The organism is Streptomyces sp. NBC_01635, from assembly GCF_045209715.1.
GTDB lineage: Bacteria > Actinomycetota > Actinomycetes > Streptomycetales > Streptomycetaceae > Streptomyces > Streptomyces hirsutus.
Map to the genome: position 1 here is coordinate 2,509,724 of NZ_CP109277.1, position 57,406 is coordinate 2,567,129.

At 71.9% G+C, this 57,406-nt stretch carries 49 protein-coding genes (1 of these 49 only partly in view); 25 read left to right on the forward strand and 24 right to left on the reverse strand.

Translation table 11 applies throughout. The features are described from left to right. From OHB56_RS11870 to OHB56_RS11885, 4 genes are all read right to left on the reverse strand, one after another. Positions 1–552: the start of a cytochrome bc complex cytochrome b subunit gene (locus OHB56_RS11870; RefSeq protein WP_406353109.1), read on the reverse strand. It extends 1,110 nt beyond the left edge of the window; only the first 552 of its 1,662 coding nucleotides appear in the window; its start codon is at positions 550–552; the stop codon falls past the left edge of the window. After that, positions 549–1,607 carry a Rieske 2Fe-2S domain-containing protein gene (locus tag OHB56_RS11875; protein WP_406353111.1) on the reverse strand — a complete coding sequence of 353 codons (1,059 nt, stop codon included), beginning with the start codon at positions 1,605–1,607 and terminating at the stop codon, positions 549–551. The genes OHB56_RS11870 and OHB56_RS11875 overlap by 4 nt, the downstream gene beginning before the upstream one ends. Then, complete coding sequence (locus tag OHB56_RS11880) at positions 1,604–2,416, reverse strand: c-type cytochrome (RefSeq protein WP_406353112.1); 813 nt, start codon at positions 2,414–2,416, stop codon at positions 1,604–1,606. The genes OHB56_RS11875 and OHB56_RS11880 overlap by 4 nt, the downstream gene beginning before the upstream one ends. Positions 2,417–2,495: 79 nt before the next feature. Continuing rightward, entirely contained in the window at positions 2,496–3,107 is a 612-nt protein-coding gene (locus tag OHB56_RS11885; RefSeq protein WP_326752238.1) for a heme-copper oxidase subunit III, read from the reverse strand. 200 nt (positions 3,108–3,307) lie between these two features. Here OHB56_RS11885 and OHB56_RS11890 point away from each other — a divergent pair, with 200 nt between their 5' ends. Next, the gene (locus tag OHB56_RS11890; RefSeq protein WP_055595307.1) at positions 3,308–3,709 is read left to right on the forward strand and encodes a hypothetical protein; all 402 of its coding nucleotides are present in this window, start codon (positions 3,308–3,310) and stop codon (positions 3,707–3,709) included. 276 nt (positions 3,710–3,985) lie between these two features. Here the strand turns inward: OHB56_RS11890 and OHB56_RS11895 are convergent, their stop codons facing one another. From OHB56_RS11895 to coxB, 4 genes are all read right to left on the reverse strand, one after another. Continuing rightward, positions 3,986–5,260 carry an Ig-like domain-containing protein gene (locus tag OHB56_RS11895; RefSeq protein ID WP_406353115.1) on the reverse strand — a complete coding sequence of 425 codons (1,275 nt, stop codon included), beginning with the start codon at positions 5,258–5,260 and terminating at the stop codon, positions 3,986–3,988. Positions 5,261–5,394: 134 nt separating this feature from the next. Continuing rightward, a complete protein-coding gene (locus OHB56_RS11900) occupies positions 5,395–5,793 on the reverse strand; it encodes a cytochrome c oxidase subunit 4 (protein ID WP_406353116.1) in 399 nt (132 codons plus the stop codon). Then, on the reverse strand, positions 5,790–7,526 hold the full coding sequence (gene ctaD, locus OHB56_RS11905; protein ID WP_326752242.1) for a cytochrome c oxidase subunit I: 1,737 nt from the start codon (positions 7,524–7,526) through the stop codon (positions 5,790–5,792). The genes OHB56_RS11900 and ctaD overlap by 4 nt, the downstream gene beginning before the upstream one ends. Further along, on the reverse strand, positions 7,523–8,482 hold the full coding sequence (coxB, locus tag OHB56_RS11910; protein ID WP_326752243.1) for a cytochrome c oxidase subunit II: 960 nt from the start codon (positions 8,480–8,482) through the stop codon (positions 7,523–7,525). Before coxB ends, ctaD begins: the two co-directional genes overlap by 4 nt. Before the next feature lie 333 nt (positions 8,483–8,815). Between coxB and OHB56_RS11915 the strand changes: the two genes are divergently transcribed. After that, positions 8,816–10,231 carry an aminotransferase class V-fold PLP-dependent enzyme gene (locus OHB56_RS11915; RefSeq protein ID WP_326752244.1) on the forward strand — a complete coding sequence of 472 codons (1,416 nt, stop codon included), beginning with the start codon at positions 8,816–8,818 and terminating at the stop codon, positions 10,229–10,231. Between the two features lie 93 nt (positions 10,232–10,324). On the opposite strand, the gene OHB56_RS11920 is transcribed toward OHB56_RS11915, so the two are convergent. After that, positions 10,325–11,299, reverse strand: coding sequence for a carbohydrate kinase family protein (locus tag OHB56_RS11920; protein ID WP_326752245.1), 975 nt, complete (start codon positions 11,297–11,299; stop codon positions 10,325–10,327). A gap of 131 nt (positions 11,300–11,430) precedes the next feature. Between OHB56_RS11920 and OHB56_RS11925 the strand changes: the two genes are divergently transcribed. Together OHB56_RS11925 and OHB56_RS11930 are read left to right on the forward strand one after the other, a co-directional pair. Then, positions 11,431–11,640: a hypothetical protein gene (locus OHB56_RS11925; RefSeq protein ID WP_326752246.1), complete on the forward strand. Its 210-nt coding sequence runs from the start codon at positions 11,431–11,433 to the stop codon at positions 11,638–11,640. Between the two features lie 1,050 nt (positions 11,641–12,690). Beyond that, positions 12,691–14,241 (forward strand): hypothetical protein, encoded by a 1,551-nt coding sequence (locus OHB56_RS11930; protein ID WP_406359010.1) that lies wholly within the window; start codon positions 12,691–12,693, stop codon positions 14,239–14,241. Between the two features lie 115 nt (positions 14,242–14,356). On the opposite strand, the gene OHB56_RS11935 is transcribed toward OHB56_RS11930, so the two are convergent. Continuing rightward, a complete protein-coding gene (locus OHB56_RS11935) occupies positions 14,357–14,713 on the reverse strand; it encodes an iron-sulfur cluster assembly accessory protein (protein WP_055574575.1) in 357 nt (118 codons plus the stop codon). A gap of 387 nt (positions 14,714–15,100) precedes the next feature. On the opposite strand from OHB56_RS11935, the gene nadA reads away from it, so the two are divergent. Beyond that, positions 15,101–16,285: a quinolinate synthase NadA gene (nadA, locus tag OHB56_RS11940; protein WP_326752247.1), complete on the forward strand. Its 1,185-nt coding sequence runs from the start codon at positions 15,101–15,103 to the stop codon at positions 16,283–16,285. An 83-nt stretch (positions 16,286–16,368) separates the two neighbouring features. Here the strand turns inward: nadA and OHB56_RS11945 are convergent, their stop codons facing one another. The 5 genes from OHB56_RS11945 to OHB56_RS11965 form a co-directional block, all read right to left on the reverse strand. Beyond that, positions 16,369–19,509, reverse strand: coding sequence for an efflux RND transporter permease subunit (locus tag OHB56_RS11945; RefSeq protein ID WP_406353120.1), 3,141 nt, complete (start codon positions 19,507–19,509; stop codon positions 16,369–16,371). 236 nt (positions 19,510–19,745) lie between these two features. Beyond that, the gene (locus OHB56_RS11950; RefSeq protein ID WP_326752249.1) at positions 19,746–20,432 is read right to left on the reverse strand and encodes a response regulator transcription factor; all 687 of its coding nucleotides are present in this window, start codon (positions 20,430–20,432) and stop codon (positions 19,746–19,748) included. A gap of 49 nt (positions 20,433–20,481) precedes the next feature. Next, positions 20,482–21,753 carry a histidine kinase gene (locus OHB56_RS11955; protein WP_326752250.1) on the reverse strand — a complete coding sequence of 424 codons (1,272 nt, stop codon included), beginning with the start codon at positions 21,751–21,753 and terminating at the stop codon, positions 20,482–20,484. A gap of 193 nt (positions 21,754–21,946) precedes the next feature. Beyond that, positions 21,947–22,258, reverse strand: a complete 312-nt coding sequence (gene pspAA / locus OHB56_RS11960; RefSeq protein ID WP_326752251.1) for a PspA-associated protein PspAA — start codon at positions 22,256–22,258, stop codon at positions 21,947–21,949. A gap of 64 nt (positions 22,259–22,322) precedes the next feature. Beyond that, positions 22,323–23,108, reverse strand: a complete 786-nt coding sequence (locus tag OHB56_RS11965) for a PspA/IM30 family protein (protein ID WP_326752252.1) — start codon at positions 23,106–23,108, stop codon at positions 22,323–22,325. A gap of 271 nt (positions 23,109–23,379) precedes the next feature. Here OHB56_RS11965 and OHB56_RS11970 point away from each other — a divergent pair, with 271 nt between their 5' ends. Together OHB56_RS11970 and OHB56_RS11975 are read left to right on the forward strand one after the other, a co-directional pair. Then, complete coding sequence (locus OHB56_RS11970; protein ID WP_326756967.1) at positions 23,380–24,015, forward strand: DUF3043 domain-containing protein; 636 nt, start codon at positions 23,380–23,382, stop codon at positions 24,013–24,015. Positions 24,016–24,098: 83 nt separating this feature from the next. Next, on the forward strand, positions 24,099–24,845 hold the full coding sequence (locus tag OHB56_RS11975; protein ID WP_406359012.1) for a class I SAM-dependent methyltransferase: 747 nt from the start codon (positions 24,099–24,101) through the stop codon (positions 24,843–24,845). 122 nt (positions 24,846–24,967) lie between these two features. Here the strand turns inward: OHB56_RS11975 and OHB56_RS11980 are convergent, their stop codons facing one another. Further along, entirely contained in the window at positions 24,968–25,180 is a 213-nt protein-coding gene (locus tag OHB56_RS11980) for a hypothetical protein (protein ID WP_042173605.1), read from the reverse strand. Between the two features lie 162 nt (positions 25,181–25,342). Between OHB56_RS11980 and OHB56_RS11985 the strand changes: the two genes are divergently transcribed. Then, entirely contained in the window at positions 25,343–26,542 is a 1,200-nt protein-coding gene (locus OHB56_RS11985; RefSeq protein ID WP_406353125.1) for a bifunctional adenosylcobinamide kinase/adenosylcobinamide-phosphate guanylyltransferase, read from the forward strand. A gap of 39 nt (positions 26,543–26,581) precedes the next feature. On the opposite strand, the gene OHB56_RS11990 is transcribed toward OHB56_RS11985, so the two are convergent. Beyond that, complete coding sequence (locus tag OHB56_RS11990) at positions 26,582–27,760, reverse strand: methyltransferase domain-containing protein (protein ID WP_406353126.1); 1,179 nt, start codon at positions 27,758–27,760, stop codon at positions 26,582–26,584. A 255-nt stretch (positions 27,761–28,015) separates the two neighbouring features. Here OHB56_RS11990 and cobT point away from each other — a divergent pair, with 255 nt between their 5' ends. Further along, positions 28,016–29,179 carry a nicotinate-nucleotide--dimethylbenzimidazole phosphoribosyltransferase gene (gene cobT / locus OHB56_RS11995; protein WP_326752255.1) on the forward strand — a complete coding sequence of 388 codons (1,164 nt, stop codon included), beginning with the start codon at positions 28,016–28,018 and terminating at the stop codon, positions 29,177–29,179. Positions 29,180–29,437: 258 nt separating this feature from the next. Here cobT and OHB56_RS12000 read toward each other — a convergent pair whose 3' ends face one another. Then, entirely contained in the window at positions 29,438–30,202 is a 765-nt protein-coding gene (locus tag OHB56_RS12000) for a hypothetical protein (RefSeq protein WP_326752256.1), read from the reverse strand. Positions 30,203–30,262: 60 nt separating this feature from the next. Here OHB56_RS12000 and OHB56_RS12005 point away from each other — a divergent pair, with 60 nt between their 5' ends. Further along, on the forward strand, positions 30,263–31,054 hold the full coding sequence (locus tag OHB56_RS12005; protein WP_406353128.1) for an adenosylcobinamide-GDP ribazoletransferase: 792 nt from the start codon (positions 30,263–30,265) through the stop codon (positions 31,052–31,054). A gap of 38 nt (positions 31,055–31,092) precedes the next feature. Here the strand turns inward: OHB56_RS12005 and OHB56_RS12010 are convergent, their stop codons facing one another. Beyond that, complete coding sequence (locus OHB56_RS12010; RefSeq protein ID WP_406353130.1) at positions 31,093–31,911, reverse strand: endo alpha-1,4 polygalactosaminidase; 819 nt, start codon at positions 31,909–31,911, stop codon at positions 31,093–31,095. 256 nt (positions 31,912–32,167) lie between these two features. Here OHB56_RS12010 and OHB56_RS12015 point away from each other — a divergent pair, with 256 nt between their 5' ends. The 7 genes from OHB56_RS12015 (at position 32,168) to OHB56_RS12045 (ending at position 43,125) form a co-directional block, all read left to right on the forward strand. Further along, complete coding sequence (locus tag OHB56_RS12015) at positions 32,168–33,715, forward strand: leucyl aminopeptidase (protein WP_326752259.1); 1,548 nt, start codon at positions 32,168–32,170, stop codon at positions 33,713–33,715. 338 nt (positions 33,716–34,053) lie between these two features. Beyond that, positions 34,054–35,442, forward strand: a complete 1,389-nt coding sequence (lpdA, locus tag OHB56_RS12020) for a dihydrolipoyl dehydrogenase (protein ID WP_055593015.1) — start codon at positions 34,054–34,056, stop codon at positions 35,440–35,442. 60 nt (positions 35,443–35,502) lie between these two features. After that, positions 35,503–37,302 carry a 2-oxoglutarate dehydrogenase, E2 component, dihydrolipoamide succinyltransferase gene (gene sucB / locus OHB56_RS12025; RefSeq protein ID WP_406353132.1) on the forward strand — a complete coding sequence of 600 codons (1,800 nt, stop codon included), beginning with the start codon at positions 35,503–35,505 and terminating at the stop codon, positions 37,300–37,302. A gap of 389 nt (positions 37,303–37,691) precedes the next feature. Further along, positions 37,692–38,315 carry a GntR family transcriptional regulator gene (locus OHB56_RS12030; RefSeq protein WP_055593013.1) on the forward strand — a complete coding sequence of 208 codons (624 nt, stop codon included), beginning with the start codon at positions 37,692–37,694 and terminating at the stop codon, positions 38,313–38,315. A gap of 391 nt (positions 38,316–38,706) precedes the next feature. Beyond that, positions 38,707–41,409, forward strand: a complete 2,703-nt coding sequence (gene aceE, locus OHB56_RS12035) for a pyruvate dehydrogenase (acetyl-transferring), homodimeric type (RefSeq protein ID WP_326752261.1) — start codon at positions 38,707–38,709, stop codon at positions 41,407–41,409. Positions 41,410–41,503: 94 nt separating this feature from the next. Then, positions 41,504–42,607 (forward strand): helix-turn-helix transcriptional regulator, encoded by a 1,104-nt coding sequence (locus OHB56_RS12040; RefSeq protein ID WP_406353135.1) that lies wholly within the window; start codon positions 41,504–41,506, stop codon positions 42,605–42,607. Then, the gene (locus OHB56_RS12045) at positions 42,607–43,125 is read left to right on the forward strand and encodes a DUF4240 domain-containing protein (protein WP_055596927.1); all 519 of its coding nucleotides are present in this window, start codon (positions 42,607–42,609) and stop codon (positions 43,123–43,125) included. Before OHB56_RS12040 ends, OHB56_RS12045 begins: the two co-directional genes overlap by 1 nt. 15 nt (positions 43,126–43,140) lie before the next feature. Here the strand turns inward: OHB56_RS12045 and OHB56_RS12050 are convergent, their stop codons facing one another. Beyond that, the gene (locus tag OHB56_RS12050) at positions 43,141–44,067 is read right to left on the reverse strand and encodes a peptidoglycan recognition protein (protein ID WP_406353137.1); all 927 of its coding nucleotides are present in this window, start codon (positions 44,065–44,067) and stop codon (positions 43,141–43,143) included. Positions 44,068–44,279: 212 nt separating this feature from the next. On the opposite strand from OHB56_RS12050, the gene OHB56_RS12055 reads away from it, so the two are divergent. After that, on the forward strand, positions 44,280–45,464 hold the full coding sequence (locus OHB56_RS12055) for a MarP family serine protease (protein WP_406353139.1): 1,185 nt from the start codon (positions 44,280–44,282) through the stop codon (positions 45,462–45,464). A gap of 38 nt (positions 45,465–45,502) precedes the next feature. Here OHB56_RS12055 and OHB56_RS12060 read toward each other — a convergent pair whose 3' ends face one another. Further along, the gene (locus tag OHB56_RS12060) at positions 45,503–45,994 is read right to left on the reverse strand and encodes a GNAT family N-acetyltransferase (protein WP_406353141.1); all 492 of its coding nucleotides are present in this window, start codon (positions 45,992–45,994) and stop codon (positions 45,503–45,505) included. A gap of 72 nt (positions 45,995–46,066) precedes the next feature. On the opposite strand from OHB56_RS12060, the gene OHB56_RS12065 reads away from it, so the two are divergent. After that, positions 46,067–46,969, forward strand: coding sequence for a TIGR01777 family oxidoreductase (locus OHB56_RS12065; RefSeq protein ID WP_406353142.1), 903 nt, complete (start codon positions 46,067–46,069; stop codon positions 46,967–46,969). Positions 46,970–47,243: 274 nt separating this feature from the next. Further along, a complete protein-coding gene (locus OHB56_RS12070) occupies positions 47,244–48,638 on the forward strand; it encodes an NAD(P)/FAD-dependent oxidoreductase (RefSeq protein WP_406353144.1) in 1,395 nt (464 codons plus the stop codon). A 195-nt stretch (positions 48,639–48,833) separates the two neighbouring features. On the opposite strand, the gene OHB56_RS12075 is transcribed toward OHB56_RS12070, so the two are convergent. Continuing rightward, on the reverse strand, positions 48,834–50,300 hold the full coding sequence (locus OHB56_RS12075) for a regulator (protein WP_326752268.1): 1,467 nt from the start codon (positions 50,298–50,300) through the stop codon (positions 48,834–48,836). 412 nt (positions 50,301–50,712) lie between these two features. Between OHB56_RS12075 and lipB the strand changes: the two genes are divergently transcribed. The 4 genes from lipB (at position 50,713) to OHB56_RS12095 (ending at position 53,980) form a co-directional block, all read left to right on the forward strand. Next, the gene (lipB, locus tag OHB56_RS12080; protein WP_326752269.1) at positions 50,713–51,510 is read left to right on the forward strand and encodes a lipoyl(octanoyl) transferase LipB; all 798 of its coding nucleotides are present in this window, start codon (positions 50,713–50,715) and stop codon (positions 51,508–51,510) included. 150 nt (positions 51,511–51,660) lie between these two features. Next, entirely contained in the window at positions 51,661–52,626 is a 966-nt protein-coding gene (lipA, locus tag OHB56_RS12085) for a lipoyl synthase (RefSeq protein ID WP_406353146.1), read from the forward strand. Positions 52,627–52,896: 270 nt separating this feature from the next. Continuing rightward, on the forward strand, positions 52,897–53,100 hold the full coding sequence (locus OHB56_RS12090; RefSeq protein ID WP_055595259.1) for a hypothetical protein: 204 nt from the start codon (positions 52,897–52,899) through the stop codon (positions 53,098–53,100). Positions 53,101–53,278: 178 nt separating this feature from the next. Then, positions 53,279–53,980, forward strand: a complete 702-nt coding sequence (locus OHB56_RS12095) for a DUF4191 domain-containing protein (RefSeq protein ID WP_055629093.1) — start codon at positions 53,279–53,281, stop codon at positions 53,978–53,980. 98 nt (positions 53,981–54,078) lie between these two features. Here OHB56_RS12095 and OHB56_RS12100 read toward each other — a convergent pair whose 3' ends face one another. Continuing rightward, on the reverse strand, positions 54,079–54,546 hold the full coding sequence (locus OHB56_RS12100) for an RDD family protein (RefSeq protein WP_326752272.1): 468 nt from the start codon (positions 54,544–54,546) through the stop codon (positions 54,079–54,081). A gap of 265 nt (positions 54,547–54,811) precedes the next feature. Here OHB56_RS12100 and glnA point away from each other — a divergent pair, with 265 nt between their 5' ends. Continuing rightward, positions 54,812–56,221: a type I glutamate--ammonia ligase gene (gene glnA, locus OHB56_RS12105; protein ID WP_406353149.1), complete on the forward strand. Its 1,410-nt coding sequence runs from the start codon at positions 54,812–54,814 to the stop codon at positions 56,219–56,221. 147 nt (positions 56,222–56,368) lie between these two features. On the opposite strand, the gene OHB56_RS12110 is transcribed toward glnA, so the two are convergent. Then, positions 56,369–57,322: a tyrosine-type recombinase/integrase gene (locus OHB56_RS12110; protein WP_406353151.1), complete on the reverse strand. Its 954-nt coding sequence runs from the start codon at positions 57,320–57,322 to the stop codon at positions 56,369–56,371. Between the last annotated feature and the right edge of the window lie 84 nt (positions 57,323–57,406).

A 57,406-nucleotide genomic window follows, 5' to 3' on the forward strand; every position in this document is an offset into this window, starting at 1 on the left:
GGAGAGCAGGTCGTCCGGGAGCGAGTAGCCGGTGAACCCGGTGAACATGCCCAGGACGAGCAGCAGGAAGCCGAACAGCCAGTTGACCTCACGCGGCTTGCGGAACGCGCCGGTGAAGAACACGCGCATCATGTGCACGAACATGCCGGCCACGAAGATCAGCGCGGCCCAGTGGTGGAGCTGCCGGATCAGCAGACCACCGCGGACGTCGAAGCTGATGTCCAGCGTCGACTTGTACGCCTCACTCATCAGCTGTCCCTGCATCGGGACGTAGCTGCCGTGGTACACCACCTCGTTCATCGACGGGTGGAAGAACAGCGTCAGGTACACACCCGTGAGGATGATGATGATGAAGCTGTAGAGGCAGATCTCACCCAGCATGAACGACCAGTGGTCGGGGAAGATCTTGCGCATGTTGGCCTTGGCCAGGGAGTAGATCCCCAGCCGGCCGTCGGCCCAGTCCGCGACGCGTTCGCCGGCTGGGGCCTTCCCGCGGGAGCGGCCCGGCCCGTCGGCGCCGGACGGATTCGTGGTGCTGTTCGTGGTACTCATCCGCGCTCCCAGAAGGACGGACCGACGGGCTCTTCGAAGTCGCCGAGCGCTTCGAGGTAGCCCTCGTCGTTCACACCGATACGCAGCTGCGGCAGGGCGTGACCGGCGGGACCGAAGATGACCCGGGCCCCGTCGGAGAGGTCGAAGGTGGACTGGTGACAGGGGCACAGCGCGTGGTGCGTCTGCTGCTCGTACAGGGAGATCGGGCAACCGACGTGGGTGCAGATCTTCGAGTACGCGACGATGCCCTCGTGCGACCACTCGAGCTCGCGCTTGTCCTTGATGTTTTCCGGCTGGATACGGACGATCATCAGGGCGGCCTTGGCGATCTCGTTCATGAACCCGTGCTCGTGCGGGTCCAGGCCCTCGGGCTGGGCAAAGGTCAGCGAGCCCACGATGATGTCGGACGGCCTCATGGGCTCGTTCGTGTTCATGTTAACGAGCAGCTTGCCCTTTTTCCACGCCGTGTGGCGGAGCTTGGTCTCGGGCAGCGGACCGAGGTCGCGCAGCAGGACCACGCCGGAGAGCGGGACCAGGGCCAGCGCGCCGAACATCGTGTTGCGGATCAGCTTGCGCCGTCCGATCACGGATTCCTTCGCGCCCTGGCGGAAGTCCTCCATGACCTTCTCACGGACCTCCGGCGGCGCGGCGATCGGGTGCCGCTCGTCGGCGGTCTCCTGGTCCGACATCAGCGTGCGGCCCCAGTGGACCGCGCCGGCGCCGATGGCGAACAGGGCGATGCCGAGGGTCATACCGAGCGCGAAGTTCAGCGCGTTGATGTGACCGATCGGGAAGATGTAGACGGACTGGTCGACCGGGATCGTCACGAACGACGCGATGAAGCCGACGGTGGCCAGCATCGACAGCGTGAACAGCAGGGCGACCGTACGCTCGGACCGCTTGGCGGCCCGCTCGTCGACGTCCTGGACCCGCGGCTCGTGGGGCGGCAGCCCCGGGTCGGCGAACGGGTTCTTCTCGTCCGCGACACGCACCGCGCCGTGCGCGGTGTCCTGCCCTGCGGGCAGCTTCTCTTCGGGAGTCTCTTGGGTACTCATGACTTCCTGGCCTTTGCGGTGCGAGCGGCGACCCAGACGGCGACCGCGATCATCCCGCCGAGTCCGAAGATCCAGGCGAACAGACCCTCGGAGACCGGGCCGAGCCCGCCCAGCGACAGGCCGCCGGGGCTCACGGTCTCATCGCCGTTCACCGTCTGCACGTAGGCGATGATGTCCTTCTTGTTCTGCTCCGACAGCGAACCGTCGGGGAAGGAAGGCATGTTCTGCGGGCCGGTCAGCATGGCCTGGTAGATCTGCTTGGCGTCCACGCCCTCGAGGTCCGGGGCGTACTTGCCGTGCGTGAGCGCGCCGCCCTTGCCCGTGAAGTTGTGACACTGCGCGCAGTTGTTGCGGAACAGCTGACCACCCTGGGCGATGTCGGCGCCCTCGGGGCCGTACTGCTCGGCGGTGGGAACGGCCGGGCCGGCGCCCAGGGAGGCGATGTACGCCGCCATCTGGTCGATCTCGGCCTGGGTGTAGACGGCCTTCTTCTTCGGAAGCTGCGCGGCCTGCGAGGTGGCGGCCGGCATACGGCCGGTGGCCACCTGGAAGTCGACGGCCGCTGCGCCCACGCCCACGAGGCTCGGACCGTCGGTGGTGCCCTGCCCACCGGTGCCGTGGCAGCTGGCACAGCCGACTGCGTAGAGCTTCTTGCCCTCCTCGATGGTGAGGGATTGGGCGGTTTCGTCGGCTTGTGCCTTGCTCGCGGGTGCGAACACGGCGTACAGCCCCCCGGTGCATGCCAGCGCGAGGAGCAGGACGACGAGCGCCGCCAACGGGTGGCGTCGTCGTGCGGAGAGCTTTTTCACGGATTACCCCGGTGTCAGGATCTTCTGCGTCGATGCTTCTGGTAGGTGCGCTTCTTCGAGCGCGCGGATTCGGGTCCGCCTACTTGATCATGTAGATCGTGGCGAAGAGGCCGATCCAGACGACATCGACGAAATGCCAGTAGTAGGACACGACGATGGCCGCCGTCGCCTGGTCATGGGTGAATCTCCGAGCCGCGTAGGTCCGGCCCAGGACGAACAGGAAGGCGAAGAGACCGCCCAGCACGTGCAGGCCGTGGAAGCCGGTGGTCAGGTAGAAGACCGACCCGTAGGGGTCGGAGGAGATGGACAGGCCGTAGTGCTTGACCAACTCGGTGTATTCGAGAACCTGACCGCCGATGAAGACGGAGCCCATGATGAACGTGACGATGAACCACGTCCGGAGCTTCTTCACGTCCCCGCGCTCGGCGGCGAAGACGCCGAGCTGGCAGGTGAGTGAGGAGAGCACCAGGACCGTGGTGTTCGTCAACGAGAACGGGAAGTTCAGCGTGTCGGCCTTCTCCGACCAGAAGTCGGGTCCGGTCACCGATCGCAGGGTGAAGTACATCGCGAAGAGGGCCGCGAAGAACATCAGCTCGGAACTCAGCCAGATGATGGTTCCGACGCTGGTGAGGTTCGGTCGATTGACCGACGGGAGCGCGCGCCCGGTATCTACTGTCGTTGCTGTCGCCACGCCGACATTATGTCGGTCGCTTATCCCGCCCTCACCCCGGGGGGTGCTGTTCGGTGTGTTCGCCCGTCGTGTACTGCCCGGATGGCCCATCGAAGCGGTGTCCGAACCAGTGTTGACACGCTGCCGGAAGGGGTAGCATCCGCGCCATCGGCACCACTGGTGCCGGACGATGCCGTGCCCCTCGGAAGCGTGGAGGAACAATGCAGGCGACCGCCACGGTGCTGGTCTACAGCGACAACGCAGGCACCCGGGAGCAGGTGCGGCTCGCCACCGGCCGGCGGCCGGCCCCTGATGTGCCCGTCGTGGAGTTCGTGGAGTGCGCGACCCTCCCGGCCGTCCTCAAGGAACTGGAGCGGGGCGGGATCGACGTCTGCGTCCTGGACGGCGAGTCGTCGCCGGTGGGCGGCATGGGCGTGTGCCGGCAGATCAAGGACGAGATCTTCCAGTGCCCGCCGGTGCTGCTGCTCATCGGCCGGCCCCAGGACGCCTGGCTGGCCACCTGGAGCCGTGCGGAGGCCGCTGTGACGCTGCCGGTGGAGCCGGTGGAGTTCGCCTCGGCCCTGGCCTCCCTGCTGCGCCGGAAGCACGCCCTGAGCGTCTAGGGCCCGTCCGGCGGCTCAGGCCTCAGACGCGGGGGCCGGCACGCACAGCTGCCGCGTTGTCGTCGCTCGCCGACTCCCCCGAGCTCTCGGCTCCTCCCCCACTCTCGGCTTCGCTCGAGCGGGGGCACCCCCATGAGCAGGGGGGCACCCATCGCGTCGACTCCCTCCGCCGCCGTGCGGCTGCACGCACCAGACCCCGCTCACCCCGGCTCGAAAGATGCCGCCGGCCGCCTCCGACTCGATCCGCCGGACGGACCCCAGGGCCCGTCCGGCGGCTCAGGCCGGCTGGGGGCGCAGGCGGGCCTTCTCCTCGGGGGCGGGACCGGACCCGGCGCCGCCCACCAGGGCGCTGCCCTCGCGCCATTGGGCCCAGCTGAGGTTCCAGTCGCCGAAGCCGTTACCGAAGGGCTCCATGGTCGTGCCGCCGGAGTTGACGACCTCGACCAGGTCGCCCTGGTGGAACGTGTCGAAGAACCACTCGGCGTCGCCGGTGCTCATGCCGACGCAGCCGTGGCTGACGTTGTCGTAGCCCTGGGAGCCGACGGACCAGGGAGCGGCGTGCACGTACTCACCGCTCCAGGTCACCCTGGTGGCGAAGTGGACGGGCATGTCGTACGACTCGGAGGAGCCCTCGGCTATGCCTATGGTGGTGCTGAGCATACGTACGAGGCGTTCCTTGGCGAGGACGACCTTGACGCCGTTGCGGGTCTCGAAGCCGGGCTTGCCGGCGGTGACGGCGATCGTCCTGATCTCCTCGCCGCTCTTGTAGACCGTCAGCCGGTGCGCGGCGACGTCGGTGACGGCTATGACCTGGTCGCCGGTGCCGAGGGTCAGCGGTTCGGCCTTGCCGCCCGTCAGCCGGTCGCCGATCCTGACGCCCTCCAGGGTGCTGCGCATCCTGACGGTGGCGTTCTCGGGCCAGTACCCCTTCGGACGGAAGTGGAGTTTCCTGTCGTCCACCCAGTGCCAGGAGCCGACCACCGCGGGCGTGGAGGACACCTTCAGTCCGCGCTCCACGACGGCGCGCTGGGCGGGGTCCTTGATGGGCGCGGTCAGTTCGGCGGTGAGCGGCTGGCCGACGCCGTAGGTGCCCTTTCCGGGGCCGAAGGTGACGCCGAGGCTCTTGGCGCCGCTGTTCCTGGGGGCGGTGGGCTTGCCCGTGGTGAAGGTGAGGACCTTGCGGCCCGGTGCCCCGTCCTCGTCCTCGGTGCTGACCCGGACCGTGTAGTCGGTGTCGGCGGCGAGCGGGGAGGTGCTGTGCCAGCGGCTGCCGTCGGCGGCGAGTTCGCCCCCCACGTGGCGGCCCGCGGCGTCCACCGTCGTGACGTCGGTGATGCGCCCGTCGGAGTCCTCGGCGACGATCTCCAGGGGCGTGTCCGGGTCGGCCTTCTTCCCTTCGGAGGGCCCGTTGAAGCTGATCCGGTCCGCTGCGTCGTAGGGCTCGGCGGACAGTGGGTTCCCGCCGGAGGAGCAGCCGGTGGAGCCCGCGCCGAGGGCGATCACCAGCAGCGTGCAGCCGACGACGGTGCGGTTTCGGGGAGCGCGTCTCATGGGCTCACGCTAGGGAGTCTCGTCAACTGAGGCACGCCGGAAAACTCGAACGAGTGACGCTTATTGCGGCCGAATACGACGCGGGGCCCGGACGCTCCTGGGGGAGTGTCCGGGCCCTGCGCGGGTCGCTCGTCCTACTGGGTGCGGTTCTCACCGCGGTAGTACTCGAAGACCCAGCCCCAGATACTGAGCACGATCAGCGGTGCCGCGAAGTACATCAGCCACCAGCCGACGGCGACGGCCAGGAAGGCGACCGCGGCACCGAGGCCGAGACCGAGCGGCTGCCAGCTGTGCGGGCTGAAGAACCCGACCTCGCCGGCGTCGTCGGCGACGTCCGCCTCCTTGTTGTCCTGAGGACCCACGTCGACCCGCCGGGCGGTGAAGCCCAGGTAGAAGCCGATCATGATGCTCAGGCCGAAGGCCAGGAAGAGGGCCGTGGTGCCGGCCGGCTCCTTCGACCACACGCCGTAGACGACCGCCACGACGAGCAGGAAGGCGCTCAGCCAGACGAACATCTTGCCCTGGATCTTCACTTGCCGGCCTCCTTGCCGCCGGAGAGGACCTTCTCACCGTGACCGGTGTTCTCGAGCTGGTCGAGCGCGGCGATCTCCGGGTAGTGCAGATCGAACGCCGGGGATTCGCTGCGGATCCGCGGCAGGGTGAGGAAGTTGTGCCGCGGGGGCGGGCAGGAGGTGGCCCACTCCAGCGAACGGCCGTAGCCCCAGGGGTCGTCGACCTCGATCTTCTTGCCGTACTTGGCCGTCTTCCAGACGTTGTAGAAGAACGGCAGCATCGACATGCCGAGCAGGAACGAGGCGATGGTCGAGATGGTGTTCAGCGCGGTGAAGCCGTCGGCCGCCAGGTAGTCGGAGTAGCGGCGGGGCATGCCCTCGGCGCCCAGCCAGTGCTGGACCAGGAAGGTGCCGTGGAAGCCGGCGAACAGCGTCCAGAAGGTGATCTTCCCGAGCCGCTCGTCGAGCATCTTGCCGGTGAACTTCGGCCACCAGAAGTGGAAGCCGGCGAACATCGCGAAGACCACGGTGCCGAACACCACGTAGTGGAAGTGCGCCACCACGAAGTAGGAGTCGGTGACGTGGAAGTCCAGCGGCGGCGAGGCCAGGATGACGCCGGTCAGACCGCCGAAGAGGAAGGTCACCAGGAAGCCCGCCGACCAGAGCATCGGGGTCTCGAAGCTCAGCGACCCCTTCCACATGGTGCCCAGCCAGTTGAAGAACTTCACTCCGGTGGGGACCGCGATCAGGAAGGTCATGAAGGAGAAGAACGGCAGCAGCACACCGCCCGTGGCGTACATGTGGTGCGCCCACACCGTCACCGACAGGCCCGCGATCGCGATGGTCGCGCCGATCAGGCCCATGTAGCCGAAGATCGGCTTGCGGGAGAAGACCGGGATGATCTCGGAGACGATGCCGAAGAACGGCAGCGCGATGATGTAGACCTCGGGGTGACCGAAGAACCAGAACAGGTGCTGCCACAGCAGCGACCCGCCGTTGGCCGGGTCGAAGATGTGCCCGCCGAACTTCCGGTCGTACTCGAGCGCGAAGAGCGCCGCCGCGAGCACCGGGAAGGCGAGCAGGACCAGCACACCGGTCAGCAGCACGTTCCAGGTGAAGATCGGCATGCGGAACATCGTCATGCCGGGAGCGCGCATGCAGATGATCGTGGTGATGAAGTTGACCGCACCGAGGATGGTGCCGAAGCCGGAGAGGGCCAGGCCCATGATCCACATGTCCCCGCCGACACCCGGCGAGCGGATGACGTCCGTCAGCGGGGAGTAGGCGGTCCAGCCGAAGCTGGCCGCGCCGTCCGGGGTGAGGAAACCGCCCAGCGCGATCAGCGAGCCGAACGTGAACAGCCAGTAGGCGAACATGTTCAGCCGGGGGAAGGCGACGTCCGGTGCGCCGATCTGGAGCGGCATGATCCAGTTCGCGAAACCGGAGAACAAGGGCGTCGCGAACATCAGCAGCATGACCGTGCCGTGCATCGTGAACGCCTGGTTGAACTGCTCGTTCGACATGATCTGCAGACCCGGCCGGGCCAGCTCGGCGCGCATGACGAGCGCCATCACGCCACCGATGCAGAAGAACGCGAACGACGACGCCAGGTACATGGTGCCGATGGTCTTGTGGTCGGTGGTGGTAAGCCAGTTGACGACCACGTTGCCGGGCTGCTTGCGCCGGACCGGCTGCTCGCTCTCGTAGGAGTCCACAGCCGCTGCGGCACCCTGGGATTCATTGAGAATGCTCACAGGATGTTCGCCTCCCGGTTCTTCTCGTGGCTCGTCTGATCGATGCCGGCGGGAACGTAACCGGTCTGTCCCTTCTCCGCGAGCTCCTTGAGGTGCTGCTCGTAGCGCTCGGGGGAGACGACCTTCACGTTGAACAGCATCCGGGCGTGGTCCACGCCGCAGAGCTCGGCGCACTTGCCGAGGAAGGTGCCCTCACGGTTGGGGGTCACCTCGAAGGCGTTGGGGTGGCCCGGGATGACGTCCTGCTTCATCAGGAACGGCACCACCCAGAAGGAGTGGATGACGTCCCGCGAGGTCAGGACGAAGCGGACCCGCTTGCCCTCGGGCAGCCACAGGGTGGGGCCCGGGTTGTTGGTCTGCGGGTTCCGCGTCGAGGGGGTGCCGCAGTCGTTGACACCGCCGGCGTTGGCCGGGAACGCCTTCTTGTAGAGGTCCGGGACCGCCTCGAGTGCCTTGTCGGTCTTGGCGTCGCCGGTGGAACCCTCGACGTTCTCGATGTAGTTGAAGCACCAGCTCCACTGGAAACCGACGACGTTCACGGTGACGTCCGGCTTCGCATCGAGCTTCATCAGCTCGGACTCGTCCCGGGCCGTGAAGTAGAAGAAGACGGAAACGATGATGAGCGGAACCACGGTGTACAACGCCTCGATGGGCATGTTGTAGCGGGTCTGCGGAGGTACCTCGACCTTGGTGCGGCTGCGCCGGTGGAAGAAAGCACTCCACAGGATCAGGCCCCACACCAGCGCGCCGATGGCGAGCGCGGCGGCCCAGGACCCCTGCCACAGCGAGAGGATCAGCGGAGCCTCTTCCGTGGTGGGGGTGGGCATACCAAGGCGGGGGAAGTCCTCCCATGTGCAACCTGTGGCGGTTGCCAGGACCAGGCCCGCGGTCAGTGCCTGCAGCAGCTTCCGCCGCATCGGGCGCCGCGGCGAGCGGTCGGAGCCGTTGGGACTCACGTAGCGCCTTCCCGAGAGTCTCGCCCGCGCTGTACGGCTGCGGCCTGGCCTTCTCGCTGGTCGGTCGCCGCCCTGCGTCGGGCAGGGGTTTGGATGTTTATGCGGACCAAACCCTAGCCGACGCCTTCCGGGGGGTCGCGGGGAGGGGGTCATACGCGCCGCCCGTCACCCCGAAGGGGTCGGAAGGCACACCCAATGGTCAGGAGTGCGGCTTGTGTGGTGGCAACGGCCGGGCACGGCAGCCGCGAAGGGCTCGGGTCGCTCGCGCCCTCACCCCTCCCGGTTCCCCTCCCCTCGCCCTCCCCCGCCGGGCCCGCGGCTTACCGTTGCCGTATGGCCTACTTCGACGCCGCGTCCGCCGCCCCGCTCCATCCCGTCGGCCGTCAGGCCTTGTTGGCCGCACTGGACGAGGGGTGGGCCGATCCGGCGCGACTCTACCGGGAGGGCAGGAGGGCCCGGCTGCTGCTGGACGCGGCGCGCGAGGCGGCGGCGGAGGCGGTGGAATGCCGCCCGGACGAGCTGGTGTTCACCCCGTCCGGCACCCGGGCGGTGCATGCCGGGATCGAGGGTGCACTGGCCGGGCGGCGGCGCGTCGGGCGTCACCTGATCGTGTCTTCGGTCGAACACTCTTCTGTACTCCACACGGCCGAAGTCCACAAAGCCCTGGGCGGTTCGGTCACCGAGGTCGGGGTGGACCGCACGGGGGCCGTGGCTCCGGACGCCTTCGCCGGGTCGCTGCGGCCGGACACCGCGCTGGCCTGTCTCCAGTCGGCCAACCACGAGGTGGGGACGGTGCAGCCGGTGGCCGAGGTCGCCGAGGCCTGCCGGGCGGCGGGGGTGCCGCTGCTGGTGGACGCGGCCCAGTCGCTGGGCTGGGGGCCGGTGGCGGGCGACTGGTCGCTGCTCACGGCGAGCGCCCACAAGTGGGGCGGTCCGTCGGGCGTCGGACTGCTCGTGGTGCGCAAGGGGGTGCGGTTCGCTGCCCGGGGGCCGCTGGACGAACGGGAGTCGGGGCGGGCGGCCGGGTTCGAGAACATCCCGGCGGTGGTGGCCGCGGCGGCCTCGCTGCGGGCGGTGCGTGCCGAGGCGGCCGAGGAAGCGGTCCGACTGCGGGAACTGACGGAGCGGATCCGGACGCGGGTGCCCGTGCTGGTGCCGGACGTGGAGGTGACGGGCGATCCGGAGCGGCGGCTGCCGGGGATCGTCACCTTCTCCTGTCTCTATGTCGATGGGGAGACGGTGCTGCACGAGCTGGACGGCGCCGGCTTCTCCGTGTCGTCCGGTTCGTCGTGCACGAGCAGCACGCTCACCCCGAGCCATGTGCTGAGGGCGATGGGGGTGCTGAGCGAGGGCAACGTCCGCGTGTCGCTGCCGCCGGGGACGCCGGCCGAGGACGTCGAGCGGTTCCTGGCGGTCCTGCCGGGAGTGGTGGCGGGGGTGCGGGAGAAGCTGGGGGCGCCGGTGCCGGCCGGGGCTGTACGGGGCACGGAGCGAGGCGCCCAGGAGAGCGGCGCCCCGGCCGGGGACGCGCTGGTCGTGGACGCGCTGGGCCGGCGGTGCCCGGTCCCGGTGATCGAACTGGCCCGGGTGATCGGTGACGTGCCCGTGGGCGGCACGGTACGGGTCCTCGCGGACGACGAGGCGGCCCGGCTGGACATCCCGGCGTGGTGCGAGATGCGCGGGCAGGAGTACGTGGGTGAGGAGCCGGCGGACCGGGGCTCGGCCTATGTGGTCCGCCGGACCTCATGAACGGCGGGGGCCCGGGCCCGTAGGACCCAGGGGCCCCGGGGTCCGGTGGACCCGAGGACCCGGTGGCTCCCGGGTCCGTGAACCGCCGGTGTGTCAGAGCAGGTGCTTCTTCACCTCGGCCGCGGGCTCGTCGCCGTAGGCCTGGGCGAAGCGCTCCATGAAGTGGGCGCGGCGCAGCTGGTACTCCTGGGTGCCGACGGTCTCGATGACCAGGGTGGCGAGCATGCAGCCCACCTGCGCGGCACGCTCCAGCGAGACGCCCCAGGCCAGCCCGGACAGGAATCCGGCGCGGAAGGCGTCGCCCACCCCGGTCGGGTCCGCCTTGCGCTCCTCCTGGGCGCAGCCGACCTCGATCGGGTCCTCGCCGGCGCGCTCGATGCGCACGCCGCGGGAGCCGAGGGTGGTGACGCGGTGGCCGACCTTGCCGAGGATCTCGGCGTCGGTCCAGCCGGTCTTGCTCTCGATGAGCCCCTTCTCGTACTCGTTGGAGAAGAGGTAGGTCGCCCCGTCCAGCAGTATCCGGATCTCCTCCCCGTTCATCCGGGCGATCTGCTGGGAGAAGTCGGCGGCGAACGGAATGTTCCGGGTGCGGCACTCCTCGGTGTGCCGGAGCATGCCCTCCGGGTCGTCGGCGCCGATGAGGACCAGGTCGAGGCCGCCCACCCGGTCGGCGACGGTCTTCAGCTCGATCAGCCGGGCCTCGCTCATCGCGCCCGTGTAGAAGGAGCCGATCTGGTTGTGGTCGGCGTCCGTGGTGCACACGAAGCGGGCGGTGTGCAGCGTCTCCGAGATGCGGACGGACGCGGTGTCGACGCCGTGCCGGTCCAGCCAGGCCCGGTACTCGTCGAAGTCGGAGCCCGCGGCGCCGACGAGGACCGGCCGGGTGCCGAGCTGCCCCATGCCGAAGGCGATGTTCGCGCCCACGCCGCCCCGGCGCACGTCGAGCTTGTCGACCAGGAAGGACAGCGAGACCGTGTGCAACTGGTCCGCGACGAGCTGGTCGGAGAAGCGCCCGGGGAACGTCATGAGGTGGTCGGTGGCGATGGAGCCGGTGACTGCGATGCGCACGGCGTGGACTCTCCTGAGGGAGGGGGGATTGACGGTCCACGCTATCTGGTGGGGGCCGCCCGATGAAGCCCACCAAAACTACCCGATAGTAGATCTTTCTTCGTGACCTGCGGCATGCATACGGTGCCGATATGACGAACCTCAAGGTCCACGCCCCCACTCAGGCCGACCTCGAAGGCGACCTCGCGTCGCTGCGCGGCGACTGCGCCCGGATGGCTCCCCGCTGGACGACACCGGACCGGGGTGCCGCCCGCCCGGTCTCCCCGTCCCTGATCCACGGCGTGTCCGTCCCCTCCTCCTCGGCCCGTCTGCTGGACGGTATGTCGGAATACGGCGACTGAGCCGAGCTCTTCTGCGGCCGGACGGGCGCTCGGGGAACCGTGCGCTCCTCCGTTGCGTCCCATCGCTGTCCCCCGTAAAGGGGATGCGGGATACGACCCGTCAGCAGTCCCGGTACGACCGGGCAGGGTCTTCAGGGACAGCTGTGCAGCCGAAGGAGCGATGCGGTGAACACCGAGCGACCCGACAACGACGACGCCGGGGCAGAGGCCCCCGGCAGCGCGCGCGACACCGGGGGCGCTTCGGCCGACGGCGTGGGGAGCGGCGCCCCGCGGGGCGGGCCCCGGGACGACGCCGCCACGCCCGGCCCGGCACCGGAAGCACCCGCCCCGGAGACCGGCGGCGCCGGCGGGCCGGAAGAAGACACCGGTGACACCGGTGACACCGCCGAGGCCGGTGACACCGCCGAGGCCGGCGGCGACCGGGTACCGGAGAACGAGCCCGGGCAGGCCCCGCGGGCCGGGGCCGAACGGCCGGCAGGGGACGAAGCCCCGGTGAGCGGGGCTCCGGAGGCCGAGGAGACGAAGGCGGACTCCCCCGTACGGGCCGAGGACACCGGGCCGTCGGCCCCGAAGACCTCGGACGTGAGCGCAGCGCCCGGAGCGGAGCCCGAGGTTCCGGAGCCCGACGGCAGCGCGACCCCGGCGCGGGATGCCGCGGCCCCCGGGGGCGATACCCCGGAGACAGGCGGGAACGAGGACCGGGCGCCGGAGAACGGAGCCGGGAAGGCGCCCCGGGACTCGTCCCGGGGCGCGGGGGCCGAAGCCTCGGCGTCCGCGGACGGGGGCGCGAGCGCCGACGCCGCGGAGGCGGAAGCGGAGACGGAAACGGACGACGGCGCCGGGGAAAGGGCTGCGGGCCGCGGGCCCGCGCCGGGCCTCCCGTCCCAGGACGGGGAGGCGGCGGCCGAAAACCCGGAGGCCGAAAGCCCGGAGGCCGAAAGCCCGGAAGCCGGGGACCCGGCGACCGGGGCACCGGCGACCGGGGCACCGGGAGCCGATACGCCGTCTGCTGCGGCGGCGGCAGCAGCAGCAGGAGCAGCGACAACGGCCGTGGAGCCGGAAACCGACGCGACCGATGCCGAGCCCTCCGTCGTACGGAGCCCCGCCGACGTGCGCGGCGACGCCGACGGTCATGGCCAGAGGTCCGGGCGGCGGCGGTCGCCGGGGCTGGCCGCGGCGGTGGCCGCGGCGGTGCTGCTGGTCGGGGGCGGCGGGGCGTATCTCGCGGCCAGTGCCGTCGGCGGGTCGGGCGGCGGTACGACTCCGGGGGCGAACGGGGACGGGACTCCCCCGCCGCTCACCCTCGACGCCTACGCCGAGGGCGGGGCGCACGGCATCGCGCCGGGTGAGCCCAACCCCTACGGCGCCACTTACCGCGCCGCCGGCCCGCTCCCCGAGGGACCCGACTCGGCGCCGGTGTACCGCGCCCGGGGGCAGATCACCGAGGCGCAGGTGGCCGGTCTCGCGAAGGCGCTGGGGGTCGACGGGAAGCCGGTGGCGGAGGGCGGGGCCTGGCGGATCGGGGGCAAGGACGGCAGCGGGCCCACCCTGCGGGTGGACCGCAGCGCCCCCGGCACGTGGACGTTCAGCCGGTACGCGCCCGGCCCCGACGCCTGTGACAGCAAGGGCGAGACGTGTAAGACCCCGCCGGTCGGCGGAGGCCCGGCGGTGAGCGAGGAGGCCGCGAAGAAGGCCGCCGCGCCCGTGCTGAAGGCGTTGGGCCAGGACGACGCGAAGCTCGACGCCGGCCAGATGACGGGCGCCAAGCGGGTGGTGAACGCGGAACCCGTGGTCGGCGGCCTGCCGACGTACGGCTGGACGACCGGGGTGGTCGTCGGTGACGGCGGTGAGGTGGTCGGCGGCAGCGGCCGGCTGTCGACGCCGGTGAAGGCGGACACGTACCCCGTGCTGGGCGCCGAGGAGGCGCTGGAACTGCTGAACACGGCGCCGGGCGCCGGTGAGCGCGCGGAGATCGGCGGCTGCGCCACTCCCGTACCGCTGGAGGGCGACGGCCGGCAGGAGCAGCAGGAGCCGTGCGCCACGGCGACGACCCTGCCCGTCAAGGACACGGTCACCGTCGAGAAGGCGGTGTTCGGGCTGGCCGCGCACTCGGTGGACGGGCAGCAGGCGCTCGTGCCGTCCTGGCTGTTCGAGGTGCGGCCGACGAAGGCGCAGGACGGCGGCACGGTCACGTACCCGGCGGTCGAACCGGAGTTCCTCGCCCCGCGGGCACGGTCCGGGGAGACCGGCACGCAGCCGGCGAAGCCGGGGGACGGCGACCGGCCGACCTCGGCGCCGGCCGCACGCGAGGTCACCGTCGAGGGCTACACCGCCGAGGGCGGCGAGCTGACGGTGACCTTCACCGGCGGGGTGTGCGCCGACTACGCGGCCGCGGCGGAGGAGAGCGGCGGCCGGGTGACGGTCACCGTGACGGAGACGGCCTGGCCGGACAAGGTCTGCATCCTGATCGCCAAGCAGTACCAGCAGACGGTGCGGCTCGACGCGCCGCTGGCCGGCCGCACGGTGGTGGACGCCGACGGCGCGCCGGTGCCGCTGCGCAAGGACGGCGCGCGGCTGCCCGCGGCGCCTTCGGAGCGGTGACGGAGGGCTGAAGGGCCGAAAGCCCGAAGGCGGCGGCCCCGTGGGAACGGGGCCGCCGCCTTCGTGGTGCGCCGTGCCGCCCGGGAACGGGTCCCGGACCGGCGACGGAGTCTGCTCAGCTGAAGGAGTCGCCGCAGGCGCAGGAGCCCGTGGCGTTCGGGTTGTCGATCGTGAAGCCCTGCTTCTCGATGGTGTCGACGAAGTCGATGGTGGCGCCGCCCAGGTACGGGGCGCTCATCCGGTCGGTGACGACCTTCACGCCGTCGAAGTCCTTCTCCACGTCGCCGTCGAGGGAACGCTCGTCGAAGAAGAGCTGGTAACGCAGGCCGGAGCAGCCGCCGGGCTGGACGGCGACGCGCAGGGCGAGGTCGTCACGGCCTTCCTGGTCGAGCAGCGCCTTGACCTTGGCCGCGGCGGCTTCGGTCACGAGGATGCCGTCGGTGACGGTGGTGGTCTCGTCCGATACGGACATCTACATCTCTCCCGGGTTGTACGGAGACTGCTTGCCGACGGTTGCAACCGGCGGGGCCGCGGATTCATTCCGGGCCGGGAACGTGTTCTCTCGGCTCCGCCTTCATGCTCGCACACGCCCCGGCAAGCGGAAAACGGTCCGCCCGGCCCTCTTCCGGACACCACCCCGAAAACCGCTCCGGAACCGTTCGGGTCCGACCGGGGGAATGTACGGACCGGCGCCGGGATTCACGTCACATGGACGCTATGGCCGTCGTCAAAGTGACGCGAGCCGGATATGATAAATAGCGTCAATTCGACGAGAAGTCGTCGAACCGGTGTCCCGCCTTGTCCCGCCGGGCCGTGCTTCACGGGCCCGGCGAGCCGCAGAAAAGAAAGGGTGTGTGTCGTGACCACCGCCCAGACCCAGGAGCTCGACGTCCAGCCGACGCCCCTCGCCCTGTTGCTCCTCGGCCGGGAGGCCGACCCCAGGAGCGAGCGCGGTGTGGAGTGTCCCGGAGACCTCCCCTCACCCTCCGACCCGAACCTGGTGGAACGCGCCCGCGCCGCCAAGGAGAAGCTCGGGGACAAGGTCTTCGTGCTCGGCCACCACTACCAGCGCGACGAGGTCATCCAGTTCGCCGACGTCACGGGCGACTCGTTCAAGCTGGCCAAGGACGCCGCCGCGCGCCCGCAGGCCGAGTACATCGTGTTCTGCGGTGTGCACTTCATGGCCGAGTCGGCGGACATCCTCACCGGCGACGACCAGAAGGTGGTCCTGCCGGACCTCGCGGCCGGCTGCTCCATGGCCGACATGGCCACCGCCGAGCAGGTCGCGGAGTGCTGGGACGTGCTGACCGAGGCCGGGATATCCGACCGGGTCGTGCCCGTCTCGTACATGAACTCCTCCGCCGACATCAAGGCCTTCACTGGCAAGCACGGCGGCACCATCTGCACCTCCTCCAACGCGAAGCGCGCCCTCGACTGGGCCTTCGAGCAGGGCGAACAGGTCCTCTTCCTCCCCGACCAGCACCTCGGCCGCAACACCGCGGTGCGGGACCTGGGAATGTCCCTGGAGGACTGCGTCCTCTACAACCCGCACAAGCCGAACGGCGGGCTGACGGCGCAGGAGCTGCGGGACGCGAAGATGATCCTGTGGCGGGGCCACTGCTCGGTGCACGGCCGCTTCAGCCTGGACTCGGTCAACGACGTGCGCGAACGCATCCCGGGCGTGAACGTCCTGGTGCACCCCGAGTGCCGGCACGAGGTCGTGGCCGCGGCGGACCACGTCGGGTCGACCGAGTACATCATCAAGGCGCTGGAGGCCGCCCCGGCCGGCTCCAAGTGGGCGATCGGCACGGAGCTGAACCTGGTGCGCCGGCTGGCGAACCGTTTCGCTCCCGAGGGCAAGGAGGTCGTCTTCCTCGACAAGACGGTCTGCTTCTGCTCCACGATGAACCGCATCGACCTCCCCCACCTGGTCTGGACCCTGGAGTCCCTCGCCGAGGGCAACCTGGTCAACCGCATCGAGGTGGACAAGGAGACCGAGCAGTTCGCCAAGCTGGCCCTGGAACGGATGCTCGCGCTGCCGTAACCCCGTCGACGACGACGGAGGGCCTGCCCGGAACATCGGTTCCGGGCAGGCCCTCCGTCGTGTGCGACCGGCCGGCGGACCGGTCAGACCTGCGCCGGCTCCGGGTCGTCCGCGGACCCCGCGGACTTCTCCGGCTCCGCCGGTTCCTCGGCCGCCGTGCCCTTCTTCAGTGCCTTCTTCTTCGCGCGCCGCTCCTTGCGGAGCTCCAGCATCGCGTAGAGGGTCGGCACCAGGAGCAGGGTCAGCAGCGTCGACGTGATCAGACCGCCGATCACCACCACGGCCAGCGGCTGCGCGATGAAACCGCCCTCGCCGGTGACGCCGAGCGCCATCGGGAGCAGGGCGAAGATCGTCGCCAGGGCCGTCATCAGGATCGGGCGCAGCCGGTGCCGGCCGCCCTCGATCACGGCCTCGACGACCCCGTAGCCCTGGGCGCGGTACTGGTTGATCAGGTCGATCAGCACGATCGCGTTGGTCACCACGATGCCGATCAGCATCAGCATGCCGATCATCGCCGGGACGCCCATCGGGGTGCCCGTGACGATCAGCAGGCCGACCGCGCCCGTCGCCGCGAACGGGATGGACACCAGCAGGATCAGCGGCTGGGCGAGTGAACGGAAGGTGCCGACCAGCAGCATGAAGATGATCGCGATCGCCGCGAGCATCGCCAGGCCCAGGTTGACGAACGCCTCGTCCTGGTCCGCGGACACGCCGCCGATCTCCGCCGTCGCGCCCGCCGGGAGGGAGAGCGCGTTGATCTTCGTCTGGAGTTCCGCGCTGACCGCGCCGGTGTTGTCGCCGGTCGGCCGGGCGGTGACGGTGGCCGAGCGCTGGCCGTCGATCCGGGTCATGGAGACCGGGCCGTCCACCAGCTCGACGGTGGCGATGTCACCCAGCTTCACCGGGCCCAGGCGCAGCTTCTTCAGCTCGGCCAGGGTGGTGGCGGGCTCGGCCGACCGGATGACGACGTCCCGCTCGGTGTCGTCCAGCACCACCTTGGCGGCCGGGGTGCCCCGGACCGCCTGGGCGACGGCCGCGCCGAGCGTCTGGTCGTTGAACCCGGCGGCGGCGGCACGGGAGGTGGCCTCGACGGTGATCCGCGGGACGCTCTGCGACAGGTCGCTGGTGACGTCCGTGACGTCGTCCAGCGAGGCCACGGCCTCCTGCACCTGGTCGGCGGCCTTGCGCAGCACCTGCGCGTCGGCCGCCTTGACGACGACGCTCAGGTCCTGGCTGCCGAATCCGTCGCCGGCGGCGATGGTGGTGGTGCCGATGCCGTCGAGTCCGGCGAGGCCCTTCTCGATGCGCTTCTGCACGTCGGCGGAGGACGCGGAGTCCTCCAGCATGAGCTGGTAGGTGGCCTGGTTGGTGTCCGTACCGCCGCCGAAGGCCGCCATGAAGCCGGACGAGCCGATGGTGACCTGGTGGTCCTTGACGCCCTCGGTGTCGCCGAGCAGCTTCTCGACCTTCTTGGCCTGGGCGTCGGTCGCCGCGAGGCTGGCGCCGGGCTCCAGCTCCTGACGGACGGTGAGGACCGGCTGCTCGCCCTGGTCGAAGAAGTTGGTCTTGAGCAGCGGGGTCATGCCGAACGTGCCGATCAGGACGACGGCGGCGATGGCGAGGCTGGCCAGCCTGCGCCGGGTGGCGAAGCCCAGGACGGAGACGTAGAGGCGCTGGAGGCGGTTCTTCGCCTCCTTCTCCTCGGCCAGTCTGCGGGCCTCCTCGGCGTCCTCGGGGGTGCCCTTCGGGGGACGCAGGAACCAGTACGACAGGACGGGGACGACCGTCAGCGACACCAGCAGGGAGGCGAGCAGCGCCGCGGTGACGGTGAGGCTGAAGGAGCCGAACAGCTCGCCGACCATGCCGCCGACCAGGCCGATCGGCAGGAAGACGGCGACGGTGGTCAGCGTCGCGGACGTCACCGCGCCGGCCACCTCGCGGACGGCGCCCAGGATCGCCTCGCGGCGCTCCTCGCCGTAGCCGAGGTGCCGCTTGATGTTCTCCAGGACGACGATGGAGTCGTCGACGACCCGGCCGATCGCGATGGTCAGCGCGCCCAGGGTCAGCATGTTGAGCGACAGGTCGCGCGTCCACAGCACGATCAGCGCGAGCACGATGGACAGCGGGATGGACACCGCGGTGACCAGGGTCGAGCGCACCGAGGCCAGGAAGACCAGGATCACCAGGACCGCGAAGACCAGACCGAGCGCGCCCTCGACGGTCAGGCCCTCGATGGCCTGGGCGACGGCCGGGCCCTGGTCGCTGACGACGGTGAGGTCGGCGCCCGAGCCGAGCGCCTCGCGCAGGGCGGGCAGCTTCTCGTCGACGGCGTCCGAGATCGCGACGGCGCTGCCGTCGTGGTCCATGGTGACCACCACGGCGAGGCTGGGCTCGCCGTTGGTGCGGGTGAGGGAGTCGGCCTTGGCCTCCCGCTGCTCCACCTCGGCCACGGAGCCGAGCCGGACCGGCTTGCCCTTGCCGGGCTCGCCGGCGACCATCAGGTCCTCGATCTGCTCGAGCGAGGTGTAGCCGCCGCCCACCTGGACGGTGCGGTTGGCGCCCTCCTCGTCGAAGGAACCGGCCGGGACGGTCGCGCCGCCCGCCTGGAGGGCCTGCAGGAGCGCCTGCGTCGTGAGGCCGGCGTCGGCGAGCTTCGCGTCGTCGGGGGTGACGGTGACCTGGAGGTCCCGTACGCCGTCCACGGTGACCTGGCCGACGCCGTCGATGGCCTCCAGCTCGGTGACCACGGTCCGGTCGAGCTGGTCGGCGAGGGCCTGCTGGTCCTTGTCGGAGGTGACGGCGAGGACCACGGTCGGGATGTCGTCGGTGCTGCCGGCGACGACCTGCGGGTCCACGCCGTCGGGCAGCACGGCCCGGGCCCGGTTGACGGCCTGCTGGACGTCGGCGACGAGCTGCTTGGTCTCGTTGCCGAAGTCGAAGGACGCCATGATCACGGCGTTGCCCTCGCTGGCCTTCGAGGTGACGCCGGAGATGCCGTCGACGGCCTCCAGGTTGTTCTCGATGGGCTCGACGACCTGCTTCTCCACCACATCCGGGGAGGCGCCCTGGTAGGGGGCGATCACGGAGACCATGGGCAGTTCGATGGTGGGCAGCAACTGCTGCTTGAGCTGAGGTATCGCGATCGCCCCGAACACCAGCGCGACGATCGACATGAGGCCGATCAGGGCGCGTTGCGCGAGGCTGAATCTGGCCAGCCAGGACATGGGTTACGGATCTCTCTTCTGTGAGCGTCTGTGAACGTCTGCGAGCGGTGGAAGTACGGTCGGAAGTGCGGTCGCCGGCGCCGTCCGACACGCGGGCGGGGGCACGGGCGGGGGCACGGGGGGCTCAGTCGGGTGCCCGCTCTACACAGTGGTGCATCGCAAGGGGCCGATCCGTAGGCCCGGAGTCCCGTTCCTCGGGGCGGCGGCTACTCCCCCCGCAGTACACGCGGTCGCGTTCAGTCCGCCCTCGGGCGGACCAGGCCGGACTCGTAGGCGGTGACCACCAGCTGGGCCCGGTCCCGGGCGCCCAGTTTGGCCATGGCCCGGTTGACGTGCGTCTTCACGGTCAGCGGGCTGACCTCCAGGCGTTCGGCGATCTCGTCGTTGGAGTGGCCGCCGGCGACCTGGACCAGCACCTCGCGCTCCCGCACGGTCAGCGAGTCGAGCCGCTGCGCGCGGTCCGGGTCGAGGTCGGCGCCGTCGGACGGGCCCGCCTGGGCGAGGAAGCGGGCGATCAGCCCCTTGGTGGCGGCCGGGGACAGCAGCGCCTCGCCCTCGGCGGCGATCCGGATGGCGCTGAGCAGTTCGCCGGGTTCGGAGCCCTTGCCGAGGAAGCCGGAGGCGCCGGCCCGCAGTGACTGCACCACGTAGTCGTCGACCTCGAAGGTCGTCAGGATCACCACGCGGACCCCGTCGAGTTCGGGGTCCGCGCTGATCAGACGGGTGGCCGCGAGGCCGTCGGTGCCGGGCATCCGGATGTCCATGAGGACGACGTCGGCACGCTGTTCGCGGGCCAGCCGGACCGCTTCGGCGCCGTCGGACGCCTCGCCCACCACCTCCATGTCCGGCTCGGAGTCGACGAGGACGCGGAAGGCGCTGCGCAGCAGGGCCTGGTCGTCGGCGAGCAGGACACGGATGGTCATGGGTTCCCCCGGGAGCGCTGGTCACGGGCCGTCCTGGACCGCGAACGGGTCACGGACCGTCCTGGGCCGCGGACGTGTGGGTCTCGACGGGCAGGATCGCATGGACGCGGAAGCCGCCGCCGTAGCGGGGGCCGGTGGTGAGGGTGCCGCGCAGGGCGGTGACGCGTTCCCGCATGCCGAGCAGACCGTGGCCGCCGCCGTTGCCGCTGCCCGTGTCCGTGCCCGTGCCGTCGGGGGCTTCGCGTCGGCCGCCACCGTTGCCGGTGCCGTCGTCGAGGACGGTGATCTCGAGGTGCGGACCCACCCGGACGACGCTGACCTCGGCCTTCGCCTCGGCGCCGGCGTGCTTCTGGACGTTGGTGAGTGCCTCCTGGACGACCCGGTAGGCGGCCAGGTCGACAGCGGCGGGCAGCGCGGGGGCGTGGTCCGGGCGCTGGTCCTCGCGGGCGACCAGGACCCGCAGGCCGGCGTTGCGGAAGGTGCCGGCGAGGTCGTCGAGGCGGTCCAGTCCGGGGGCGGGCTCGGTGGGGGCCTCGGGGTCGCCGGACTGGCGCAGCAGGCCGACGGTGGCCCGCAGTTCGCCGAGCGCCGAGCGGCTGGCCTCGCGGACGTGGGCGAGGGCCTCCTTGGCCTGGTCGGGCCGCTTGTCCATGACGTGGGCGGCGACCCCGGCCTGGACGTTGACCAGGGCGATGTGGTGGGCGACGACGTCGTGCAGGTCGCGGGCGATGCGCAGGCGTTCCTCGGCGACGCGGCGACGGGCCTCCTCCTCGCGGGTGCGTTCGGCCCGCTCGGCGCGTTCCCTGATGGCCTGGACGAAGGCACGGCGGCTGCGGACGGCGTCCCCGGCGGTGGCGCCGATCCCGGTCCAGGCGAGGATCGCCAGGTTCTCCTGGGCGTACCAGGGCAGCGGGCCGGCGATCATGGCGGCGCCGGTGAGGACGGTCATGGTGAGCAGGCCGACCCGCCAGGTGGTGGGGCGGTCGGTGGCGGAGGCGACGGTGTAGAGCGCGACGACCACGCACATCGCGACCGGGGCGCGGGGGTCGCCGGTGACGGACTCCACCAGGGAGACCCCGCCGGTGAAGGCGAGGACCGCGAGGGGCGCCCGGCGCCGGAGGACGAGCGCGGCGGCGCCGAGCACCATGAGGACCAGGCTGAGCGCGTCGGGCGTGCGCAGCGCCCAGGTGACGCCGTCGGGGCCGTGCGGCTCCACGAGGGACCCGGCCACGATGCACACCAGGACGCCCGCGGCCAGGGCCGCGTCCAGGGCGAAGGGGTGCGCGCGCAGCCGGCGCCGGGCGCGCTGGAAGGTACTCACGACCGTTCACCGTACGGGGTCGCGGAAGCGTGCGGGGGACGGGCCGGCGGCGGATCGGTGGTGAGAGCCGCACCTGCCGTGAACGGGCCCACGGTGAACGGTTCGGATGCGAACGGTTCCGGTGTGAGCGGTATGCGTGCGAACGCTGTGCGTGCGAGCGGTACGGCCGTGGGTGGCCCGGCGGGCCGGGGGCTCATGCGCCCGGGATCAGTCCGTCGTCCGTGCCCGGGATCAGTCCGTCGCCGTCGTCGCTGAGCAGCTCCCGGACCTCCTCGATGGTCGCGTCCGGGGAGGGGAGGATGAGGTCGGAGGGTTCCAGGAAGTCGTCCGGCAGCGGTTCGCCGAGCTCGTGGACCCTGTTCAGCAGGGCGGTGAGGGTGCGGCGGAAGCCGGGGCCGTCGCCGTTGTCCATCTCGGCGAGGAGCTCCTCGTCGAGTTTGTCCAGCTCGGCGAGGTGGCTCTCGGCCAGAGCCACCTGCCCCTCCCCCATGATCCGTACGATCATGTCGGCCTCCTGAGCCGCCCTGGCGGGGGCTCGGTCGTCGTCGGCACGGTGTCCCGTGCGGCGGTCACTGCTTGTCGAACCGCGGGGTGTCCTGCGGCTGCTGCTGGGCCCGGGACTGCTCGCTGCCGCCCTCGATGGCCTGCTTCTCCCCGGAGGGGCCGCCGGCCAGCTCGGCCTTCATGCGCTGCAGTTCCAGCTCCACGTCCGTACCACCGGAGAGCCGGTCCAGCTCGGCCTGGATGTCGTCCTTGTGCATGCCGGACTGGTCGTCGAGGGCGCCGGAGGCGAGCAGCTCGTCGATGGCGCCGGCCCGCGCCTGGAGCTGGGCGGTCTTGTCCTCGGCCCGCTGGATCGCCAGCCCGACGTCGCCCATCTCCTCGGAGATGCCGGAGAAGGCCTCGCCGATCCGGGTCTGTGCCTGCGCCGCCGTGTACGTGGCCTTGATGGTCTCCTTCTTGGTGCGGAAGGCGTCGACCTTGGCCTGGAGCCGCTGGGCCGCGAGGGTGAGCTTCTCCTCCTCGCCCTGGAGCGTCGAATGCTGCGTCTCCAGGTCCGTCACCTGCTGCTGGAGGGCGGCGCGGCGGGAGAGGGCCTCGCGGGCGAGGTCCTCACGGCCCAGCGCGAGCGCCTTGCGGCCCTGGTCCTCCAGCTTGGAGGACTGGGACTGCAGCTGGTTGAGCTGGAGCTCCAGGCGCTTGCGGCTGGTCGCCACGTCGGCGACGCCCCGGCGGACCTTCTGGAGCAGCTCCAGCTGTTTCTGGTACGAGTAATCGAGGGTCTCGCGCGGATCCTCGGCCCGGTCCAGGGCCTTGTTCGCCTTCGCGCGGAAGATCATCCCCATACGCTTCATGACACCGCTCATGGGCTTCGCGCGCCCCCTTCTGACGGACTCCGGCTCACACTTCTGCGACAGAACCCACAGTACGGGCCCTGCATCCATTACCGCACTGTCCAGGGGCGGATGCGCTCATCCCCAAGGACGACTGCGTATCCTCCCGGTCCGGCGCAGGGAGTAGGTGATCCCCGGGTGCCGGCCGGACAACCCGCCCCAAGTCGCACACAACGCCCCCTCTGTCTGTCCTCTACGGACGCGCGGTGTTGCCGGATCGTTCCCCCCGGGGCTGGGGTCCAACCCCGGGTACCCCGTACCCTTGGGTTTTGTGTTCCGTAGCCGTGCCAAGGAAGAGAAGGCCCACGCCGACAAGGCGACGGTGACCGACTCCAAGCAGATCCGCCACCCGGAGGCCCCCAAGGGCCGTCCCACGCCCAAGCGCAGCCAGGCCCAGACCCAGCGGCGCAGCGTGGCCAATACGTCGATGACGCGCAAGGAGGCCGCCAAGCGGCAGCGTGACGAGCGCCGTGCCGCGATGGAGCGCCAGCGCCAGGCGCTGGCCAGCGGGGACGAGCGTTACCTGCCCGCTCGCGACAAGGGGCCGGTGCGCCGGTTCGCGCGTGACTACGTCGACTCGCGGTTCAACATCGCGGAGTACTTCCTGCCGATGGCGGTGATCATCCTGGTGCTGAGCATGATCCGGGTGCCCCAGCTGCAGAACGCCGCGCTGCTGCTGTGGCTCGTCGTGATCGTGATGATCGTGCTCGACTCCACCGTGACCGGCTTCCGGCTGAAGAAGCGGCTGGCCGAGCGCTTCCCCGACGACAAGCGCCGCGGCGCCGTCGCCTACGCGCTGATGCGCTCGCTGCAGATGCGCCGACTGCGTCTGCCCAAGCCCCAGGTCAAGCGCGGGGAGCGGCCCTGAGCACCACGCCGTTCGTCGACGGCGCGGCACTGGCGACGGTGCCCGCGCAGGCCTCGCCCGGTCAGGGCGGGCCGTCCGACGACCTGCGGGAAGTCGTACGGCAGGAACTGACGGCCCGCCAGCTCGACGAGCAGATAGTGGGACGGTTCCCGGTCGGGCGACGGCTGCGCGTGCTGGACGTCGGCATGGGCCGCGGCGCACAGGCACTGCGCCTGGCGCGGGCCGGCCACCAGGTGACCGGTCTGGAGCGGGACGCGGAGATGATCTCCGCCGCGCGCGCGGCGCTCGCCGGGGAGCCCGAGGGCATCCGGGAGCGGGTGCGGGTCGTCGAGGGCGACGGCCGCGACACCGGGGTGCACTTCCTGCCGGGCAGCTTCGACGTGGTGCTCTGCCACGGCGTACTCATGCACGTGGCGGAGCCGGACCCGCTGGTGGCGGGGCTGGCCCGGATGCTCGCGCCCGACGGCCTGCTGTCGCTGCTGGTGCGCAACGGCGACGCGCCGGCGATGCGGGCCGGCCTGCGCGGCGACTGGGCCGGGGCGCTGGCCGCGTTCGACACGCCGCGCCCTGCGGACGACTCGGATGCCGGGGCGCGGGCCGACCGGCTGGCGGACCTCACCGCGACGCTCGCGGGGCTCGGGGCGCCGCTGCACACCTGGTACGGGGTGCGGGTCTTCACGGACACGGCGGTGGACGGGGCGCACGTCGCGCACGGCCTCGGCTGTCCCGACGACCTGACGACGCTCCTCGCGGTCGAGGAGCGGGCCGGCCGGACGGACCCCTACCGCGGGGTGGCGTCACTGCTCCACCTGTGCGGCGTACGGGGCTGAGCGGACGCGGGACGGGCGAGGGCCAGAGCCCCCGCCCGATGCGCCACGTCGCCCTCGCCCGGATTCTCACGTCCGGATTCTCACGTCCGGATTCTCACGTCCGGGGCCTCACGTCCGCGGGTTCACGCCTCTTCCGCGTGCAGGCTCATCGGCCCGTAGATCTCCGTGGTGTCCTCCAGCAGCCGCACCTGGTCGGCGCCGCCCTCCACCAGGGCCTTCCAGTTCTCCCCGATCCAGGACTCGGCGTCCCCCTGCGTGGTGAAGTCCTCCGGTGTCACCGCGGGCTCGACCTGCGTCCCGTCGGCCTTCTCGAACCGCCACGTCCATGCCGCCATGTACGCCTCCGTGGGTATGAGCACCTGCACGACAGGAGCCGGATCATGGTCCGGCTCCTGGAGCAGAGCCTAGAGCCTGTCCGGCGGATGATTCGGGGGATCATCGGTGACCGTGCCCGGCCGGGCGCGCAGGAGCCGTGGGGAGGGGTGAAAATCGGGTCCGTGGAACTCACTCTGCTCGGCACCGGTGCCCCCGCGGGCCTGCCCCGCCCCGACTGTCCCTGCGCCGCCTGCGCGTCCGCCGCCGGGCCGTACGCGCGCGCGGCGACCTCGCTGCTCGTGGACGGCTCGCTGCTGCTCGACCTGATGCCGGGCGTGGCGTTCGCCGCCGCCCGCGCGGGGCACTCGCTGGGCGGGGTGCGCCAGGTGCTGCTCTCCCATCCGCACGACGGCCCCGCGGTCGAGGTGCCCGCCGGGCTGCCGCAGCCCGGCCGGGTGCCGGACGGGCGGGAGCTGGCGCTGCTGACGGGCCACCGGGTGCGGGCGGTGGCGCTGGACGCGCCGGGCACCGGGTACGCGGTGACCGGTCCGGACGGGCAGCGGCTGCTGTACCTGCCGCCGGGCACGGCGCCGGCCGGTCTGGAGGAGCCGGCCGAACCGTACGCCATGGTGCTGCTGGACGTCGTGGGACGCCCGGACGCGCTGGCGCGGCTGCGGGCGGTGGGCGCGGTGGGGCCGACGACGGACGTCGTCGCCGTGCACCTCGACCACGACGTGCCGCCGGGTGCGGAGGAGCGGCGCCTGCTCGCGGCGGCCGGGGCACGCGCCGTGCCGGACGGGACCACGCTGGAGGTGGGCGCCTACGAGCACGTCCCCGACCTGCCGCGCCGGACGCTGGTCCTGGGCGGAGCCCGGTCCGGCAAGTCGGTGGAGGCCGAGCGACGGCTGGAGTCCCTGCCCCAGGTGCTGTACGTCGCGACGGGCGGGTCCCGCAACGGGGACACCGAGTGGACGGCCCGGGTGTCGGCCCATCAGGAGCGGCGGCCCGGGTCGTGGCGGACCGTGGAGACCTGCGACCTGGTGCCGCTGCTGGGCGCCGACGGGCCGCCGCTGCTGGTGGACTGTCTGTCGCTGTGGCTGACGGACGCGATGGACTCCGTCGGGGCGTGGGACGACGCGGAGTGGGCGGGCGGCGGGGAACGGGCGCTCAAGGAACGGGTGCGCGAGCTGACGGACGCGGTGCGGGCGACCCGGCGGACCGTGGTCGCCGTGTCCAACGAGGTGGGCTCGGGCATCGTCCCCGCCACCGCGTCCGGCCGCCGGTACCGGGACGAACTCGGGCGGCTGAACGCGGCGTTCGCCCAGGAGTGCGAGCAGGTGCTGCTGGTGGTGGCGGGCCAGGCACTGGTGCTCCGGGGGTGAACAGGTGGGACCTGGGCGGGGTCCGGGTCCGGGGCGGGGTCAGTCCGTCGGCTTTCGCGCGATGATCCGGTACGCGTTGGCGAACGGGGTGTGCCGCAGGACGGGCGCCAGCACGAGGTCCGTCAGCGCCGCGACGGCGACCAACGGGGCGCCCGCGCGCAGCAGTACGGCGCGCGCCTGCTGCTGGAACGGGGTCGGCGGGATCGCGCGCCAGGGGGCGTCCGGGGCGGGCAGGGCCTGGGAGAGGGCCAGCGCGGCGGCGCCGGCCAGGTCGTACGGGACGTACAGGGCACGGTGCCTGGACTTGGCGGTGGCGGACCTGGACGTGCCGGACCCGGCGGCGACGGACCTGGTGGTGACGGACCTGGTGGTGACGATCGCGCAGCCGAGCGTCTCCAGTTCGTCCCGGAGGTTGCGCGGCGGCAGCAGGTGGAGCCGGCGGGGCTGGTCGTAGGACAGCCACCGGTTGCCGAACAGGGCGGCGAACGCGCACCTGGGGTCCAGGGTCTCGATGAGCAGGTGGCCGCCGGGGCGCAGGCAGTCCAGGGCGGCGCGGAGTTCCGCCCGCGGGTCGGTGGTGTGTTCGAGGTGGTGCAGCAGGCTGACGACGTCGTAGCGGGCCGCCACCCGGGCCAGCAGCTTCGGGTCCGTCAGCGCGCCGATGTGGGCCTCCTCGACGCGGCCGAGGACGCGGGCGCGTTCGACGCGCGCGGTGAGGTCGGTGCCGTCGAAGGCGGTGTAGGGGAAGAACTCCTGCGCGGTGTCCGGGAAACGGCCGTGTCCGGTGCCGACGTCCAGCCAGCTCTCCGGTTCGCCGAAGCGCAGCATCGCGCGGGCCGTGGCCCGGCGGCGGCGCGGGGCGTCGCGCAGCGCGAGGACGTGGTCGGTGACGGTGTCCCGGGGGGCTCCGCGCGACGTCCGGCGATGGAAGGCCAGGCCCTCGGCGGTGAGCCGGGGGTTCTGGAAGGTGTGGCCGCATTCTCGGCACGCGTCGACGGTGAACCGCCCCGGCCGGTGCCGCCGCAGGTCACCGGTGCGCAGCCGGTTGCGCAGCCGCGTGGAGCCGCACCAGGGGCAGTCTTCGCGGCGCGGCTCGTGCACCCGCACGGAGGCCTGCTGGGCGGGGACCACCGGAGCGCGGGGGGCGGCGGACGACGGGACGGCGGACGACGGGACGGCGGACGACGGGACGGCGGCGGGCGCGTCGGGTTCGGACATGGCGGCTCCGGGTGAGTCGGGCGGGGCGGGCGGGGGCGGGAGAGGCGTGGGCGGAACGGGTGGAGCAGGCGGAACGGACTCGGTGCACCGATGAACGGTCGGGCGGACGGCGGCGACATTCCCTTGCAAAACGTTACGGATCGGATGCCGATCCCGGGCGCAACGACGCCGGGGTGGCGTCGCCCGGTGGGCGGGATGCCGGCGACGGGCCCCAGAGCTCCGGCGTGTTCGATCCGGGCCGGTACTGTTCGGCGAATGAGCGCGCTTAATCTCGACGACTTCACCGATCTGATCGAGCGTCCGGACGGCGGGGTGCGCCGTGACGCGGAGGCGCGCCGCGAGCGCCAGATCGTGCCGCCCGGGTCGCTGGGCCGCCTCGACGAACTGGGCGAGTGGCTGGCCGCCGCGCAGTCCGCGGTGCCGGTGCGACCGGTCGAACGGCCGCGGGTCGTCCTCTTCGCCGGTGATCACGGGATCGCCCGGCAGGGTGTCTCGGCACGGCCCGCGGGCAGCGCCGGGGAGCTGGTGCGCGAGGTGCTGGAGGGCGGCCGTCCGGTGTCCGTGCTGGCCCGGCGGCTCGGGGTGCCGGTGCGGGTGGTCGACATGGCCCTGGACTGCGACCCGGACACCCTGCCCGAGGACGTCGTACGGCACCGGGTGCGGCGCGGCAGCGGACGGATCGACGTCGAGGACGCACTGAGCCCCGAGGAGGCCGAGGCGGCGTTCCGGACCGGGGTCGCGCTGGCCGACGAGGAGGCCGACTCCGGTACGGACCTGGTGGTGCTCGGCGATGTGAGCGTGGGCGGGACCACGGCGGCGGGGGTGTTGGTGGGCGCGCTGTGCGGGACGGACGCGTCCGTGGTCACCGGGCGCGGCGGGCTGGCGATCGACGACCTGGCCTGGATGCGCAAGTGCGCGGCGATCCGTGACGCGCTGCGGCGGGCCCGGCCCGTGCTCGGCGACCAGCTGCGGCTGCTGGCGACGGTGGGCGGGGCCGATCTCACCGCGATGACGGGCTTCCTGCTGCAGGCCGCGGTACGGAAGATGCCGGTCGTGCTCGACGGGGTCGTGACGGCGTCGTGCGCGCTGGTGGCGCAGCGGATCGCGTTCCGGGCGCCGGACTGGTGGCTGGCCTCGCACGACAGCGGTGAGCCGGGCCAGGCCAAGGCGCTGGACCGGATGGCGCTGGAACCGCTGCTCGCCCACGGCGTCACCGTGGGCGAGGGCACGGGCGGCCTCCTGGCCCTCCCCCTGGTCCAGGCGGCGGCCGCCCTGGCCGCGGAACTGCCGGAACGCCCGAAGGAGTCGGAGGCGCCGGAGACCGCAAAGGGCCCGGAGGCGCCGGAATCCTCGGAGCGGCCGGCCGCGGCGGACCTGACGAAGGAGCCGGAGACCTCGGAAGCGCCGAAGCCCGAGTAGCCGTCCCCGTACGTCCCGAGCGACCGCTCCCGAAGCGACGCCCCGTTCCGTCGCCCGCGTTCGACGGAGCGGGGAGCGGCCCCGGCCCCGGACCGACATGGCGGGCCGGCCCCGGCCGCAGCGGCGGGAAGTCTTTCCGCCGGGCACTCGTCGGCTCCGCCCCCGGGGAGACGTTCCGGGCGGCCCGCGTCCGTACCGGGCGAAGGGCCGCGCCCCGGGGCAAGCCCTCCGCCCCGTCCGTCACCCGCGTTCGACCGGTCACCCGCGTTCGACGGGGCGGGGCGGGTCGGGGTCGGGTCTGCCGCCGATCCAGTCCTGGACGGCGCGGCGGGGCGCCGACCAGCGGAGGTCGTGGTGGTAGGCGCGGAGGACTGCTTTCGCGCGGGCGCGGGGCCTGTTCCGGTAGAAGCGTCTGGACCACGGGGAACCGGGACGGGCCAGGCGCAGCGCGCCGAACACGGCGATGACGGGGACGATCACGCCGAACACGGCGATCCTCGCCTTGCCCTTGCTCAGGGCGATGAGCGAGAAGAGGAAGTTGCCCGCGACGTTCAGGGCGACGCCGGCGCGGTTCTGGAGTTCGTCCTCGCTGAGGTCGTTGACCCCGAACGGGGAGAACCCGGCCAGCACCAGCCCGACCAGGGCGGCGGTGAGGACGACCACCTCGACGCTCTGCCGGCCCGCCTCGGTCCAGTAGACGTCGTCGAGGTGCAGGATCAGCGCGAACTCGTCCAGGACCAGACCGGCACCGATACCGAAGACGACCGCACTGAGCGCCGACCCGAAGCCGTTCCGGCCGCCCGCCACCGCGCCGAAACCGCCGACGACCGTGAGGATCACGCCGGGCACGACGTGGTGGATGTGCAGACCGCCCGCCTCGACGTTGCCGAAGGGGCCCCTGCCGGCCCGGATCAACCGGGTGACGGTCCGGGTGATCACGAAGGTGAGGACGAAGGCGGCGAGTGCGAGAAGCAGCGGCAGTTTGCCCGGCTCGATGATGTTCCGCTGCAACCAATGCCCCATAAGCGCACTTTATCCACGGCTGCCCGGGGCGCCCTGCTGACCACCGGGTAACCTGCGCCGGTGCCCGCACCCTCCCCCACCTCGCTGTCCGACGGTCTGCGCTTCGCCTTCGGCACCCTGACCGTGTTCCCGGTCCGGGTGACCCGCTGGGACCGCCCGGCCGCGCGCGGCGGCATGCTGTGCGCCCCGCTCACCGGGCTGATGGTGGGCGCCGTGGCCGCCGCCGCCGGACTCCTGCTGCTGTTCCTCGGCGCGGGCGCGCCGCTCGCCGCCGTCGCCACCGTCGCCGTACCCGCCGTCCTCACGCGCGGGCTGCACCTCGACGGGCTGGCCGACGTCGCGGACGGGCTCGGCAGCGGCAAGCCGGCCGAGGACGCGCTGCGGATCATGAAGCAGTCGGACATCGGACCGTTCGGCGTGCTCACCCTCGTCCTGGTGCTGCTGGCCCAAGTGGCCGCGCTGGCCCAGGCGTACGGCGACTCCTGGGCCCGGGGTGCGCTCGCCGCCGTGGTCGCGGCGGTCGCGGCCCGGCTCGTCCTCACCCTCGCCGCCCGCACCGGGGTGCCGCCCGCCCGCCCGGAAGGGCTGGGCGCCGCGGTCGCCGGGGTCGTCCCGCGGGCGGGTGCCGTGGCGGTCGGGCTCGCGGTGACCGGGGCCTCGGCGGCCGGGGGCGCCCTCCTCGGCGCGGACGGCGTCGTCCGTACCGTCCTCGCGGTGCTGCTGTCGGCCGCGGCCGCGGAACTCCTCCTGCGGCACTGCGTCCGCCGCTTCGGCGGAGTCACCGGCGATGTGTTCGGCGCGCTGACGGAGACCGCGGCGACGACCGTCCTCGTCGTCGCCGCGCTGGGCTGAACCGTCCACGACGCCCCGGGACCCCTCCGGTACGGGCTTCAGCAGGCTCGGCGCCAGGCCCCCAGTTCGTACTTCTTCAGCAGGGAACTCAGCCCCAGCCGCCGGGAGTCCGCGCAGAAGCGGTCGGCGGGCAGTTCGTACTCGGCGTGGAAGACGGCCTTGCCGGCCTCGACGAACGGGGTGAGTTCCTCGCACTCGCCGTACTGGGCGCACTGCTCGTTGACCGCGAAGTCGTAGTCGCCGACCAGCTGCGGAATCTGGTCCAGGTCGTTCTTCAGGCCGACGGCCAGGCCGCGTTCGTGGGCGAGCCGGGCGATCAGGCGGTTGTAGCGGAGCTGGTCGGCCGCGGTGAGCGGGAACCCGGTGCGGTTGCGGTAGCCGTCCATGTTGTCCGGCTCCACCGCGTCGAAGCCCTTGTCGCGGCACATGTCGAACCGCTCTGCCATGATCGGTTCCAGGACGTCGGTGCGCCGGATGTCGAGCCAGCGCTCGCCCTGCCAGCCGTTGCCGCGGCCGATCACCTCGTCGGGGAAGTCGCCGGCGTCGGGGCGGAAGTCCTCCCAGGCGCCCGTGGACAGGTAGCAGATGACCTTCCGGCCGTCGCGGTGCAGCCGCGCGACCGTGTCCCCGGAGTGGTCGAACCCGTCGATGTCGTAGACCGGTACGTCGACGGAGGTGTCGAGGCGTCCGCTGAGCTGCCACTGCCAGTCGGTGCCGGGACGCGGCTGCCAGCGAGGGCCGTCGCTCCGCCCGGCACCGGAGCCGGACCCCGGGTCCGGTCCCGGGACGCAGCCCGCGAGCAGCAGCAGCGCGCACAGGGCGAGTGGCGCGGCGAGCAGTCCTGTGGGGCGTCTCATGGGCGTCTCTCGTCTTCGCCGCCGTCCGGCGGTCCGCGGGCGGGGCTCCGACGATGACCGCCACGTCAACAATCGGTGAAGACCCGGGTGAGGGAGTGGACACGCAGACGCGCGTAGTCTCGTCCGGAGTGTCGCCGTACCGGGGACGGCCCCGCCGAGACCGTACCGTCAGGTCGTCGTTAGGGTCGGCGCCGGGCCGGTCGACCCACACCTTTCGGCCACAGCAACTTCACATCGGAAGCGAGAATTCACCACCGTGACTGCTCTCACTCTCAGCACCGCCGCGTTGCCCGGCCTGCGGGCCGACGCGATCGTGATCGGTGTCGCCAAGGGCACTGCGTCCGCGGCCGGGGGCCCGGTCGTCGTACCGGGCGCCGAAGACGTGGACAAGGCCTACGACGGCAGGCTCGCCGGCGTCCTGGAGACCCTCGGCGCGTCCGGCGCCGAGGGTGAGGTGACGAAGCTCCCCGCACCGACCGGCTTCAAGACGCCGCTCGTGGTCGCGGTGGGCCTGGGCGCCCAGCCCGAGAAGGACGCCGCCCCCGACACCGAGGCGCTGCGCCGGGCGGCCGGCGTGGCCGCCCGCGCCCTGTCCGGCTCCAAGAAGGCCGTCTTCGCCCTCCCGATGACGGACGCCGCCGACGCCGGCGCGGTCGCCGAGGGCGCGCTGCTCGGCGCGTACTCCTTCGACGCCTACAAGAACAGCGACGACAACGGCGGCAAGAACAAGAAGAAGGACCGCAGGACGCCGCTCGCCGAGGCCGTACTGGCCGGCGTGCCGGCCCGGGACAAGGCGTTCAAGGCGGCCGTGGAGCGTGCCACCGCGGTCGCCGAGGAGCTCAACCGGGCCCGCGACCTGATCAACACCCCGCCCAACGACCTCGACCCCGAGGCGTTCGCCGCCGTCGCGCAGGCCGCGGCCAAGGAGCACGGCATCAAGGTGCAGGTGCTCGACGAGAAGGCGCTGGCCAAGGGTGGCCACGGCGGCATCCTCGGCGTGGGCGCCGGCTCGGCGGCGGGTCCGCGGCTGGTGAAGCTGTCGTACACCTCCGCCAAGGCGAAGAAGCACCTCGCCTTCGTCGGCAAGGGCATCACGTACGACTCGGGTGGCATCTCGCTGAAGCCGGCCGGGCACAACGAGACGATGAAGTGCGACATGAGCGGTGCCGCCGCCGTGTTCGCCGCGGTCGTCGCCGCCGCCCGTCTCGGCCTCGCGGTCAACGTCACCGGCTGGCTGGCCCTGGCCGAAAACATGCCCTCGGGTTCCGCCACTCGTCCGGGTGACGTGCTGCGCATGTACAGCGGCAAGACGGTGGAGGTGCTCAACACCGACGCCGAGGGCCGGCTGGTCCTCGCGGACGCGCTGTGGGCGGCCTCGGAGGAGAAGCCCGACGCGATCGTGGACGTCGCGACGCTGACCGGCGCGATGGTCCTGGCGCTGGGCAACCGCACCTTCGGCATCATGGCGAACGACGACACCTTCCGCGCCGCGGTGCTGGAGGCCGCCGAGGAGGTCGGCGAGCCCGCCTGGCCGATGCCGCTGCCGGAGCACCTGCGCAAGGGGATGGACTCGACCGTCGCCGACATCGCGAACATGGGCGAGCGGATGGGCGGCGGACTCGTCGCCGGTCTCTTCCTGCGCGAGTTCGTCGGCGAGGGCATCACCTGGGCCCACCTCGACATCGCGGGACCGGCCTTCAACGAGGGCGGCCCCTTCGGCTACACCCCCAAGGGCGGTACGGGTTCGGCGGTACGGACGCTGGTCCGCCTCGCGGAGCAGACGGCGGCCGGCGAGCTGGGCTGAGCCGACCGGTCGCCGGCGGGACCCCGTGCGCGGACAGGACGGGGCCCCGCCGACCGCCGACCGGGTCACGCCCTGCCGTGCCCTGCCCTGCCGTGTCATGCCGCGGGGGCGTGTCGTACGGGCCGTCGCACGTACTCACCGTGCCTGCGACGGGCGGGTGTTCGAACGTGGGACGCCTCACACCGCCGCCCCACGTCTCGTTCCGCGTCGACAAGTGCGAGGATAGGGCTCGGCAGGACAGGGCCCCACCGAAGGGCCGAAGGCAAAAGAGCGGCCGGACACCAGCCGCCGACCGGTCGCTGGAGACCGGCGTGGCGCACATGCATGGAGGACGTGACGTGGCGAACGACGCCAGCACTGTTTTCGACCTAGTGATCCTCGGCGGTGGCAGCGGTGGTTATGCCGCGGCCCTGCGCGGGGCGCAGCTGGGCCTGGACGTCGCCCTGATCGAGAAGGACAAGGTCGGCGGTACCTGCCTGCACAACGGGTGCATCCCCACCAAGGCCCTGCTGCACGCGGGCGAGGTCGCCGACCAGGCCCGCGAGAGCGAGCAGTTCGGTGTGAAGGCCACCTTCGAGGGCATCGACATGGCGGCCGTCAACAAGTACAAGGACGACGTGATCTCGGGCCTGTACAAGGGCCTGCAGGGTCTGATCGCTTCCCGCAAGGTGACCTACATCGAGGGTGAGGGCCGGCTGTCGTCGCCGACCTCCGTCGATGTGAACGGCCGGCGGGTCGAGGGCCGCCACGTCCTGCTGGCGACCGGCTCCGTGCCGAAGTCGCTGCCGGGCCTGGAGATCGACGGCAACCGGATCATCTCCTCCGACCACGCCCTCGTCCTGGACCGTGTGCCGAAGTCCGCGATCGTGCTGGGCGGCGGCGTCATCGGCGTCGAGTTCGCCTCCGCGTGGAAGTCGTTCGGCACCGAGGTCACCATCGTCGAGGGCCTCAAGCACCTCGTCCCGGTCGAGGACGAGAACAGCTCGAAGCTGCTGGAGCGGGCGTTCCGCAAGCGGGGCATCAAGTTCAACCTGGGCACCTTCTTCCAGAAGGCCGAGTACACCCAGGACGGCGTGAAGGTCACCCTCGCCGACGGCAAGGAGTTCGAGGCCGAGGTCCTGCTCGTCGCCATCGGCCGCGGCCCGGTCTCGCAGGGCCTGGGCTACGAGGAGGCCGGGGTCGCCATGGACCGCGGCTACGTCCTGGTCGACGAGTACATGCGGACCAACGTCCCGACGATCTCCGCGGTCGGCGACCTCGTCCCGACGCTCCAGCTCGCGCACGTCGGCTTCGCCGAGGGCATGCTGGTGGCGGAGCGGCTGGCCGGTCTGAAGACCGTCCCGGTCGACTACGACGGCGTGCCGCGGGTGACGTACTGCCACCCGGAGGTCGCCTCCGTCGGCATCACCGAGGCCAAGGCCAAGGAGATCTACGGCGCGGACAAGGTCGTCGCCCTGAAGTACAACCTGGCGGGCAACGGCAAGAGCAAGATCCTCAAGACCGCGGGCGAGATCAAGCTCGTCCAGGTCAAGGACGGTGCGGTGGTCGGCGTCCACATGGTCGGCGACCGTATGGGCGAGCAGGTGGGCGAAGCCCAGCTGATCTACAACTGGGAGGCGCTGCCTGCCGAGGTCGCCCAGCTGGTCCACGCCCACCCGACGCAGAACGAGGCGCTCGGCGAGGCGCACCTGGCCCTCGCGGGCAAGCCCCTCCACTCCCACGACTGACCTCTTCGGTCACGGGCGCGACGACACAGACTTCCGCACTTCTAAGGAGCAACCGAAACCATGGCGGTTTCCGTAACCCTTCCGGCGCTCGGCGAGAGCGTCACCGAGGGCACTGTCACCCGCTGGCTGAAGGCCGAGGGCGAGCGCGTCGAGGCCGACGAGCCGCTGCTCGAGGTCTCCACCGACAAGGTCGACACCGAGATCCCCGCTCCGGCCGCCGGCGTGCTGTCCTCCATCAAGGTCGCCGAGGACGAGACCGTCGAGGTCGGTGCCGAGCTGGCCCTGATCGACGACGGCAGCGGTGCCCCCGCCGAGGCCCCGGCCCCGGCCGCCGAGCAGCCCGCCGCACCGGCTCCCGAGCCGGCCCCGGCCGCCGAGCAGCCCGCCCCGGCCGCCCAGCCCGCCGCCGAGCAGCCCGCCCCGGCACCCGCGGCGGAGGCCCCCTCCGGGGGTGCCGCCGAGGGCACGGACGTGGTCCTGCCCGCGCTCGGTGAGTCCGTCACCGAGGGCACCGTCACCCGCTGGCTGAAGTCGGTCGGTGACAGCGTCGAGGCCGACGAGCCGCTGCTCGAGGTCTCCACCGACAAGGTCGACACCGAGATCCCGGCGCCCACCTCGGGTGTGCTGCTGGAGATCACGGTCGGCGAGGACGAGACCGCCGAGGTGGGCGCCAAGCTCGCCGTCATCGGCGCTCCGGGTGCCGCTCCGGCGGCTGCCGAGCCGGCCCCGGCTCCCGCCCCGCAGGCCGCCCCGGCTCCGGTCGCTGCTCCGGAGCCCGCTCCGGCGCAGCCCGAGCCCACCCCGGCTCCGGCTCCGGCTCCGCAGCAGGCCGCTCCGGCGCCTGCTCCGGCCCCGGCTCCCGCCCCGCAGCCGGCCGCTCCCGCCCCGGCTCCGGCCGCCGCTGTTCCGGCCGCCGCCCAGCCGACCGACGAGGGCGCCTATGTGACCCCGCTGGTGCGCAAGCTCGCCGCCGAGCACGGCGTCGACCTGTCCACCGTCAAGGGCACCGGCGTCGGCGGCCGTATCCGCAAGCAGGACGTGGTCGCCGCGGCCGAGGCCGCGAAGGCCGCCCCGGCTGCTGCTCCCGCGCCGCAGGCGGCGCCCGCCGCCAAGCGGGCCCCGGTCCTCGAGGCCTCGCCGCTGCGCGGCCAGACCGTGAAGATGCCGCGGATCCGCAAGGTCATCGGCGACAACATGGTCAAGGCGCTGCGCGAGCAGGCGCAGCTGTCCTCGGTCGTCGAGGTCGACGTCACGCGGCTGATGAAGCTGCGGACGCGGGCCAAGGACGCGTTCGCGGCCCGTGAGGGCGTCAAGCTCTCCCCGATGCCGTTCTTCGTCAAGGCCGCCGCCCAGGCGCTGAAGGCCCACCCGGCCGTCAACGCCCGGATCAACGAGGCCGAGGGGACCATCACCTACTTCGACACCGAGCACATCGGTATCGCGGTGGACTCCGAGAAGGGCCTGATGACCCCGGTCATCAAGAACGCCGGTGACCTCAACATCGCCGGTATCTCCAAGGCCACGGCCGAGCTGGCGGGCAAGGTCCGGGCGAGCAAGATCACCCCGGACGAGCTGTCCGGCGGGACCTTCACCATCAGCAACACCGGTTCGCGCGGTGCGCTGTTCGACACGATCATCGTGCCTCCGGGCCAGGTCGCGATCCTCGGCATCGGTGCCACGGTCAAGCGTCCGGCCGTCATCGAGACGGAGGAGGGCACGGTCATCGGCGTCCGCGACATGACGTACCTGACGCTGTCCTACGACCACCGTCTGGTGGACGGCGCCGACGCGGCCCGTTACCTGAACTCGGTCAAGGCGATCCTGGAGGCGGGCGAGTTCGAGGTCGAGCTCGGCCTGTGATCCACGGCCGCTGAGACCGGGTCGCCGACCTCGGTCACCGGTGCCCCCGTCCGGAAGTCTCCGGGCGGGGGCACCGTCGTGTGCGCGGTGCGCGGTGCGCGGTGCGCGGGGTCCGGCGTACGGGGTCCGGCGTACGGGCTGCGCGGTCCCGGACGTACAGCTCGTCCGGGACTCGGCGCATACGCCGCGGGACGTGCCGTATGCGCCGTGTAAGCCTCGTCTCACCTGATCCAAAGCACCCTGTGCGCCCCTTCCGGACGGCGTCACCGCCGTATTGTCTAAGGGTCAAACGCCCTCAAGGGTCCTCTGTCCGTCGTCCGTCCGCCGCCTCTCGACGGGGCCCTTCGGGCGGCTGCCTCGGATTCACGAGTCCTGTTCAAGGAGCCCTCATGACCGCGCCCGTCGTCCACTCGCTGCGCGAGCAGATCCGCGAGCACATCCTGGAAGGGATCATCAGCGGGCGCTGGCAGCCGGGCGAGCGGATCGTGGAGCGGCGGATCGCAACGGAGCTGGAGGTCAGCCAGACGCCGGTGCGGGAGGCGCTGCGCGAACTGGAGTCGCTGCGGCTGATCGAGTCGGCGCCCAACAAGGGCGTGCGGGTGCGCAACCTCTCGGCCACCGACCTGGAGGAGAGCTACCCGGTGCGGGCCGGTCTCGAGGCGATCGCCGCGGAACTGGCGGCGGACCGGCTGGCGGAGGACTGCTCGGCGCTGGAGCCGCATGTCGCCGCGCTGTACGAGGCCGACCGCGTCGCCGACGGCACGGGCCAGGTGCGGCACACGGTCGCCTTCCACCGCGAACTGGTCCGCGCGGCCGGCAATTCGGTGCTGCTGCACACCTGGGAGGGCCTGGGCATCGAGGTCTTCACCGCTTTGTCCATCCGCTGGCTGGGCACGGTCCAGCAGTCCTACGCGGAGGAGCACCAGGATCTGGTGACCGCGTTCCGCCGCCGCGACCCGCGGATCGCGGAGATCGTGAAGGCCCACGTACTGGGGTGCGCGCCCCGGGCGTGAGCCCTGCACGAGAAGAGCGCGAGCCCGGCGCGGGAGGCGCGCGAGCCCGGCGCGGACGTCGGACGGCAGGCGCTCGGACAGGTACGGGGATGCCCGGACGCGTGCCGGGACACGCACCGGAACCCGTGTCGCCATCCCTGCGGAGACCCACGCTCACCTGCGAAAACATCCCCCTTTTCACGTCACTCGGTGCCACCTCCCCGGGCACCGCGTGCCGACTTTCTTGAAATCAAGAGATTTTCACCTGAACCCTTTGATCGATCATCGATCAGCAGGTTATGGTCGCCTGCGGGGTCTCCACCAGAGCCCCAGCCCTGTCCTGCCAAAGACCAAGGGCACCCCCGAACCCTTACCGATGAGGGAACCCCCTTCGACTGAGGAAGGCGGCGACATGACCGACCCCAAGGCCATCCAGCCGAGCGAGCTGGACCAGCTCCCGGACCGCGACCCCGAGGAGACCGCCGAATGGCAGGCCTCGCTCGATGCCGTCGCCAAGGCAGCCGGCCCGCACCGGGCCGCGTACCTGATGCGCCGTACGCTGGAGCGCGCCGAGGGCGCCGGCATCGCACTGCCGCAGCTCCTCGAGACCGACTACGTCAACACCATCCCCACCGCCGCCGAGCCCGCCGTGGACGGCGACGAGGCGATGGAGTCCCGCATCACCGCGTGGAACCGCTGGAACGCGGCGGCGATGGTCAGCCGCGGCAGCAAGTACGGCGTCGGCGGCCACATCGCCACCTTCGCCTCCGCGGCCTGGCTCTACGAGACCGGCTTCAACCACTTCTTCCGCGGCAAGGAGGGTGACGGCTCCGGAGACCAGCTCTACATCCAGGGCCACGCCTCCCCCGGTATCTACGCCCGCGCCTTCCTCGACGGCAGGCTGACCGAGGCGCACCTCGACAACTTCCGCCGCGAGGCCGGCGGCGACGGACTGCCGTCCTACCCGCACCCGCGGCGCCTGCCCTGGCTGTGGGAGTTCCCCACGGTGTCGATGGGCCTGGGCCCGATCTCCGCGATCTACCAGGCGCGGTTCAACCGCTATCTGACCAGCCGCGGCATCAAGGACCTGTCGAACTCCCACGTGTGGGCGTTCCTCGGCGACGGCGAGATGGACGAGCCGGAGTCCACCACCGCGCTCACCCTCGCCTCCCGCGAGGGCCTGGACAACCTGACCTTCGTCGTCAACTGCAACCTGCAGCGGCTCGACGGTCCGGTCCGCGCCAACTTCAAGATCGTGCAGGAGCTGGAGGCCCAGTTCCGCGGCGCCGGCTGGAACGTGGTCAAGACCCTGTGGGGCACCGCCTGGGACGAGCTGTTCCAGCTGGACACCACCGGCGCGCTGGTCCGCCGCCTGCGCGAGGTACCCGACGCGCAGGTCCAGACGTACCAGACCCGCGACGCCGCCTACATCCGCGAGGACTTCTTCGGCAAGGACCCGGCGCTCGTCGAGATGGCGAAGCTGCTGAGCGACGACAAGATCATCGAGTGCTTCCAGCTCTCGCGCGGCGGCCACGAGGCCCGCAAGGTCTACGCCGCCTACCGCGCCGCGCTCTCCCACACGGGCGCGCCGACCGTGATCCTGGCCCAGACGGTCAAGGGCCACACGCTCGGCGACGGCTTCGCGTCGAAGAACGCCAACCACCAGATGAAGAAGCTGTCGGCGGACGAGTTCAAGGCGATGCGCGACCGCCTCGAACTGCCGATCAAGGACAGCGACTTCGTCGACGGCCAGGTCCCCTACGGCCACCCGGGCGCCGACTCCCCCGAGGTCCGCTACCTCCAGGAGCGGCGCGCCGCCCTCGGCGGTCCGGCCCCGGCCCGCCGCGTCCACCCGGTCGCACCGCTGCCGGCTCCGGCCGAGAAGGCGTTCACCGCCTTCGACAAGGGCTCCGGCTCGCAGAACGTGGCCACCACCATGGCGTTCGTCCGCCTGGTCAAGGACCTGGTCCGCGACAAGGAGACCGGCAAACGCTGGGTGCCGATCGTCCCCGACGAGGCGCGCACCTTCGGCATGGAGTCGCTCTTCCCCTCGCTCGGCATCTACTCGCCCAAGGGCCAGACGTACGAGCCGGTCGACCGCGACCAGCTGATGTACTACAAGGAGGCCAAGAACGGCCAGATCCTCAACGAGGGGATCACCGAGGCCGGTTCCATGGCCGACTTCATCGCCGCCTCCACGTCGTACTCGACGCACGGCGAGCCGATGATCCCGTTCTACATCTTCTACTCGATGTTCGGCTGGCAGCGCACGGCCGACCAGATGTGGCAGCTCGGCGACCAGCTCGGCCGCGGTTTCCTCGTCGGCGCCACCGCCGGCCGCACCACGCTCACCGGTGAGGGCCTGCAGCACGCCGACGGCCACTCCCCCGTCATCGCGGCGACCAACCCGGCCGCGCTGAGCTACGACCCGGCGTTCGCGTACGAGATCGCCACCATCGTCAAGGACGGTCTGCGCCGGATGTACGGCGAGGCGGCCCCGGGCGAGGACCAGGACGTCTTCTACTACCTGACGGTCTACAACGAGCCGGTCCAGCAGCCGGCCAAACCGTCGGCGGCCGGGATCGACGAGGGCATCCTCAAGGGCCTGTACCGCTTCAACACGGCGGAGTCGGCCGGGCTCACCCCCGCGGCCAACGCCGCGCGGATCCAGCTGCTCGGCTCCGGTACGGCGATCCACTGGGCGCTGAAGGCGCAGCGGCTGCTCGCCGAGGAGTGGGGCGTGGCGGCCGACGTGTGGTCGGCGACGTCGTGGACCGAGCTGCGCCGGGACGCGCTGGAGGCCGACGCGGCGCTGCTGCGCGGCGAGGAGCGGGTGCCGTACGTCCGGCAGGCGCTCCAGGGTGCCGAGGGCCCGGTGCTGGCGGTGTCCGACTACATGCGCCAGGTCCCCGACCAGATCGCGCAGTGGGTCGAGCAGGACTACTCCTCGCTGGGCGCCGACGGCTTCGGCCTGTCGGAGACCCGTGAGGCGGCCCGCCGCCACTTCGGTGTCGACGCCGAGTCCATCGTCGTCGCGGCGCTGGCACAGCTCGCCCGGCGCGGCGAGGTGCAGGCGACGGCCGTGAAGGAAGCGCGCGAGAAGTACGGCCTGTGACGAAGTACGGCCTGTGACAGGGCCCCGGTCCCACGGACCGTGACGGCAGGAGGCCCCCGCTGCGGCGGGGGCCTCCTGCTGCATCATGGGTCGCATGCGCGCTGCCCGGCTGATCAAGATGGTGCTGCTGCTCCAGTCCCGGCCCTCCATGACCGCCGCCGAACTGGCGCGTGAGCTGGAGGTGTCGGAGCGGACCGTCACCCGGGACGCGCAGGCGCTGTCCGAGGCCGGGGTGCCGGTGTACGCGGACCGGGGGCGGGCCGGCGGATACCGCCTGGTCGGCGGGTACCGGACGAGGCTGACGGGGCTGGCCCGGGGCGAGGCGGAGGCGCTGTTCCTGTCCGGAGTGCCGGGCGCGCTGCGCGAGATGGGGCTGGAGGACGCGGCCTCCGCGGCCCGGCTGAAGGTGTCGGCGGCGCTGCTGCCGTCCCTGCGGGACGCGCCGAGGGCGGCGGCGCAGCGGTTCCACCTGGACGCCCCGGGCTGGTTCCGCGAGACACCGGCGCCCGAGCTGCTGCCCGCGGTGGCGGACGCGGTGTGGGACGACCGTCCCGTCGTCGCGCGCTACCGGCGCGGGGACACCGAGGTCGAGCGGAAGCTGGAGCCGTACGGGCTCGTGCTCAAGGCGGGCGTCTGGTACCTGTGCGCGCGGGTGCCGGGGCAGGGGGCGTCGGAGCAGGGGGCGTCGGGCCCGGAGGCCTACCGGGTGTACCGGATCGACCGGTTCACGGCGGTGGAGGCGGCGACCGGGGCGGGTGGGGGAACGGGTGCGGGGGCGGGTCCGGCACGCTTCGAGCGCGACCCGGAGTTCGACCTGCCCGCGTTCTGGACGGAGCGTGCGGAGCAGTTCGCGCGCTCGATCCTGCGGGCGGAGGTGGTGGTACGGCTGTCGCCCGAGGGGGTGCGCGCGCTGCCGCACGCCGTGGACGCGGCGGCCGCGCGGGAGGCACTGGCCGAGGCGGCCGGGACCGGAGCGGACGACGACGGGTGGGTGACGGTGACCCTGCCGGTGGAGTCCGAGGAGGTCGCCCGCACCCAGCTGACGGCGCTGGGCCCCGAGGTGGAGGTGCTCGCGCCCGCCTCGCTGCGGGAGCGGTTCGCCGCCCAGGCGGTACGGCTGGCCCTGCTGTACGGGCGGAAGCGATCCGCGTATTCCGGGGTGCGTCCCGGGGATCCAGGGCCGATGCTTGACGCGTGATGGACGAGACGGAGTTCTGGGAGCTGGTCGACGCCGCCCGCGAGGACGCCGAGGGCGACCCGGAGGAGCAGGCCGACCTGCTCGTGGAGCGGCTCGCGCGGCTGGACCCGGAAGCCGTCCTCGACTTCGCCCGGCACTTCGAGTCCCGCTACCACCGTGCCTACCGCTGGGATCTGTGGGGTGCCGCCTGGGTACTCCTCGACGGGGCGAGCGACGACGCCTTCGACTTCTTCAGGTGCTGGCTGATCGGCCAGGGCCGCGAGGTCTACGAGGGCGCGCTGCACGACCCGGACGCGCTGGCCGATCTGCTGGAGGACTTCGACGAGGAGATCGACGGCGACGGCGAGGAGCTCGGCTACGCGGCGGACGAGGCGTACGAGCAGCTCACCGGTACCGTGGCGCCCGATCTGAACCTCCCCGCGGGCCCGGCCGAGCCCGAGGGCACGCCCGTCGACTTCGAGAACGACTCCCTGCTGGCCGAACGCTATCCCCGGCTCTGGGACCGGTTCCGGCCCTGAGCCCCACGGGTCCGCTCACCTCGAGACCCCCGCGATCCGGCTGTTCTCCTCCTGCTCCTTTTCCTGCGCCTTTTCCTGCGCCTCCCGCTGCTTCTCCTGCCGGCCTCCGGCGTCCGGCCGGCGGCCCTGCAGCTTTGCCGCCCTCTCCCGGATCTTCGGCAGACGGGCTTGCAGGGCGGCGCCCGGACAACTGGTCATGAAGCCGTCGCTGTGGCCCGCGAGGGCGGGCAGCATCGCGGTGGTGCCGGCCGCGTACCGGCTGCCGCCGTTGCTGGAGACCAGCCGGACGTCGGATCGCGGGTCGGTGCCGGACAGTCCGAGTTTCCAGGCGGCCAGCTCCGCGATCGCGTGCTCCATCGCGGGCGGCACGGGCACTCCGGCGGTGAAGGTGCCGAGCGCGGCGATGCCCGTGCTGCGGTGGTTGAAGCCCTGGGTGTGGGCGCCGGTGACGGGGCGGTCGATGCCGCCCGCGCGGCCTTCGTAGATGGTGCCGCAGCGGTCGACGACGAAGTTGTAGCCGAGGTCGTCCCAGTCCCGGGCGGTGGTCTGGCCCTCGTAGAGGCCGCGTATGTGGGCGGGGGCCTCGGCGCAGTCGTAGTCGTTGGGCGAGTCGGTGTGGTGGACGAAGACGGCGATGACCTTGTCGTCGTAGCGCGGGGGCGGCTGTTTCCGGTCGGCGCCGCGCGCCCAGGCCGCTCTCGACACGATGGGCGGCCTGGGCGCCGTGTAGACGTCCGTCCTGCGGGCGGGGGCGGCGGCCGAGGGCTCCGCGGCCCGTTCGACGCCGTACGCGCACAGCACCAGGGCGACCGCCGCGGCGACGCCGGGCAGGCAGCCGAGCAGTACTTTGACGGTTCTGGGCAGGCCCGTACGACCGGTCCCGCGGGATATCCGGGAAGCGTGACGCCGCCGCCCTCCCCTTGGTCTTCCGAGGACACGCATGCCTCTCACTGTGGGTCGGATCGAGTGGGCCCGCGACGCGACCGTGCCAACCGGTGGACCCGTCGTCCGGTCCACGGCGGAACCATCGTCCGGTTCTCCGGCGTTCTTCCGGGTACACGCGCGTGCGGCTGCTTCCCGGTGGTCACCCGCGCGTGGCTGATCACCGGGCCTCTCCCCCACGTATGAGAGGGCCCGAGAGAAAGGCGGCGTGCGTGGACCTGCTCGACATCCTGCTGTTGCTGGTCGTCCTGGCCTACGCGGCCTCCGGCTACCGGCGCGGTCTGCTGGCCGGCTGCCTGTCGCTGGCCGGTTTCGTGGGCGGCGCCCTCGTCGGCGTGTGGATCCTGCCCTGGGTGATGGACCTGGTGACCCCGGGGACGACCGGGGCCACGGTGACGGCCCTGGCCACGGTGCTGCTGCCGGCGGCCGTGGGCCATGAGATGGCGGGCCGGCTGGCGCTGCGGCTGCGGCGGGAGCTGGACCGGGGCCCGCTGCGGGTGGCGGACGGGATCGGCGGGGCGGCGGCCAACTCGGTGGCCGTGCTGATCGTGGCCTGGGTGATCGCGTCCGTCCTCGGCGCCTCCTCCTCCCCGCTGATCACCTCCGCGATCCGGGACTCGCGACTGCTCGGCGCCGTCCACGAGGTGATGCCGGACAGCACTCCGGCCTGGTTCTCGCGGGCCACCTCGGCGCTGACCGAGGCGGGTTTCCCGCAGGTCTTCAACCCGTTCGAGAACGAGTCGACGGCCGAGGTCGCCGAACCCTCCGGCGACAGCGTCACCGCCGCCGCCACCCGGGCCGCCCAGCGGAGCACGGTGAAGGTCGAGGGCGTCACGGGCCTCCAGGGCCGCGAGGGCAGCGGCTTCGTGTACGCGACGGAGCACGTGATGACCAACGCCCATGTGGTGGCCGGCATCGACGAACCGACCGTGCGGGTCGGCGGCGTCGGGCGGGCGTACGAGGCCCGGGTGGTGCTGTTCGACCCGCAGAAGGACGTGGCCGTGCTGTACGTGCCCGGACTGCGGGCGCCCGTCCTCCGGTTCGTCGACGACGCCGACCGCGGCGACTCGGCGGTCGTCGCGGGCTACCCGCAGGACGGCGACCTGAATCTCCAGGCGGCGACGGTCGCGAACCGGGTGCAGGCGAGGGGCCGGAACATCTACGGGGACCAGGGCGTCACGCGCGAGATCTACTCCATCCGCTCCACCGTGCGCCCCGGCAACTCCGGCGGACCGCTGCTGACCACCGACGGCCGGGTGTTCGGCGTGGTGTTCGCCCGGTCCACCTCGGACGCGGAGACCGGCTACGTCCTGACCTCGGCCGAGGTCGCCGGCGAGGCGGAGCGCGCGGCGGACGCGACGGCGCCGGTGGACACGGGGGAACCGGTGACGTCGTAGGCGGTGACGCGGGGCGCGTGGGCCGGCGCGGACCGCCGTCAGAGGAGGGAACGGCCCATCAGCACGTCGTCGACGTACCGGCCGCCGAGGAAGAACTCCTCCGGCTGGACGCCCTCGACGACGAAGCCCTCGGACTCGTACAGCACGCGGGCGGTGGTGTTGTTGCCGAGGACGCGCAGGGTGATGCGGCGGGCGCCCCGGTCCCGGGCCTCCTGGACGGCTGCCCGCACCAGGGCCCTGCCGATGCCCCTGCCGCGGACCTCCTCGGACACGGCGAGTCCGAGGATCTGCTGCACGTGTGTGTGGGAGGCGAGTTCGGTGGGGCAGCCGAGCCGGACATAGCCGACGACGCGTCCCTCGTGCTCGGCCACGAGGTGGGCGGAGGGCCCGAACCGCCCGCGGAAGAACGGCTCGTACGGCGGCTGCGGCGGTGGGCCGACGGCATGCAGGTACGACCAGGTGTCGCGGTCCAGCAGGACCAGTTCCCGCTCGTCGGAGGAGTGTGCGGCGCGGATCGACAGGTTGGGCATGGGGGGCACTTTACGACCGGGTCCGTCGTGTGTCCGCCGTGTTGTCCGGACCGCAACGGCAGGATGGGAACCATGGAACCTTCCCGAATCGCGGTGGCCGGCGCGTCCGGCCTCATCGGCGGCGCACTCGTACGGTCCCTCACCGCCGACGGGCACCGGGTGGTGCGCCTGGTGCGCAGGACGCCCCGTACGGAGAACGAGGTGCGGTGGGACCCGGAGCGGGGGTCCGTGGACGCGGCCGGGCTCGCCGGGTGCGACGCCGTGGTCAATCTCGCCGGTGCCGGAGTGGGCGACCACCGCTGGACACCCGAGTACAAGGCGCGGATCCGCGACGGCCGGGTGCGGGGCACGGCCGCGCTCGCCGAGGCGTTCGCCGGGATGGAGCGGGACGTACGGCCGCGGGTGTTCGTGAACGGCAGCGCGATCGGCTACTACGGCGAGACCGGCGACCGGACCGTCGACGAGAGCGCGCCGGCGGGTTCGGGCTTCCTGCCGGAGCTGTGCGTCGAGTGGGAGGCCGCCGCGGCACCGGCCCGGGAGGCGGGCGTGCGGACGGCGTTCGCCCGGACCGGGCTCGTGGTGGCCCGCGGGGGCGGGGCGTGGGGCAGGCTCTTCCCGCTGTTCCGGGCCGGGCTGGGCGGACGGCTGGGCGACGGGCGGCAGTACTGGTCGTACGTCGCCCTGCACGACGAGGTGGCCGCCCTGCGTCATCTGCTCGACACCGACGGGCTGTCCGGGCCGTTCAACCTGACCGCGCCGCACCCGGCGACCAACCGGGAGATCACCGAGGCGATGGCGCGGGTGCTGCGCCGGCCGGCGGTGTTCGCGGTGCCGGCGCCGGTGCTGCGGACGGTGCTCGGCGAGATGGCCCAGGACGTGCTGGGCAGCGCCCGGGTGCTGCCGGCACGGCTGCTGGAGTCGGGGTTCCGGTTCGCGTTCCCGGACATCGAGGGGACGATCCGCGCGGCGCTGTGAGGGGGCGGGCGGGGCGGAGGACACCCCGGGCCGGGGGCGGCGGGGCCGAGGACGCGGGACGCCCGGGGCGCGGGACGACTGCGGCGCGGTGCGCCCTCGGTGGCCGCGGTGTGCCGTCCGGCGGGCGTATGCGACCGCCGTGCGCCCGTGCCCCTGCCGATGCGCGACTCCCCGGACGTCTTCGCGGACCTAACCTCGAGCAGAACTCGCGTATTCCTGGGGCCTGTTGGGGGAATGACGTCTCCAGCGTCCGCGCAACCTCGAGGAGGGGCACGTGCTTGAGCCCACGTACCAGGCGGACGTCGTCGTCGTGGGGTCCGGGATCGCCGGACTCTCCGCGGCGCGACGGCTGACCGGCGCAGGAGTCACCACCGTGGTCCTGGAGGCCGCCCACGCGGTGGGCGGCCGGATGGCCACGGAGAAGATCGACGGCTTCCGGCTCGACAGAATCGGGCAGTTGCTGTCCACGGCGTATCCCGAACTGCGGCCCGCCGCGGGCTTGGACGGGCTCGCCCTGCGCCCGTTCGCGCCCGGGGTCCTGCTGCACAGCGACGGACGGCACCACCGCGCGGGCGTGCCCACCGGCGCGAGGGGCGCAAGGAGCGCACTCCATGCAGTGCGCGCCCTCGCGAGCGCCCCCCGGCCGGGGCCTGCGCCCAGGAGGCCGGTGGCCGTCCCCGGGCGGCAGGTGTCCACGCCCCGCAGCCGGACCGGTGCCCCGCTGGGCACCGCCGTCGACCAGGCCCGGCTGGGTGCCGCGTTCACCCGGCTCGCGGGCACACCGGTGGAACGGCTGCTGGCCCGGCCGGAGACGACCGCCGCGGAGGCGCTGGTGGCCCGGGGCCTGCCGGCCCGTACCGTCGACGGCTTCCTCCGTCCGCTGCTCGCCGCGCTGTTGTGCGACCCGGACCTCACCACGTCGAGCCGGTGCGCGGATCTCGCGCTGCGCGCCTTCGCGGCCGGGCGGCTGTGTCTGCCGGAGGGCGGCGCGGAGGCGCTGCCGGAACTGCTGGCGCGGGGGCTGCCACCGGGCACGGTACGCACCGGCGTCCGGGCCACCTCCGTCTCGACGACGTCGGTGACCACCGCCGAGCACGGCGAGTTCCGCTGCCGCGCGGTGCTGATCGCGACGGACGCGCGCGCCGCCGCGCAGTTGCTGCCGGGCCTGCGGGTGCCGGACTTCCATCCGGTGACGGTGGTGCACCACGCGACGGACGAGCCCCCTCGGACCGGTGCCTCGCTGCTCCTGGACGCCGACCGGGGCGGCCCGGTGGCGCACACGGCGGTGGTCAGCCGGGTCGACCCGTCCCGGGCCCCGGCGGGCCGCGCGCTGGTGTCGTCCACGGTCCTGGGCCCGCCCGGGGCGCAGGTGGACACGGACGTACGCATGCATCTGTCCAGGCTGTACGGCGCGTCGACGGCGCGCTGGGAGACACTGGCGGTCCACCACACCGCCGACGCCGTGCCGGCGATGCCTCCACCGCACGATCTGCGCCGCCCGGTACGGCTGCTGGCGGGTCTGTACGTGTGCGGCGACCACCGCGACACCAGTACCGTGCAGGGCGCCCTGCACTCGGGCCGCCGTGCCTCGGCCGCGATCCTGGCGGACCTGGGTGCGGCCCGCCCGATGCACACGGCCGACCCCCTCCCCACGGCCCGGGCGGCCTGACCCTCCCGGTGGGCGGCGCCCCGCGCCGCCCACCGCCTCCTTGCCGAAGCCCCCGCCCTCCACCGGGGCACGGCGCTTCTCCGGGCCCGTGCCCCCCTCGACCCGTGCCCCCCCTCGACCCGTGATCCCTCGACCCGCGCCCCTCGGCGTCGTCGCTCGGCGTCGTCGCTCGGCATCGTCGCTCGGCGTCGTCGCTCAGCCGTACGCCGCGATCCTGTCCCGGTAGACGCGGACCGGGGCCGCGTCGCGGTAGGGCTCCAGGCGGCGTTCGAAGTCGCGGACGTACTCCACGGCCCGTACCGAGCGCATCTCGGCGGCCTGGCCCGCCGCCTCGGCGGCGAGGAGGCAGGCCTGGTCGAGTTCGCCGAGACCGAGGCGGGCGGTGGCGAGGACGACCCGGCAGAACAGGCGGCTGCGGGCGTAACCGGGGGCGCGCAGTTGCAGCGAGCGCTCCGCGTGCTGGGCGGCGGCCCGGAACTGCTGGAGGTCGCGGTGGCAGTGGCCGAACTCGTCGGCGAGCTGGGCCTCGTCGAAGAAGCGCACCCAGTGCGGGACCTCGTCGCCGGGTCGGGCGCTCTCCAGGGCGCGTTCGGCGCGCACCAGCGCCGCGGTGCAGGCGCGGACCTCACCGAGCACTCCGTGCCCGCGCGCCTCCACGGCGTGCAGCAGGGCCTGCACCAGGGGCGGGGTGGAGCCGCCCGCTCCCTGCTGGGCCACCCGCGCCAGCTGCACGGCCTCCCGGCCGTGGCCGAGGTAGACGGCCTGCCGGCTCATGGTGACCAGGACGTACGCGCCGTAGGTGCGGTCCGCGGCCGCCTGGGAGAGGCGGAGCGCCTGGACGAAGTAGCGCTGGGCGAGCCCGTGCGCGCCGATGTCGTACGACGTCCAGCCGGCCAGCCGGGTCAGGTCGGCGACGGCGGCGAACAGACGGCGGCCGGTCTGCTCGCCGTAGCTGCCGCGCAGCATCGGCTCGCACTCGTGCTCCAGGTAGCGCACCAGGGCCTGGCGGGCGTGGCCGCCGCCGTACGCGTCGTCGAGGGTGCGGAACAGCTCGCCGACGGAGCGCAGGGCGGCGATGTCGCCGCCGGTGACCCGCTGGCCGGGACCGCGTTCGGCGGCGTGCCGGCGGCGGGCGGCGAACCCGGGCGGCCGCCCGGCCGGCCCGCCCTCGGAGCGGATCTGGGCGGGGACGCGGACCGGCGGCTCGGGGCGGGCCACCTTCTCGTCGGCACGGCCGATGAGCCAGTCCCGGCTGGGCACGACGAGCCCCGCCGAGGTGAAGGCGATCTTGCGCAGCTCGGCATGGCTGCCGGAGTCCTTGCGCCACAGCCCGCCGACGATGTCGACGGCCTCGTCGGGGGTGGCGGCGAACTCCAGGCCCGCGTAGACGGGGGCACAGGCGTCCAGGCCGAGGTCCTGGGCGGTGAGCCTGCGGCCGAGGCGCCGGGTGAAGACCTCGGCGATGAGGGCGGGTGTGGTCCCCCTGGGCTGCTGCCCACGCAGCCAGCGGGTGACGGAGGTCTTGTCGTATCTCAGGTCGAGCCCGTGTTCCAGACCGAGCTGGTCCACGCGACGGGCGAGTCCCGCGTTGGAGAACCCCGCTTCTGCGATGAGCGCGGCGAGCTGGCGGTTGGGGGTGCGCTGCGCGGGTCGTTCCGACATCTGCGGTGCGGTCTCCTGCCTTCCGGCGGACGTGGTGGTGCCGAATTGCCCATGAGCAGCCCATGAGCAGCTCTTATGGCCTGCTGAACGGCGCGAATGTAGCGGAGAGTAAACACCTGGTAGCAATCTTCGACCCGCATTCATCCGATCGTGTGAGGATTAATGTCGTGGCTGACGAGGGACGGCGACCGGGGACCGGGACCGGCGCGGAACCGGCGCCCCCCGCGGGCACCGGGAGAGCCGCCGGGCCGGTGGCCCACCCGGGCGCCGGAACAGCGACCGGCCATACGGTCGTACAGTGGCTTGGGCACGTTTCGCGCCTTACCGCGTTTCCGTGTCCCCGCCTGGCCGCTTGTTCGCCCTACTGCCTTACTGCCCTACTGCCTTACTACTGTCCGGGGAGGCGCTTGCCGTGAGTGAGCTGCGGTTCGTCCGAATGGGTTTCGGAACCGAGGCCGTCGACTACCGGGTGGCCTGGGACGAACAGCGCCGGGTGCACGCGGCGCGGTTCGCCGACGAGGTGCCCGACACCGTGATCCTGCTGGAGCACCCCCCGGTCTACACGGCCGGCCGGCGCACCCAGGACAGCGAGCGCCCCCTCGACGGCACCCCGGTCATCGACGTGGACCGCGGCGGCAAGATCACCTGGCACGGCCCCGGCCAGCTGGTGGGCTACCCGATCCAGAAGCTGCCCCGCCCGGTGGACGTGGTGGCGCACGTGCGGCGCCTGGAGGAGGCCCTGATCCGCGCCTCCGCGGAGTTCGGCGTGACGGCCACCCGCATCGAGGGCCGCAGCGGGGTGTGGGTGCTGGGCGACCCGGTCGAACAGCGCCCGGCGCTCGGCGGACTCTCCCTGGACTTCGACCCCCGTCTGACCGACGAGGAGTTCGACCCGCGGCTGAACGGCCCCGAGTACGCGCCCTCCAACGCCGGCCAGCGCCGCGAGGACCGCAAGCTCGCCGCCATCGGGATCCGGGTGGCCAAGGGGGTCACCATGCACGGCTTCTCGTACAACGTGCAGCCGGACAACAAGTGGTTCGACCGGATCATCCCGTGCGGCATCCGCGACGCGGGCGTCACCTCCCTCGCGGCCGAACTGGGCCGCGACATCACGATCGACGAGGTGCTCCCGGTCGTCGAGCGCCACCTGCGCGACATCCTGGAGCACGCCGACCCGAAGCCCCGGGAGATCGTCCGCGCGAGCGCCTGATCCGGCCCGGCGCCGGTCCGCTCCGGACGAGAGGCCTCGGCCTCGCATCCGGGAATGAGCCCCGCGTCTCGGAGGTTGGCCTGAGCGGCAGGCCCAACAAACACGGGCGTACCCTGGTGTACGCCGAAGAATCGAAGCTAGGGAGCCGATGTGTCCGCAGTCGCACCCGACGGACGCAAGATGCTGCGCCTGGAGGTCCGCAACAGCCAGACCCCCATCGAGCGCAAGCCCGAGTGGATCAAGACACGGGCGAAAATGGGGCCCGAGTACACGAAGATGCAGAACCTCGTGAAGAGCGAGGGCCTGCACACGGTCTGCCAGGAAGCCGGCTGCCCGAACATCTACGAGTGCTGGGAGGACCGCGAGGCGACCTTCCTCATCGGCGGCGACCAGTGCACCCGGCGCTGCGACTTCTGCCAGATCGACACGGGCAAGCCCGAGGCCCTCGACCGGGACGAGCCGCGCCGCGTGGGCGAGTCCGTGGTCACCATGGACCTGAACTACGCCACCATCACCGGCGTCGCCCGCGACGACCTGGAGGACGGCGGCGCCTGGCTGTACGCCGAGACCGTGCGCCAGATCCACGCGCAGACCGCCGCGCGCGAGACCGGCCGCACCAAGGTCGAGCTGCTGGCCCCCGACTTCAACGCGGTCCCGGAGCAGCTGGCGGAGGTCTTCTCCTCTCGCCCCGAGGTGTTCGCGCACAACGTGGAGACCGTGCCCCGCATCTTCAAGCGGATCCGCCCCGGCTTCCGCTACGACCGCTCCCTGAAGGTCATCACCGCCGCCCGGGACTACGGCCTGGTCACCAAGTCGAACCTGATCCTCGGCATGGGCGAGACCCGCGAGGAGGTGAGCGAGGCTCTCCGGCAGCTGCACGACGCCGGCTGCGAGCTCGTCACCATCACGCAGTACCTGCGCCCGTCGGTGCGCCACCACCCCGTCGACCGCTGGGTGAAGCCGCACGAGTTCGTGGAGCTGAAGGAGGAGGCCGAGCAGATCGGCTTCTCCGGCGTGATGTCGGGCCCGCTGGTCCGTTCCTCGTACCGCGCCGGCCGCCTGTACCAGATGGCGGTGGAGAAGCGCGGTACGTACGTCGCGGCGCAGGCCGTCTGACGCGACGCCCCGCCCGCTCCGGCACCGGACGAGGCATGCGTGTGAACTCGCGCACAAGATCCTACTGGCCAGTAATGGCCGAGAAGACGCGGTCCCGGCCGTCCTCGCAGATGAGGGCGCACGCCGGGGCCGCGTCGGCTTTCGCGGGGCCCGAATCTCGGCTTCATGTCCGTTTGACCGGCAGGTCATGCCCTGGTAACACCAATCAGTGACCCTGGAATCACGCCATGTGCTCCCGCACCCGAAGACACTTCGAGGGGGACCTCCACCATGCAGGCCGCGCCCGTCCGCGCCACCGCCATCCCGTCCTTCGGCACCGCCCTGCGCGCTGTCGAGTCACTTCTGATGAGTGGCGGCCAGCGCACCGCCCGCCGCAACGCCTGGACCTCCGTACTGGAGGACCGCCGCCGCGCCAAGGACCGGGTCGAGGCACAGCGCGTGCTCGACCAGTCCCCGACCGTCACCATCCTCTGACCCCTTCCTCGCCTCCCGGACTCCACCCGCCCCCGCCGGGTCCTCGCTCGACGGCGGTCCCGCGCCCGCTCCCCGCGCGGCACCCGTCCGTCGCCCTCCCCTCTCCTTTCCTCCCCCGTTCGGCCCCTCGCGGACACTGCCGTCGTCCCCGCTCCCGGGGGCACGTAGACTTCGTGGCATGGCGAGGAAGGAAACCGCAGCGGACGCTGCGAACCCCGGGCGACTGAAGCAGATTGCCCTGACCTACAAGATGACCCGCAGGGCCGACAAAAAGATCGGTCTTGTACTCGCGGCTGTCGGAATCGTCACCTTCGGTGTCTTCCTCGCGATCGGTTTCTTGATCGGTCACCCCATCTATCTCGGCATCCTGGGCTTCCTGCTCGCCTTCCTCGCGACGGCGATCGTGTTCGGGCGCAGGGCCGAGCGAGCGGCCTTCGGGCAGATGGAGGGACAGCCGGGCGCTGCCGCGGCCGTACTGGACAACGTCGGCCGGGGCTGGACCACCACCCCCGCCGTGGCGATGAACCGCAACCAGGACGTGGTGCACCGCGCGGTCGGCAAGGCCGGCATCGTGCTGATCGCCGAGGGCAACCCGAACCGGGTGAAGAGCCTGCTCGCCGCCGAGAAGAAGCGGATGAACCGCATCGTCGCGGACGTCCCGGTGCACGACATGGTCGTGGGCACGGGCGAGGGCCAGGTCGAGCTGAAGAAGCTGCGCACGACCATGCTCAAGCTGCCCCGCGTCCTCACGGGACCGCAGGTCACCGCGACCAACGACCGGCTGCGCGCGCTGGGCGACCTGATGAGCAACATGCCGCTCCCGAAGGGCCCGATGCCCAAGGGCATGAAGCTCCCCAAGGGCGGCCCGAAAGCCCGCTGAGGCCCGTAGACGACACTCACACGAAGAGGGGGCGCCCGGAATCATTCCGGGCGCCCCCTCTTCGTCGTAGCGGCTTCGTCGTAGCGGCGCCGCCGACGTCAGATCCGTACCTCGACCGTGCGGGCGAGCCGGTCGTGCAGGCCGCGGCCGTCGCGGTCCCAGACCAGGGCGGGGACGGCCAGGCAGAGCAGCGCCGAGCGGACCAGGGCGCGCACCGGCTGGACCCGGCCGCTCTCGAGGCCGACGACGCGCAGGCCGAAGAGGCGCTTTCCGGGAGTGAAGCCGACCGTGCCGACGGTGAGGACGCTCAGCACGAAGAACAGCAGGAGCGCCCAGTTGCTGGTGCTCTGCCCGTAACCGTCGGTGATGAGGCCGTATGCGATCAGGACGCACAGCGCCCAGTCGACGGCCAGGGCGCCGAGCCTGCGTCCCGGACGGGCGAGGGAGCCCGGTCCGTCCTCCGGCAGCCCCAGCTGCTCGCCCCGGTATCCGAACTCGGCGCCGGCCTCTTCCAGGGCCGCGCGCGGCCCGGAGAGCCACGATCCGATTGCCTGCCTGTTGTCCACCCGACCACGGTACTGCGCCCGTACACGACGGGCGCAGGGCGGGGTGGACCGGGAAGGGAACGGCGGGGAACCGGGGAGAACGACGAGGCGACTACGGGAGGCGACCGGGCTACCGTGAGAGATGCGCCGGTTAACTTGTGCGAAACAAATGGGTCACGCCCGAGAAATCACCCCTGCCTAGGGTCGAGTGCAGCGTGGGCCACCCGCACTGGCCGCACGAACGATCTACCACCCCGGCGGGACGGTCGGGAGTAGGAGGAGCTGGATGTTCCAGAACGCCGACGAGGCCAAGAAGTTCATCGCGGACGAGGACGTCAAGTTCGTCGACGTCCGCTTCTGCGACCTCCCGGGCGTGATGCAGCACTTCACGGTGCCTGCTGAGGCGTTCGACCCCGATGAGGAGCTGGCCTTCGACGGATCCTCGATCCGCGGCTTCCAGGCCATCCACGAGTCCGACATGGCGCTGCGCGCGGACCTCACGACCTCCAGGGTCGACCCGTTCCGCCGTGACAAGACGCTGAACATCAACTTCTTCATCCACGACCCGATCACGGGCGAGCAGTACTCCCGCGACCCGCGCAACGTCGCCAAGAAGGCCGAGGCCTACCTCACCTCCACCGGCATCGCGGACACCGCCTTCTTCGGCCCCGAGGCCGAGTTCTACGTCTTCGACAGCGTGCGCTTCAACACCTCGGCGAACGAGTCCTTCTACCACATCGACTCCGAGGCGGGCGCCTGGAACACCGGTGCGCTGGAGGACAACCGCGGTTACAAGGTCCGCTACAAGGGCGGCTACTTCCCGGTCCCGCCGGTCGACCACTTCGCCGACCTGCGCGCCGAGATCTCCCTGGAGCTGGACCGGGCCGGCCTGAAGGTCGAGCGCCAGCACCACGAGGTGGGCACGGCCGGCCAGGCCGAGATCAACTACAAGTTCAACACCCTGCTCGCGGCCGCCGACGACCTGCAGCTCTTCAAGTACATCGTGAAGAACGTCGCCTGGCGCAACAACAAGACCGCGACCTTCATGCCGAAGCCGATCTTCGGCGACAACGGCTCGGGCATGCACGTCCACCAGTCGCTGTGGACGGGCGGCTCCCCGCTGTTCTACGACGAGCAGGGCTACGCCGGCCTGTCGGACATGGCCCGCTACTACATCGGCGGCATCCTCCGGCACGCCCCGTCGCTGCTGGCCTTCACCAACCCGACGGTGAACTCGTACCACCGTCTGGTGCCGGGCTTCGAGGCCCCGGTGAACCTGGTGTACTCGCAGCGCAACCGTTCCGCCGCGATGCGCATCCCGATCACCGGCTCGAACCCGAAGGCCAAGCGCGTCGAGTTCCGCGCCCCGGACGCCTCCGGCAACCCGTACCTGGCGTTCTCGGCGCTGCTGCTCGCGGGCCTGGACGGCGTCAAGAACAAGATCGAGCCGGCCGAGCCGATCGACAAGGACCTGTACGAGCTGGCCCCCGAGGAGCACGCCAACGTGGCGCAGGTCCCGACCTCGCTCGGCGCCGTCCTCGACCGCCTCGAGGCCGACCACGAGTTCCTCCTCCAGGGCGACGTCTTCACGCCGGACCTGATCGAGACGTGGATCGACCTCAAGCGCACCACCGAGATCGCCCCGCTGGCCCTGCGCCCGCACCCGCACGAGTTCGAGCTCTACTTCGACGTGTGATATTGACCCAGGTAAGAGCGGGTTTCCGCTCCCCTGGGCCGTCTGTGGGCCGTCGGCCGTGTCCTTCCTGCGTGGAAGGACACGGCCGACGGCCTGTTTCGGGCCCTGCACCGCGAACGATCGTCGGGGCTACGGCCGGGCCGTCGCTCAGATCAGCGAATCAGCTTCGCCAGGACCGGTGTCCGCACCCGGCACACCGAACGCGGCATCGATGGCCCTACGGGCACGGTCCTGACTGTTCGGCATGAGGTGCGTGTACGTCCGGAGCGTGAATCCCGGGTCGGAGTGACCGAGGTACTCGGCCAGGGCCTTGATGTTCTCTCCCGAGTCCAGCAGCACCGACGCGTAGTAGTGCCGCAAGGCGTGCATGCCGTGCTCACGCGACGGCTTGAACCGCTCCCCCGGCACCCGTTCCGGAATAACGCCGGCAGCAATCAGAGCGGGCTTCCACAGGTACATGTTGAAGTAGTTCCTGTTCAGCGCCTTACGCTCCCGCGAGTAGAACAGCAATTTCGCTGTGCCCGGCGGGCCGTCCGGGGTCTTCCACGGCAGAGTGACGTCGATAGGGGGCCGGCGGGTGATGTGTGCGGCAAGCGCATCCGACACCACGCCGGGCAGCGGCACGTCTCGCAGCTTGCCTCCCTTGGGCGGGGCGAACACCATCTGCGGGCCGACCAGCTTGACCTGTCGCACGACGTGCACCGCTCCCCCGACGAAGTCGACTTCGTCGACGGCAAGCCCGAAAATCTCACCCTGCCGCAAACCGCACCCGGCACCGACGTCGACGGCCGTCGCGTACTGGCTCGGGAGTCCGTCCCGGACGGCGACCACCCGGTCACGCGTCCACGGCTTGATCTTCCGCCGATCCAGCTTGGGCGCCCGCACGGAGCCTGCGCGGCAGGGATTCCGGGCCAGAATGCCGTCGTCCACGGCAGCACCGAACACAGCAGAGACGTTCGCGAAGACCGTCCGCTGATACGACGCTGCCATCCCGGAGTCTGCGAGGGCCCGTGCCCACATGCGGATATGGGCAGGTTGAAACGCGCTCGGGGAGCGAGAGCCGATGTAGGGGAAGGCGTGCAGCCGGAGCCTCAGCTCCATGTTCACGATGGTGGAAGGATCTGTGGTCTGAGATGCCAGCCACTGAGACCGCGTTTGAGATCTCGTCGTAGGACAATCGAGCGG

Bases quoted from the DNA above. Each gene is read 5' to 3' on its own strand.
- OHB56_RS11875 (WP_406353111.1), bottom strand. From the start codon at position 1,607: ATGAGTACCCAAGAGACTCCCGAAGAGAAGCTGCCCGCAGGGCAGGAC.
- OHB56_RS11890 (WP_055595307.1), top strand. From the start codon at position 3,308: ATGCAGGCGACCGCCACGGTGCTGGTCTACAGCGACAACGCAGGCACC.
- OHB56_RS11895 (WP_406353115.1), bottom strand. From the start codon at position 5,260: ATGAGACGCGCTCCCCGAAACCGCACCGTCGTCGGCTGCACGCTGCTG.
- OHB56_RS11915 (WP_326752244.1), top strand. From the start codon at position 8,816: ATGGCCTACTTCGACGCCGCGTCCGCCGCCCCGCTCCATCCCGTCGGC.
- OHB56_RS11925 (WP_326752246.1), top strand. From the start codon at position 11,431: ATGACGAACCTCAAGGTCCACGCCCCCACTCAGGCCGACCTCGAAGGC.
- OHB56_RS11935 (WP_055574575.1), bottom strand. From the start codon at position 14,713: ATGTCCGTATCGGACGAGACCACCACCGTCACCGACGGCATCCTCGTG.
- OHB56_RS11945 (WP_406353120.1), bottom strand. From the start codon at position 19,509: ATGTCCTGGCTGGCCAGATTCAGCCTCGCGCAACGCGCCCTGATCGGC.
- OHB56_RS11950 (WP_326752249.1), bottom strand. From the start codon at position 20,432: ATGACCATCCGTGTCCTGCTCGCCGACGACCAGGCCCTGCTGCGCAGC.
- pspAA (WP_326752251.1), bottom strand. From the start codon at position 22,258: ATGATCGTACGGATCATGGGGGAGGGGCAGGTGGCTCTGGCCGAGAGC.
- OHB56_RS11965 (WP_326752252.1), bottom strand. From the start codon at position 23,108: ATGAAGCGTATGGGGATGATCTTCCGCGCGAAGGCGAACAAGGCCCTG.
- OHB56_RS11980 (WP_042173605.1), bottom strand. From the start codon at position 25,180: ATGGCGGCATGGACGTGGCGGTTCGAGAAGGCCGACGGGACGCAGGTC.
- OHB56_RS11990 (WP_406353126.1), bottom strand. From the start codon at position 27,760: ATGTCCGAACCCGACGCGCCCGCCGCCGTCCCGTCGTCCGCCGTCCCG.
- cobT (WP_326752255.1), top strand. From the start codon at position 28,016: ATGAGCGCGCTTAATCTCGACGACTTCACCGATCTGATCGAGCGTCCG.
- OHB56_RS12000 (WP_326752256.1), bottom strand. From the start codon at position 30,202: ATGGGGCATTGGTTGCAGCGGAACATCATCGAGCCGGGCAAACTGCCG.
- OHB56_RS12010 (WP_406353130.1), bottom strand. From the start codon at position 31,911: ATGAGACGCCCCACAGGACTGCTCGCCGCGCCACTCGCCCTGTGCGCG.
- sucB (WP_406353132.1), top strand. From the start codon at position 35,503: ATGGCGGTTTCCGTAACCCTTCCGGCGCTCGGCGAGAGCGTCACCGAG.
- OHB56_RS12030 (WP_055593013.1), top strand. From the start codon at position 37,692: ATGACCGCGCCCGTCGTCCACTCGCTGCGCGAGCAGATCCGCGAGCAC.
- aceE (WP_326752261.1), top strand. From the start codon at position 38,707: ATGACCGACCCCAAGGCCATCCAGCCGAGCGAGCTGGACCAGCTCCCG.
- OHB56_RS12040 (WP_406353135.1), top strand. From the start codon at position 41,504: ATGCGCGCTGCCCGGCTGATCAAGATGGTGCTGCTGCTCCAGTCCCGG.
- OHB56_RS12045 (WP_055596927.1), top strand. From the start codon at position 42,607: ATGGACGAGACGGAGTTCTGGGAGCTGGTCGACGCCGCCCGCGAGGAC.
- OHB56_RS12050 (WP_406353137.1), bottom strand. From the start codon at position 44,067: ATGCGTGTCCTCGGAAGACCAAGGGGAGGGCGGCGGCGTCACGCTTCC.
- OHB56_RS12060 (WP_406353141.1), bottom strand. From the start codon at position 45,994: ATGCCCAACCTGTCGATCCGCGCCGCACACTCCTCCGACGAGCGGGAA.
- OHB56_RS12065 (WP_406353142.1), top strand. From the start codon at position 46,067: ATGGAACCTTCCCGAATCGCGGTGGCCGGCGCGTCCGGCCTCATCGGC.
- OHB56_RS12075 (WP_326752268.1), bottom strand. From the start codon at position 50,300: ATGTCGGAACGACCCGCGCAGCGCACCCCCAACCGCCAGCTCGCCGCG.
- OHB56_RS12090 (WP_055595259.1), top strand. From the start codon at position 52,897: ATGCAGGCCGCGCCCGTCCGCGCCACCGCCATCCCGTCCTTCGGCACC.
- OHB56_RS12095 (WP_055629093.1), top strand. From the start codon at position 53,279: ATGGCGAGGAAGGAAACCGCAGCGGACGCTGCGAACCCCGGGCGACTG.
- glnA (WP_406353149.1), top strand. From the start codon at position 54,812: ATGTTCCAGAACGCCGACGAGGCCAAGAAGTTCATCGCGGACGAGGAC.
- OHB56_RS12110 (WP_406353151.1), bottom strand. From the start codon at position 57,322: ATGGAGCTGAGGCTCCGGCTGCACGCCTTCCCCTACATCGGCTCTCGC.